59 protein-coding genes and 1 tRNA gene (1 of these 60 only partly in view) are annotated in these 54,786 nt (G+C 67.4%); 32 read left to right on the top strand and 28 right to left on the bottom strand.

The window, feature by feature from the left end; all coding sequences use genetic code 11:
* Both NJQ44_RS00300 and upp read left to right on the top strand, forming a co-directional pair.
* Positions 1-2,104 carry the 3' portion of a TRAP transporter permease gene (locus NJQ44_RS00300; RefSeq protein WP_254272690.1) on the top strand. The gene continues 626 nt to the left of window position 1, outside the view, so only the last 2,104 of its 2,730 coding nucleotides appear in the window; the start codon falls outside the window, past its left edge; it ends in the stop codon at positions 2,102-2,104.
* A 46-nt stretch (positions 2,105-2,150) separates the two neighbouring features.
* On the top strand, positions 2,151-2,828 hold the full coding sequence (upp, locus tag NJQ44_RS00295; protein WP_254272689.1) for a uracil phosphoribosyltransferase: 678 nt from the start codon (positions 2,151-2,153) through the stop codon (positions 2,826-2,828).
* Positions 2,829-3,035: 207 nt separating this feature from the next.
* Here the strand turns inward: upp and NJQ44_RS00290 are convergent, their stop codons facing one another.
* Genes NJQ44_RS00290 through trpY form a run of 3 tightly spaced genes read right to left on the bottom strand, consistent with a single transcriptional unit; the run spans position 3,036 to position 4,532 of the window.
* Positions 3,036-3,644, bottom strand: a complete 609-nt coding sequence (locus NJQ44_RS00290; RefSeq protein ID WP_254272688.1) for an IMPACT family protein — start codon at positions 3,642-3,644, stop codon at positions 3,036-3,038.
* A gap of 32 nt (positions 3,645-3,676) precedes the next feature.
* Positions 3,677-4,027 carry a 2Fe-2S iron-sulfur cluster binding domain-containing protein gene (locus NJQ44_RS00285; RefSeq protein ID WP_254272687.1) on the bottom strand — a complete coding sequence of 117 codons (351 nt, stop codon included), beginning with the start codon at positions 4,025-4,027 and terminating at the stop codon, positions 3,677-3,679.
* Position 4,028: 1 nt separating this feature from the next.
* Positions 4,029-4,532, bottom strand: a complete 504-nt coding sequence (gene trpY / locus NJQ44_RS00280; protein ID WP_254272686.1) for a TrpY family transcription regulator — start codon at positions 4,530-4,532, stop codon at positions 4,029-4,031.
* A gap of 93 nt (positions 4,533-4,625) precedes the next feature.
* Here trpY and NJQ44_RS00275 point away from each other — a divergent pair, with 93 nt between their 5' ends.
* Positions 4,626-4,847 (top strand): hypothetical protein, encoded by a 222-nt coding sequence (locus NJQ44_RS00275; protein ID WP_254272685.1) that lies wholly within the window; start codon positions 4,626-4,628, stop codon positions 4,845-4,847.
* Between the two features lie 6 nt (positions 4,848-4,853).
* Here NJQ44_RS00275 and hisB read toward each other — a convergent pair whose 3' ends face one another.
* Together hisB and NJQ44_RS00265 are read right to left on the bottom strand one after the other, a co-directional pair.
* Positions 4,854-5,441, bottom strand: a complete 588-nt coding sequence (gene hisB, locus NJQ44_RS00270) for an imidazoleglycerol-phosphate dehydratase HisB (protein ID WP_254272684.1) — start codon at positions 5,439-5,441, stop codon at positions 4,854-4,856.
* Between the two features lie 53 nt (positions 5,442-5,494).
* Positions 5,495-6,709, bottom strand: coding sequence for an MFS transporter (locus tag NJQ44_RS00265; protein ID WP_254272683.1), 1,215 nt, complete (start codon positions 6,707-6,709; stop codon positions 5,495-5,497).
* Between the two features lie 60 nt (positions 6,710-6,769).
* On the opposite strand from NJQ44_RS00265, the gene NJQ44_RS00260 reads away from it, so the two are divergent.
* The gene (locus NJQ44_RS00260; RefSeq protein WP_254272682.1) at positions 6,770-7,834 is read left to right on the top strand and encodes a TrmB family transcriptional regulator; all 1,065 of its coding nucleotides are present in this window, start codon (positions 6,770-6,772) and stop codon (positions 7,832-7,834) included.
* A 186-nt stretch (positions 7,835-8,020) separates the two neighbouring features.
* Here NJQ44_RS00260 and hisA read toward each other — a convergent pair whose 3' ends face one another.
* Complete coding sequence (hisA, locus tag NJQ44_RS00255; RefSeq protein WP_254272681.1) at positions 8,021-8,758, bottom strand: 1-(5-phosphoribosyl)-5-[(5-phosphoribosylamino)methylideneamino]imidazole-4-carboxamide isomerase; 738 nt, start codon at positions 8,756-8,758, stop codon at positions 8,021-8,023.
* Positions 8,759-8,885: 127 nt separating this feature from the next.
* Between hisA and NJQ44_RS00250 the strand changes: the two genes are divergently transcribed.
* The 6 genes from NJQ44_RS00250 (at position 8,886) to NJQ44_RS00225 (ending at position 14,109) form a co-directional block, all read left to right on the top strand.
* Positions 8,886-9,686, top strand: coding sequence for a hypothetical protein (locus NJQ44_RS00250; RefSeq protein ID WP_254272680.1), 801 nt, complete (start codon positions 8,886-8,888; stop codon positions 9,684-9,686).
* Positions 9,687-9,763: 77 nt separating this feature from the next.
* Positions 9,764-10,954 (top strand): inorganic phosphate transporter, encoded by a 1,191-nt coding sequence (locus NJQ44_RS00245; RefSeq protein WP_254272679.1) that lies wholly within the window; start codon positions 9,764-9,766, stop codon positions 10,952-10,954.
* Between the two features lie 83 nt (positions 10,955-11,037).
* Complete coding sequence (fer1, locus tag NJQ44_RS00240; RefSeq protein ID WP_254272678.1) at positions 11,038-11,427, top strand: ferredoxin Fer1; 390 nt, start codon at positions 11,038-11,040, stop codon at positions 11,425-11,427.
* 101 nt (positions 11,428-11,528) lie between these two features.
* A complete protein-coding gene (locus NJQ44_RS00235; protein ID WP_254272677.1) occupies positions 11,529-12,566 on the top strand; it encodes an A24 family peptidase in 1,038 nt (345 codons plus the stop codon).
* Between the two features lie 68 nt (positions 12,567-12,634).
* Positions 12,635-12,997, top strand: coding sequence for a phosphoribosyl-AMP cyclohydrolase (gene hisI / locus NJQ44_RS00230; protein WP_254272676.1), 363 nt, complete (start codon positions 12,635-12,637; stop codon positions 12,995-12,997).
* Positions 12,997-14,109, top strand: a complete 1,113-nt coding sequence (locus tag NJQ44_RS00225; RefSeq protein WP_254272675.1) for a DUF7118 family protein — start codon at positions 12,997-12,999, stop codon at positions 14,107-14,109. Before hisI ends, NJQ44_RS00225 begins: the two co-directional genes overlap by 1 nt.
* On the opposite strand, the gene glmM is transcribed toward NJQ44_RS00225, so the two are convergent.
* Entirely contained in the window at positions 14,106-15,461 is a 1,356-nt protein-coding gene (glmM, locus tag NJQ44_RS00220; protein ID WP_254272674.1) for a phosphoglucosamine mutase, read from the bottom strand. The two genes, NJQ44_RS00225 and glmM, sit on opposite strands and share 4 nt — an antisense overlap.
* A gap of 356 nt (positions 15,462-15,817) precedes the next feature.
* Here glmM and pyrE point away from each other — a divergent pair, with 356 nt between their 5' ends.
* From pyrE to NJQ44_RS00205, 3 genes are all read left to right on the top strand, one after another.
* Positions 15,818-16,357, top strand: coding sequence for an orotate phosphoribosyltransferase (gene pyrE, locus NJQ44_RS00215; RefSeq protein WP_254272673.1), 540 nt, complete (start codon positions 15,818-15,820; stop codon positions 16,355-16,357).
* An 80-nt stretch (positions 16,358-16,437) separates the two neighbouring features.
* The gene (locus NJQ44_RS00210) at positions 16,438-17,874 is read left to right on the top strand and encodes an NCS2 family permease (protein WP_254272672.1); all 1,437 of its coding nucleotides are present in this window, start codon (positions 16,438-16,440) and stop codon (positions 17,872-17,874) included.
* Between the two features lie 69 nt (positions 17,875-17,943).
* On the top strand, positions 17,944-18,201 hold the full coding sequence (locus tag NJQ44_RS00205) for a glutathione S-transferase N-terminal domain-containing protein (RefSeq protein ID WP_254272671.1): 258 nt from the start codon (positions 17,944-17,946) through the stop codon (positions 18,199-18,201).
* A 230-nt stretch (positions 18,202-18,431) separates the two neighbouring features.
* On the opposite strand, the gene NJQ44_RS00200 is transcribed toward NJQ44_RS00205, so the two are convergent.
* Positions 18,432-19,406 carry a transcriptional regulator gene (locus tag NJQ44_RS00200; RefSeq protein WP_254272670.1) on the bottom strand — a complete coding sequence of 325 codons (975 nt, stop codon included), beginning with the start codon at positions 19,404-19,406 and terminating at the stop codon, positions 18,432-18,434.
* 127 nt (positions 19,407-19,533) lie between these two features.
* Between NJQ44_RS00200 and NJQ44_RS00195 the strand changes: the two genes are divergently transcribed.
* From NJQ44_RS00195 to NJQ44_RS00185, 3 genes are all read left to right on the top strand, one after another.
* Entirely contained in the window at positions 19,534-20,799 is a 1,266-nt protein-coding gene (locus NJQ44_RS00195) for a tRNA(Ile)(2)-agmatinylcytidine synthase (RefSeq protein WP_254272669.1), read from the top strand.
* A 161-nt stretch (positions 20,800-20,960) separates the two neighbouring features.
* The gene (locus NJQ44_RS00190) at positions 20,961-21,176 is read left to right on the top strand and encodes a DUF7511 domain-containing protein (protein ID WP_254272668.1); all 216 of its coding nucleotides are present in this window, start codon (positions 20,961-20,963) and stop codon (positions 21,174-21,176) included.
* 57 nt (positions 21,177-21,233) lie between these two features.
* Complete coding sequence (locus NJQ44_RS00185; RefSeq protein WP_254272667.1) at positions 21,234-21,437, top strand: hypothetical protein; 204 nt, start codon at positions 21,234-21,236, stop codon at positions 21,435-21,437.
* Here the strand turns inward: NJQ44_RS00185 and NJQ44_RS00180 are convergent.
* Positions 21,434-22,492, bottom strand: a complete 1,059-nt coding sequence (locus tag NJQ44_RS00180) for a pyridoxal-phosphate dependent enzyme (protein WP_254274354.1) — start codon at positions 22,490-22,492, stop codon at positions 21,434-21,436. The genes NJQ44_RS00185 and NJQ44_RS00180 overlap by 4 nt on opposite strands.
* 241 nt (positions 22,493-22,733) lie before the next feature.
* Positions 22,734-23,690 (bottom strand): succinylglutamate desuccinylase/aspartoacylase family protein, encoded by a 957-nt coding sequence (locus NJQ44_RS00175; RefSeq protein WP_254272666.1) that lies wholly within the window; start codon positions 23,688-23,690, stop codon positions 22,734-22,736.
* 129 nt (positions 23,691-23,819) lie between these two features.
* Here NJQ44_RS00175 and NJQ44_RS00170 point away from each other — a divergent pair, with 129 nt between their 5' ends.
* Entirely contained in the window at positions 23,820-24,071 is a 252-nt protein-coding gene (locus NJQ44_RS00170) for a DUF7536 family protein (protein ID WP_431357778.1), read from the top strand.
* Here the strand turns inward: NJQ44_RS00170 and NJQ44_RS00165 are convergent.
* The gene (locus tag NJQ44_RS00165) at positions 24,052-25,287 is read right to left on the bottom strand and encodes a potassium channel family protein (RefSeq protein WP_254272665.1); all 1,236 of its coding nucleotides are present in this window, start codon (positions 25,285-25,287) and stop codon (positions 24,052-24,054) included. The two genes, NJQ44_RS00170 and NJQ44_RS00165, sit on opposite strands and share 20 nt — an antisense overlap.
* A gap of 223 nt (positions 25,288-25,510) precedes the next feature.
* Between NJQ44_RS00165 and citZ the strand changes: the two genes are divergently transcribed.
* Positions 25,511-26,656, top strand: a complete 1,146-nt coding sequence (citZ, locus tag NJQ44_RS00160) for a citrate synthase (RefSeq protein ID WP_254272664.1) — start codon at positions 25,511-25,513, stop codon at positions 26,654-26,656.
* Between the two features lie 60 nt (positions 26,657-26,716).
* Here citZ and NJQ44_RS00155 read toward each other — a convergent pair whose 3' ends face one another.
* Complete coding sequence (locus NJQ44_RS00155; protein ID WP_254272663.1) at positions 26,717-28,351, bottom strand: potassium channel family protein; 1,635 nt, start codon at positions 28,349-28,351, stop codon at positions 26,717-26,719.
* 295 nt (positions 28,352-28,646) lie between these two features.
* On the opposite strand from NJQ44_RS00155, the gene ilvA reads away from it, so the two are divergent.
* From ilvA to NJQ44_RS00135, 4 genes are all read left to right on the top strand, one after another.
* Positions 28,647-29,858 carry a threonine ammonia-lyase gene (gene ilvA / locus NJQ44_RS00150; protein ID WP_254272662.1) on the top strand — a complete coding sequence of 404 codons (1,212 nt, stop codon included), beginning with the start codon at positions 28,647-28,649 and terminating at the stop codon, positions 29,856-29,858.
* 36 nt (positions 29,859-29,894) lie between these two features.
* Positions 29,895-30,272 carry a RidA family protein gene (locus tag NJQ44_RS00145; RefSeq protein ID WP_254272661.1) on the top strand — a complete coding sequence of 126 codons (378 nt, stop codon included), beginning with the start codon at positions 29,895-29,897 and terminating at the stop codon, positions 30,270-30,272.
* 5 nt (positions 30,273-30,277) lie between these two features.
* Positions 30,278-30,481 (top strand): DUF7981 family protein, encoded by a 204-nt coding sequence (locus NJQ44_RS00140; protein ID WP_254272660.1) that lies wholly within the window; start codon positions 30,278-30,280, stop codon positions 30,479-30,481.
* A 34-nt stretch (positions 30,482-30,515) separates the two neighbouring features.
* A tRNA-Ser gene (locus tag NJQ44_RS00135) sits at positions 30,516-30,597 on the top strand.
* A 262-nt stretch (positions 30,598-30,859) separates the two neighbouring features.
* On the opposite strand, the gene NJQ44_RS00130 is transcribed toward NJQ44_RS00135, so the two are convergent.
* Genes NJQ44_RS00130 through NJQ44_RS00120 form a run of 3 tightly spaced genes read right to left on the bottom strand, consistent with a single transcriptional unit; the run spans position 30,860 to position 31,974 of the window.
* Complete coding sequence (locus NJQ44_RS00130) at positions 30,860-31,243, bottom strand: ACT domain-containing protein (RefSeq protein ID WP_348533091.1); 384 nt, start codon at positions 31,241-31,243, stop codon at positions 30,860-30,862.
* A gap of 41 nt (positions 31,244-31,284) precedes the next feature.
* Complete coding sequence (locus tag NJQ44_RS00125) at positions 31,285-31,563, bottom strand: zinc ribbon domain-containing protein (RefSeq protein ID WP_254272658.1); 279 nt, start codon at positions 31,561-31,563, stop codon at positions 31,285-31,287.
* A 39-nt stretch (positions 31,564-31,602) separates the two neighbouring features.
* Entirely contained in the window at positions 31,603-31,974 is a 372-nt protein-coding gene (locus NJQ44_RS00120) for a VOC family protein (protein ID WP_254272657.1), read from the bottom strand.
* 93 nt (positions 31,975-32,067) lie between these two features.
* On the opposite strand from NJQ44_RS00120, the gene NJQ44_RS00115 reads away from it, so the two are divergent.
* Both NJQ44_RS00115 and NJQ44_RS00110 read left to right on the top strand, forming a co-directional pair.
* Positions 32,068-33,462, top strand: a complete 1,395-nt coding sequence (locus NJQ44_RS00115; protein WP_254272656.1) for a PAS domain-containing sensor histidine kinase — start codon at positions 32,068-32,070, stop codon at positions 33,460-33,462.
* 58 nt (positions 33,463-33,520) lie between these two features.
* The gene (locus tag NJQ44_RS00110) at positions 33,521-34,495 is read left to right on the top strand and encodes an aldo/keto reductase (protein ID WP_254272655.1); all 975 of its coding nucleotides are present in this window, start codon (positions 33,521-33,523) and stop codon (positions 34,493-34,495) included.
* Between the two features lie 310 nt (positions 34,496-34,805).
* Here NJQ44_RS00110 and NJQ44_RS00105 read toward each other — a convergent pair whose 3' ends face one another.
* Together NJQ44_RS00105 and NJQ44_RS00100 are read right to left on the bottom strand one after the other, a co-directional pair.
* Positions 34,806-35,360 (bottom strand): sugar O-acetyltransferase, encoded by a 555-nt coding sequence (locus NJQ44_RS00105; RefSeq protein ID WP_254272654.1) that lies wholly within the window; start codon positions 35,358-35,360, stop codon positions 34,806-34,808.
* A gap of 45 nt (positions 35,361-35,405) precedes the next feature.
* Entirely contained in the window at positions 35,406-36,290 is an 885-nt protein-coding gene (locus NJQ44_RS00100) for a PhzF family phenazine biosynthesis protein (RefSeq protein ID WP_254272653.1), read from the bottom strand.
* Positions 36,291-36,491: 201 nt separating this feature from the next.
* Here NJQ44_RS00100 and NJQ44_RS00095 point away from each other — a divergent pair, with 201 nt between their 5' ends.
* The gene (locus NJQ44_RS00095) at positions 36,492-36,887 is read left to right on the top strand and encodes a DUF2178 domain-containing protein (RefSeq protein ID WP_254272652.1); all 396 of its coding nucleotides are present in this window, start codon (positions 36,492-36,494) and stop codon (positions 36,885-36,887) included.
* A complete protein-coding gene (locus tag NJQ44_RS00090) occupies positions 36,884-37,078 on the top strand; it encodes a helix-turn-helix transcriptional regulator (protein ID WP_254272651.1) in 195 nt (64 codons plus the stop codon). Before NJQ44_RS00095 ends, NJQ44_RS00090 begins: the two co-directional genes overlap by 4 nt.
* Before the next feature lie 133 nt (positions 37,079-37,211).
* Here the strand turns inward: NJQ44_RS00090 and NJQ44_RS00085 are convergent, their stop codons facing one another.
* Together NJQ44_RS00085 and rnz are read right to left on the bottom strand one after the other, a co-directional pair.
* Positions 37,212-38,285, bottom strand: coding sequence for a Gfo/Idh/MocA family protein (locus NJQ44_RS00085; protein WP_254272650.1), 1,074 nt, complete (start codon positions 38,283-38,285; stop codon positions 37,212-37,214).
* A 51-nt stretch (positions 38,286-38,336) separates the two neighbouring features.
* Positions 38,337-39,266: a ribonuclease Z gene (gene rnz / locus NJQ44_RS00080; RefSeq protein ID WP_254272649.1), complete on the bottom strand. Its 930-nt coding sequence runs from the start codon at positions 39,264-39,266 to the stop codon at positions 38,337-38,339.
* Between the two features lie 168 nt (positions 39,267-39,434).
* On the opposite strand from rnz, the gene NJQ44_RS00075 reads away from it, so the two are divergent.
* The 4 genes from NJQ44_RS00075 to NJQ44_RS00060 all read left to right on the top strand — a co-directional run bounded on the left by NJQ44_RS00075 (position 39,435) and on the right by NJQ44_RS00060 (position 43,804).
* Positions 39,435-40,496 (top strand): DUF7282 domain-containing protein, encoded by a 1,062-nt coding sequence (locus tag NJQ44_RS00075; protein WP_254272648.1) that lies wholly within the window; start codon positions 39,435-39,437, stop codon positions 40,494-40,496.
* Positions 40,497-40,692: 196 nt separating this feature from the next.
* Positions 40,693-42,312 (top strand): DUF7282 domain-containing protein, encoded by a 1,620-nt coding sequence (locus tag NJQ44_RS00070; protein ID WP_254272647.1) that lies wholly within the window; start codon positions 40,693-40,695, stop codon positions 42,310-42,312.
* 51 nt (positions 42,313-42,363) lie between these two features.
* Positions 42,364-43,023: a potassium channel family protein gene (locus NJQ44_RS00065; protein ID WP_254272646.1), complete on the top strand. Its 660-nt coding sequence runs from the start codon at positions 42,364-42,366 to the stop codon at positions 43,021-43,023.
* A gap of 307 nt (positions 43,024-43,330) precedes the next feature.
* The gene (locus tag NJQ44_RS00060) at positions 43,331-43,804 is read left to right on the top strand and encodes a DUF7384 family protein (protein ID WP_254272645.1); all 474 of its coding nucleotides are present in this window, start codon (positions 43,331-43,333) and stop codon (positions 43,802-43,804) included.
* Here the strand turns inward: NJQ44_RS00060 and NJQ44_RS00055 are convergent.
* From NJQ44_RS00055 to NJQ44_RS00020, 8 genes are all read right to left on the bottom strand, one after another.
* Positions 43,801-45,501 (bottom strand): methyl-accepting chemotaxis protein, encoded by a 1,701-nt coding sequence (locus tag NJQ44_RS00055; RefSeq protein ID WP_254272644.1) that lies wholly within the window; start codon positions 45,499-45,501, stop codon positions 43,801-43,803. The genes NJQ44_RS00060 and NJQ44_RS00055 overlap by 4 nt on opposite strands.
* Before the next feature lie 75 nt (positions 45,502-45,576).
* Positions 45,577-46,368: an SDR family NAD(P)-dependent oxidoreductase gene (locus NJQ44_RS00050; protein ID WP_254272643.1), complete on the bottom strand. Its 792-nt coding sequence runs from the start codon at positions 46,366-46,368 to the stop codon at positions 45,577-45,579.
* A gap of 103 nt (positions 46,369-46,471) precedes the next feature.
* On the bottom strand, positions 46,472-47,122 hold the full coding sequence (locus tag NJQ44_RS00045; protein ID WP_254272642.1) for a non-canonical purine NTP pyrophosphatase: 651 nt from the start codon (positions 47,120-47,122) through the stop codon (positions 46,472-46,474).
* Positions 47,123-47,183: 61 nt separating this feature from the next.
* The gene (locus NJQ44_RS00040) at positions 47,184-47,459 is read right to left on the bottom strand and encodes a DUF5808 domain-containing protein (protein ID WP_254272641.1); all 276 of its coding nucleotides are present in this window, start codon (positions 47,457-47,459) and stop codon (positions 47,184-47,186) included.
* An 87-nt stretch (positions 47,460-47,546) separates the two neighbouring features.
* Positions 47,547-47,963 (bottom strand): EamA family transporter, encoded by a 417-nt coding sequence (locus NJQ44_RS00035; protein ID WP_254272640.1) that lies wholly within the window; start codon positions 47,961-47,963, stop codon positions 47,547-47,549.
* Positions 47,964-48,001: 38 nt separating this feature from the next.
* On the bottom strand, positions 48,002-49,732 hold the full coding sequence (locus tag NJQ44_RS00030) for a bifunctional N(6)-L-threonylcarbamoyladenine synthase/serine/threonine protein kinase (RefSeq protein WP_254272639.1): 1,731 nt from the start codon (positions 49,730-49,732) through the stop codon (positions 48,002-48,004).
* A 14-nt stretch (positions 49,733-49,746) separates the two neighbouring features.
* Complete coding sequence (locus NJQ44_RS00025) at positions 49,747-49,878, bottom strand: 30S ribosomal protein S27ae (RefSeq protein WP_254272638.1); 132 nt, start codon at positions 49,876-49,878, stop codon at positions 49,747-49,749.
* The gene (locus NJQ44_RS00020; RefSeq protein ID WP_254272637.1) at positions 49,878-50,183 is read right to left on the bottom strand and encodes a 30S ribosomal protein S24e; all 306 of its coding nucleotides are present in this window, start codon (positions 50,181-50,183) and stop codon (positions 49,878-49,880) included. The genes NJQ44_RS00025 and NJQ44_RS00020 overlap by 1 nt, the downstream gene beginning before the upstream one ends.
* 184 nt (positions 50,184-50,367) lie before the next feature.
* On the opposite strand from NJQ44_RS00020, the gene NJQ44_RS00015 reads away from it, so the two are divergent.
* Together NJQ44_RS00015 and NJQ44_RS00010 are read left to right on the top strand one after the other, a co-directional pair.
* Positions 50,368-51,825, top strand: coding sequence for an ATPase domain-containing protein (locus NJQ44_RS00015; RefSeq protein WP_254272636.1), 1,458 nt, complete (start codon positions 50,368-50,370; stop codon positions 51,823-51,825).
* The gene (locus tag NJQ44_RS00010; RefSeq protein WP_254272635.1) at positions 51,825-53,759 is read left to right on the top strand and encodes a PAS domain S-box protein; all 1,935 of its coding nucleotides are present in this window, start codon (positions 51,825-51,827) and stop codon (positions 53,757-53,759) included. Before NJQ44_RS00015 ends, NJQ44_RS00010 begins: the two co-directional genes overlap by 1 nt.
* Here the strand turns inward: NJQ44_RS00010 and NJQ44_RS00005 are convergent.
* A complete protein-coding gene (locus NJQ44_RS00005) occupies positions 53,756-54,763 on the bottom strand; it encodes an AAA family ATPase (protein WP_254272634.1) in 1,008 nt (335 codons plus the stop codon). The two genes, NJQ44_RS00010 and NJQ44_RS00005, sit on opposite strands and share 4 nt — an antisense overlap.
* Between the last annotated feature and the right edge of the window lie 23 nt (positions 54,764-54,786).

Below are 54,786 nucleotides of genomic sequence, written 5' to 3'. Positions count from 1 at the left end.
ACCGCTGGCGGACACCTCCTACGCGTTCGTCCTCGGGGTCGTCGGCGTGTTGCTCGTCCTCGAAGCCACCCGGCGGGCCATCAGCCTCTACCTGATGGTCATCGTCGCCGCCTTCGTCGTCTACGCGCGGTGGGGCTTTCTCATCCCGCAGAACGCCGCCTACGTCGGTGTCCTCTCGATTCCGCCGCTTGACTGGTCTTCCATCGTCCAGAACCTCTGGTACAACACCGAGAACGGGGTGTTCGGGATTCCGGTCACCGTCTCCGTCCAGTTCATCTACATCTTCATCCTCTTCGGCGCGTTCCTGGAGATGTCCGGGGCCGGCCAGTGGTTCATCGACCTCGCGTACGGGGCGACGGGGACCCGACGGGGCGGTCCGGCGAAGGCGTCGATTCTGGCCAGCGGCTTCATGGGCACCATCTCCGGGTCGTCTATCGCCAACACCGTGACGACGGGGGCCTTTACCATCCCGCTGATGAAGCGGTCGGGGTACCGCCCGGAGTTCGCGGGCGGCGTCGAGGCCTCGGCGTCCTCGGGCGGGCAGATTCTCCCGCCGGTGATGGGGGCCGCGGCGTTCCTCATCGTCCAGTACACGGCGACGCCGTTCCGGGACGTCATCATCGCGGCGGCCATCCCCGCCATCGTCTTCTTCTTCGGCGTCTGGGTGATGGTTCACTTCGAGGCGACCAAGCGCAACATCGGTGGGCTGGACCCCTCGGAACTGGTGAACATCCGCCAACACCTCAAGAGCGGGTGGTTCTACCTCGTTCCCATCGGCCTCCTGCTGTACTACCTCATCATCGAGCGTCTCTCTGTCGCCCGGTCGGCGTGGTTCACGCTCATCGCCATCGGCGCGCTGATCGCCCTCGTGGCGGCCTACAGCGACGAGACGCGCGGGCGTCTCGGGGCCGTCTTCGCGGCCCTCTTCGTCGCGAACTTCACGGCGCAGTTGCTCACCGGCGTCGGGTTCCTCGGTGCGCTGTTGGGTGGCGGGACCGGGCCCACGTCGGTGCAGGCGGCCTTCGGCGCCACCGTCGGCGGCCTCGGCGGGATGGCCATCGTCGCGGGCGTCGTGACGCTGGCGACCCGGCCGCACCTCGAATCTCCCATCCTCTCGTTCGACAACGCCGTCGACGACGCCGCCGTGACCACCGCGGAAGTCGTCGGCCGCTCTGACCTCGCACAGAACGGGCTGTACCGCCTCGGGGTCTTCCTCGGGAAGTCCATGGAGAGCGGCGCGCGAACCGCGGTTCCGGTGGTTATCGCCGTCGCCGCCGCGGGCATCATCCCCGGCGTCATCAGCGTCTCGGGCCTGGGCCCGAATCTGGTGGCGCTCATCCGGGCCGTCGCCGGCGGGTCGCTCGTGTTGCTGTTGCTGGTGACCGCCATTGCCTCCATCATCCTCGGGATGGGGATGCCGACGACGGTGACCTACATCATCCTCGTCTCCCTGCTCGCACCGGCGCTGGTGCAGTTCGGGGTCCCCGAACTCGCGGCCCACCTCTTCATCCTCTACTTCGGGGTCATCGCCGACATCACACCACCGGTGGCCGTCGCGGCCTACGCGGCGTCGGGGGTGGCCAAGTCCGACGCCTTCCAGACCGGTATCGAGGCGTTCTCCCTGTCGCTGAACAAGGCCATCGTCCCGTTCGCGTTCATCCTCGCGCCCGGCATCGTCCTCTTGCGGCGGAAGGAAAACGCCGCGGAACTGCCGCTGGGCGAGCAGTACCGAGTCGTCCAACTGGCGGACTTCGCGGACCTCGGGTTCGCCATCTTCGAAGTCGCCATCCCCGTAATCGGCGTGTTCGTCGGCGTCGTCGCGCTGGCGGCGACGGTCATCGGGTTCGTCGAGGCCTCCGTCTCGCGGGGGCAACGGACGGCGTTCGCGGTCAGTTCCCTCCTGCTGATGGCCCCGGGACTGGCCGTCTCGGCGCTCGCCGACGTGCTCGGTGTGCTGGGAATCGCCAGTGGTATCGAAGTCACCCTCGTCGTCGACATCGGCCTGCGGGCCGTCGGGATGGTCCTGTTCCTCCTGTTGCTGGCGGAGAACCGCCGCCGCCGGGAACCGGCCACAGACACGGCTGGCACGCCGGACCCGGCCTGACCCGAGCGCCGTCAGGATTTAATCACGGCGCGTCGACTGTCTCGGTATGACAATCGAAGAACGCGGCAACGCCTCGCTGGTCACCCACGCCCTCGCGGTGGACGAACTCTCGCGACTGCGCGACGTGGAGACCGAACAGGTCGAGTTCCGGAAGGGACTGGTCCGCCTCGGCCGCATCTGCGGCTACGAGATAATCGACGGGCGGATGGAGACCGAGTACACCGAGATACAGACGCCGCTGACGACGACGATGGGCCAGCGCGTGAAGGGGCTCGACGACGTGGTCATCGTCAACGTCCTCCGGGCGGCGACGCCGTTCGTCGAAGGCCTGCTGAAGGCGTTCCCGCGCGCTCGACAGGGCGTCATCTCCGCCAGTCGCGACGAGTCGGCGGGAATGGGCGAAGACGGGGAGTTCCCCATCTCCATCGACTACGTGAAACTGCCGGACATCCAGCCCGAAGACACCGTCATCGTCGCCGACCCGATGCTGGCGACGGGGTCGACGATGACCGCCGTCCTCGAACACATCACCGAGGGCGCGCCGGACCCGGAGCGACTCGTCGTCCTCTCGGCGGTGGCCGCGCCGCCGGGCATCGTCCGCGTCTCCGAGGCGTTCCCCGACGTGGACCTCCTCACGGTGGCTATCGACGACGAACTCGACGACGACGGCTTCATCGTCCCCGGCCTCGGCGACGCCGGGGACCGGGCCTTCCGCACGGACTGACCCGAGTCTCGACTCGACATCCTTTTACATAGGGTCGCACAACGAGGTGACACCACGGAGTGTTCGTCGGCTGTCGAACCCCTTCTCTTCAGTTGGAAAATCAATAGACAGCGACCGTTTTCGACTTCCACCGGAAACGCCGTCCGACGCGCGCATGACGACTCATGGTGGGCCGAAACTCGTCGCCTGTCGAACACCGCGCCGTCGTCACTCGGAATCCGAGTCGATATCGGCCCGCCCGCTGGTCGCGCTCCGAATCCGGTCGCGCAGGTCTGCGCCCTCGGATTTCGGGACGCGAACGGCGAAACTCACGTCCGCTTCGTAGTCGGCCTCGAACTCGACGCCGACCGACTCCAGTAGGCCGCGGACGCTCCCGGAGTCGTCGTACTCGACGGTCACCGAGAAGCGCTCGTGGGGGACTTCTTCGACGACGCCCGCCGCGTCGACGCCGTCCTTCACGGCGCGCGAATACGACCGGGCCAACCCGCCGACCCCGAGGTTCGTCCCGCCGTAGTAGCGGGTGACGACGGCGACGACGTTCTCCAACTCGCGTTGCTGGAGGACGTTCAGCGCGGGTTTGCCCGCGCTTCCGCTCGGTTCGCCGTCGTCGCTGGAGTACTCCCGGAACGGCGAGGCCCGCACGCGGTAGGCCGGGACGTTGTGGGTCGCGTCGGCGTACTCCGCGGAGACGGCATCGACGAACGCCTCGGCCTCGGCGACCGTCTCCGCGGGGGCGACGTGGCCGATGAACTCCGAGCCTTGCACCTCGAAACTGGCCCGCGCGCGCTCGCCGACGGTCAGATATGCCTCCGACACGGGTCGCGGTACGTCCGGCGGGCGAATAGCCCTTATCGTTCGCCGTCGTCCGCGTCGCCCGCCGCTCGCGTCCCCCACATCCGCTTGTCCAGCACCCGGACCGCCATCCCGTCGAAAACGCGCAACTGACAGGACAGGCGCGGGTAGCCGAAGCGGTCGGCGAGGTCGTCGTGCCAGTGGTCGGGGTCGGGCGGGTCGGCGACCCGGACGCCGCAGGTCGCACAGAGGCCCCGACCGCCGCAGTTCAGGCGACGGGCGTAGCGGCCGTGCGGCGAGACGCCCGCGTCGAGGAGTACGTCGCGGAGCACCGCCCCCGCGTCGGCGTCGATACGGCGGGTCTCGCCGTCCGGCAGTTCGACGGTGACGGTGGCAGTCTCGGCCATCTCAGGCCAGTTCGATGGTCCGAACGAACGGCATGTCTCGAATCTCGGTGATGAGGTCGCCGGGCAGTTCCTCGTCGGTGATGACGTACAGGCGCGGTTCGTCGGTGAACTCCGGGTCCTCCGAGAAGACTTGGCGGACGGAGATGCCGCGGTCGGCGATAGCGCCGGTCACCGTCGCGACGATGCCGGGTTCGTCGGCCGCGCGAACGGCGACGGTGATGGCGTTCAGGTCCAGGACGGGGGCCAAATCGAGGAGGCTCGGGACCGCAGAGATGTTCCGGAAGATGCGGCGCAGTTCCTCGTCTTCGAGGATGGCGTCCGTCGTCGCGTTGACGACCCGCCGGTCGACGCCGACTTCCCGGGCGATACCGGTGTTCGGTATCTCGATGCCGCCGGAGACGACGCGGCCCTCCTCGTTGACCGAGAACCCGCGTTCGAGCAACAGGCGGATGACCGACTGCTGGCCCGGCGAGTCCTCGAACTTCGCCATTATCTCGTCGAACATGCTCGGAGCCACGGGTGCCTCCGATAATATTTCACCGCTTGCGCCGCCGATACTGGCCCAACGTATTTCTCTGTGTGTCGAAAGGGTTCGAGTGTGTCACATCCACTCGCGCGCGTCGGGGGCGTCGTCGGTCTCGCCGGTCTCGTCGGCATCGTGGCGTTCGGGACCCGTTACGGCCGCGATTCGCCGGTCGCGGCGCTCCTCGGTCTCGGCGACGGAACCGGTGCGTTCGTCGTGAGCGTGGGCTTGCTCGCGACGGGCGTCGTCCTCGTCGACCGGTTCTGGGAGCGAGAAAGCGCCGACGGGGGCGACTGAGACGCGCTACAGTTCGCCCTTCGTGCTCGCCACGTCCGAGCGGCGCTCGTCGATGCGGGTCGCGTCGTCCAAGGCCCGCGCCAGTCCCTTGAACAGCGCCTCTATCTCGTGGTGGGCGTTCTCGCCCTCGACGCCGCAGTGGAGGGTGAGTCCGGCGTTGGTCGAAAGCGAGCGCCCGAAGTGTTTCGCCATGTGGCTGGTCATCCCGCCGACCCGGCCCTGCGAGAACTCGCCGTCGAAACGGTAGTACGGGCGCCCCGAGATGTCGACGACGACGCTGGCGACGGCCTCGTCCAGCGGGACCTTGCGGTCGGCGAAGCGGACGATGCCGCGCTTCTCGCCGAGCGCTTCGCTGAAGGCCTCGCCGAGCGTGATAGCCACGTCCTCGACGGTGTGGTGGTCGTCGATTTCCAAGTCGCCGTCGCAGGTGACCGTGAGGTCGAACAGGCCGTGCGTGGCGAAGGCGTCGAGCATGTGGTCGAAGAAGCCGATGCCGGTGTCGACTGTCGAGTCGCCCTCGCCGTCGACGTCGAGAATCACCTCGATGTCCGTCTCGGCCGTCTCGCGCGTCACGGCCGCGGTGCGGTCGGTCATACCTCCACTCTCTCGGGCCGTCTATTTGGGAATTGTGTCACCGTGGGGAGCGCTCACGACTCCTGTGCGCTCCCGGCGACGAACCACGCCACCAACAGGAGCGCCAACAACGCACACAGCGGAATCGCCAGGAGGCGCATCGCGCGGACGATGTCCGACCCGCTGATGACGAACCCCATCGCGGCGGGGACGGCGGCGATACCGGCCGAGGAGGTGACCGCCGCCATCGCGTTGACCGGGGCGCTGTGTTCCGGAACCGCTTCGGTTCCGTACGCCAGCATCGTCGGGTAGATGCCCGACAGCGTCAGGCCGATACCGAAGTAGCCAGCCAGCAGACCGTACCCGTCCGCGAGGAAGAACGTGTACGCGAAGATGGGGATGGTCAGCGCAGTCAGGGCGACGCTCAGGCGGACGTACCCGAACCGCTCCGAGAAGCGCCCCGAGAGGAATCGGCCGGGGATGTAGCCCGCCAGCAGGACGGACAGCGACGCCGTCGCCAACGCGTCGGAGAGGCGGCCCTGTGCGAAGGTGGTCAGCCACGTGAAGAGTCCGCCCTCGAACCCGGCGGAGAGGAACAGGCCGACTGCCATCGCCAGCACTTCGGGTCGGCGGCCGATGCGGCGTAACTCCGCGAGGTCCAGCGGGTCGTCGCCGCCCTCGACGTCCGGCGTCGGGAGGACGAGGACCAACAGCGTGAGGGGGACGAACGCGAGGCCGAGCGCAAAGTAGGCGTAGCGCCAGTTGTTCGCGGCGACGGCGGCGGCGACGAGCAACGGGCCGAACACCGCGCCGACGGCCCACATCATGTCGTAGTACCCGAACAGGCGGCCACGTTGGTTCGGATAGAGGTGGCTCAACAGCGGGCGGTCGGTCCCGCGACCGACGCCGCTGAACACCCCGCGCCCGAGCAACGCCGCCAGAAAGAGGACGAACGACGGCACGAGTCCCATGGTGAAGATGCTGATACCCGTGCCGACGACACCGATGAGGAGCAGTCGGCGGGTGTCTAGCCGGCCCGCGACGGCCCCGACGAGCATCACGACGGTGAGAAAACCGAGGGTCCCCGCTGGCGCGACTAACCCGAGTTGCCAGTCCGGGACGCCGAACGCCTGGCGGAGCGACGGGATGACTGCCCCGCGAATCTGGAGTGCCGCCCCCAGCAGTGCGACGTACCCGAAAGTGACCACCGTCCACCACCGGCGACTCGTCCGCTGGGCGTCGCTCTCGTGGTCCGCCTCCGTTTCGCATCCGGTGGCCGTCTCGCCCATACGTAGCCCTGCACGCACTGGTGGAAAAATATTTTGTATGTAGTCGAACAATCCTCTCCCATGACAACGGACGCCCTTCGGGAGCATCTCGGAACCTTCGGCCTCTCGGAGAAGGAGATAGCGGCGTATCTGGCTATCTTGCGGGCTGGCGAGGCGACGACGGGCGAGGTGTCGCGGGCCGCCGACGTGTCGCAGGGGTACGTCTACGACATCGCGAGCGCGCTCGCCGACCGCGGCCTCGTCGCTATCGACGAGACGGCCAGTCCGACGGTCCTGCGCGCACAGCCGCCCGAAGAGGCCGTCGAGTCGCTGTCGGCCCGCTTAGCGGAGGTGGGCGACCACATCGAGACGCTGTACGCCGAACCCGAGAGCGACGGGGCCGCCGTCGAGGTGGTCCACTCGCGGGCGACGGTCCGGAAACGCGCGAAGAGCGCCATCGACGCCGCCGAGCACGAGGCGTTCCTGACTATCCCGTTCCCGGAACTCGACCACCTCTCGGCGTCGCTCGCGGCCGCGCGCGACCGCGGCGTGTTCGTCTATCTCTTGCTCGTCTCGCCGCTCGACGACCCCGACGGTATCGCGTGGGAGACGGTCGCCGACGTGGGGAAGACCTGGGGGATGCCCGGTCCGGTCCACGTCGTCGTCGACAGGCGGCGGGGGCTGATGGGGTCACACGGCGTCCTCTCGGGCCGCCACGGGTCGGAGTACGCGCTCGGCTTCGACCAGCGCGACATCGCGGGCGCGTTCTACGGCAACGCCGTCAGCAACTTCTGGCCGATGGGCGAGACGCAGTACGTGCGCGACCCGGACCCGCTCCCGGCGACGTACACGTTCTTCCGCACCGCCGTGACGAACGCGGCGCTCCACCGCGCGGCGGGCCGGGACCTGCTGGCGGACGTGACCCTGCGGGACGTGACGACGGACGAGACGGCGACCTACGAGCGCGTCCCCATCGTCGACGTGCGACAGCGACTCGTCGGCGACCCGACCAACGAGTTCCCCATCGAGAACAGTCTGGAGTTCGAGACGCCCGACGGCCGACTCGCGGCGGGCAACGGCGGCGGCGGTATCGTCCCGTTCTACGAGGGGTACGCCGCGGAGTCGGTGACGTTGTACGAAGCGTAGCGAGGGCCCGAGCGAAGCGAGGGGTCTCGACAAAGCGCAGCGGGGAGCGGAGTGACCCGCGAGCAGTAACGAGGGGCGCGCGACTGATGGGAGCGTGACCCTCGAAGCGACGCGGTGAGTGAAACGACCCGCGGAGTAGTAGCGAGGGGTCTCGAAGAGGTGTAACTCTGCGCAGGCAAGCCGCTTTCAGGCCCGTTCCTCGACGGCGGCCATCGCGTCTTCGAGGGTGAACGCGCCTTCGTACAGGGCGCTCCCGACGACGACGGCCGCGGCACCGGCGTCTTCGAGCGCCAGCACGTCGTCGACGGTGGCGACGCCGCCGCTGGCGACGACGGGGATGTCGACGGCCTCGACGAGTCGGCGAACGGGGTCGGTCCGGACCCCCTCCAGTTGGCCCTCCACGTCGACGTCGGTAAAGAGGACGCCGCCCGCACCTAACTCGGCGTAGCGCTGGGCGGCCTCGGCGGGGTCCAGTCCCGTGCCCTCGGTCCACCCGGCGACGACGACTTCGCCGTCTTTGGCGTCGAGGCTGACGAGGACGCTCTCGGGGTGCTGGCGGCTGATGTCGGCGACGATGTCCGGGTTCTCGACGGCGGCGGTCCCGAGGATGACGCGGTCGACGCCCCTGTCGAGCAGCGAGACGGCGTCCTCGGCCGTGCGGATGCCGCCGCCCAACTGCACGGCCACGTCCTCGCCGACGGCGTCCAAGACGGCGTCGATGGCGTCCGCGTTCTCGCGCTCACCCTCGAACGCGCCGTCCAAGTCCACGAGGTGGAGGGTGCGCGCGCCCGCCTCGACCCACCGCTCGGCGGCGGCGACGGGGTCACCGTAGGTCTTCTCGGTACCGCGTTCGCCGCCCACCAACTGGACCACCTGTCCGTCCTGCATGTCGACGGCCGGGACCACCTCGAACTCCGGGAACATGGGCGAGGCTGGGACGGCGGCGGTCGAAAGCGTGTCGGTCCGCGGCGTGGGTGGGCCCGGAGAGAGTCCGTCGTGTCTCGGTCCGTTCCATCCCCACGTTTTTACGCTGGCATGGGAATTGTCACACATGGAAACTGGAATCCCCATACTCACACCGCTGGCCCGTCGGCTCGAAGCCGTCATGTTCGGGCGGTACGAGGCCCAGTATCGGTTGTTCGCACAGGCCGTTCTGGTCGTCGCGGTCGGCCTGTCGCTGGCGTGGGGAGCAGTCGCGTTCGGTATCGTCTCGGTGGGGGCTGGCACGGCGTCGATGCTGGCGACGGCCGCGAGCGTCGCCGTCTCGGCGTTCGTCGTCGTCGGCATCCTCCAGTTTCTCGTGTTGGCGAACGTCCTCGAACGGACCAACGAGGACGTCGCGACCAAGGCCGCCGAACTGGAACAGGCGGCAGAGCAACTCGAACAGACCGCCGAGGAACTGGAGACCACGGCGGGGTCGGTCGAATACGCGGCCGAGACGGTCGACGAGGCGGCCGCGGAGGTCGAACAGACGGCAGACGACGTCGAACAGAGTGCCGACGAGGTAGAGCGGACGGTCGACGAGGTCGAGCAGACCGCCGAAGAAGTCGAACAGACCGCCACGGAGACCGGCGACGAGGCGGCCGCCGAGAAGGTGACGGCGGTGAAAGACAAGACGACGGACGTGAAAGACACGACGACGGCGGTCAAGGACAAGGCGACGGAAGCCAAGGACAAGACGACGGACGTGAAAGACAAGACCAGCGACGCCAAACGAACCGCCGAGTCCGTCTCCGAGGAGGTCGAAGCGGCCAAGGAAACCGCCAGCGAGGTCGAGGAGACGGCCGCCGAGAAACGCGAACGACTGGCCAACGCCGACGCCGACGCCGAGGACGAGTCGAACGGGCAGTAACCTCGCCTGGCTGTGGTATCGGCACACACCGGGACCGCTGTCGGTAGCCTTTACCGCGTCCCCGGCATGGACCCTGTATGGTTGAGGTTCTCTTCGCGCTCGGACTCGTCGTCGCCGTCTTCGTCGGGTTCAATATCGGTGGTTCCTCTACAGGTGTGGCGTTCGGCCCCGCCGTCGGGAGCAACACCGTCTCGAAGTTGACGGCGGCGGCGCTGATGACGGTGTTCGCGTTGGCTGGGGGGTTGCTGGTCGGTCCCGCCGTCGTCGAGAGTCTGGGGAGCGACCTCGTGACGACCCCGTTTACCCCCCTGATTAGCATCGTCGTCCTCTTCTTCATCGGGTTCGCGCTGTTCCTCTCGAACGTCGCTGGCGTCCCCGCTTCCACCTCGATGACGGCGGTCGGTGCAATCGCGGGGCTGGGCCTCGCCCGACAGACGCTGAACGCGAATCTGATGCTCGAAATCGTCTCCTGGTGGCTCGTCTCGCCCATCATCGCCTTCTGGGTCAGCGGCGTCATCGGGCGGTACTTCTACCCGCGACTGGTCGAGTGGTTCGCCGTCTCCCAGAGCGAGGGGGCGCTGCTGAACATCGACCGCTCGGGGGCACTCCCGCGCCCGGAACTCGGCGAGAACACGACGCCGCGGGAGTTCGTCGGGACCGCCGTCGTCATCGGTATCGGCTGTTACATGGCGTTCTCGGCGGGGGCGTCGAACGTCGCCAACGCAGTCGCACCGCTGGTCGGCAACGGGTCGCTGAACATGTACCCGGCCATCCTGCTGGGCGGCAGCGCAATCGGACTGGGGGCGTTCACTATCGCCCGCCGCACGATGGACACAGTGGGCAACGACCTCACAGAGCTGCCCCTCGTCGCCGCCATCGTGGTCGCCTCCGTCGCGTCGACCATCGTCACCTTCCTCTCGGCGCTTGGCATCCCCGCGAGTTTCGTCATCATCGCGACGATGAGCATCGTCGGCCTGGGGTGGGGCCGGGCGACCCGCACGACGCGCCTCTCCGATACCGTTCACGGCGAGGTTCCGGCGGCGTCAGTGGGGTCGTTGACGGCCGACGACACCCCGACCGTCGGGGACCAGACGGAGACGCCCGACCACCCACAGCCAATCGGCGAGGAGTCCCGCGAGGACGTGCCGAAAGCATCGGACTTGTTCGAACCGGGAACGACCGCTCGCGTCATCTTCCTCCAGAACGTCGTCCCCTCCATCGCGACTATCGCCGCCTATCTCGTCTTCCGATTCCTCCCGGTGTTCTGACCCGCTCGCCGTCCCTCACAATCGTTCATACTCCCGGTCTGAAGGGCAAAGTCTAACAAGTCGGCCTCCGAACCACGCAGGTGATGCCCACGGTAGAGTACCTTAACTACGAAGTAGTGGACGACAACGGCTGGGACATGTACGACGACGACGTCTTCAGTGAGGCCGCGGACATGGACCTCAGCGACGAAGACTACGGCTCCCTCGAAGTCAACGAAGGGGAATACATCCTCGAAGCCGCCGAGGCACAGGGCTACGACTGGCCCTTCTCGTGCCGTGCCGGTGCCTGTGCGAACTGTGCCGCAATCGTCCTCGAAGGCGACATCGACATGGACATGCAGCAGATTCTCTCCGACGAGGAAGTCGAAGAGAAGAACGTCCGTCTGACCTGCATCGGCAGCCCCGACGCCGACGAGGTCAAAATCGTCTACAACGCGAAGCACCTCGACTACCTGCAGAACCGCGTCATATAACGCTGTTCTGCGGTTTTCACCGCTTTCTGACCGGACAGCCGTTGGCTCGCCGAGGTACTGCCACCGGAACCATTAGGGCCGTCCCCGTCTGACTGGTGGCCGTGCTGGGGTCGATACCGGACCTGTTGCGACTGCTCGCCGTCCCCGTCTTCGGGTGGACGGCGTACCGCGACGTGAAGACCCGGCGGGTCCCCAACCGGACGTGGCTTCCGCTGGCGGCGCTTGCGGTCGTTCTCCTATTCTGGGACGCCTACGCCGTCTTCACCGGTCCGACCGGCGGACAGGCCTTCTTCATCCGCGTCGCCATCAGTCTCGGCATCGTCGCGCCCCTCGCGTACGGGTTTTGGCTCATCGGCGGGTTCGGCGGGGCCGACGCGAAGGCGTTCATGCTCGTGGCCGTCCTCTTTCCCGTCTATCCGGTGTACTACCTCCCGACGACGGCCCTGCCGCTGGAACCGTCGGCGCTGGGGGTCTTCTCGCTGACCATCCTCTCGAACACCGTCCTCGCGGGCGTCGTCTATCCGCTCGGCGTGGCCGTCAGCAACCTCGTCCGCGGTCGGTTCTCGCTGGCGATGTTCATCGGGAAACCGGTCGCCGTCGACGAGATTCCCACGGAGTACGGCCGTCTGTTGGAGACGCCCGACGGCTTTACCCGCGGCGGCCTGGACCTCGACGCCCTGCGGATGTACCTCCAGTGGCGCGGGACGACGCTGTCGGCGGTGCGCGCCGACCCCGAGAGCCACCGCGACCCCGACTCGCTCCCGCGGGTCCCGAACGACCCCGGCGACGGCGCGATAGCGACCGACGGCGGGGAATCGAGCGACGCGAGGCGACCCTCGTCGGAACCCCGTTCCGACGGCGGCGTCGCCGAAGCGACGGCTGGAACGACGGCCGAGACGGCGGCCGACGAACCCGCAGACCAGTGGGGTGCCGAGCGTTTCCTCGACGACATCGAGGGGTCCGCCTACGGCACGTCGCCCGAACAGTTACGCGAGGGGCTGGCAGTGCTGGTCGCGAGCGAGGAAGTGTGGATTTCGCCCGGCATCCCCTTCCTCGTCCCGATGTTCGCCGGACTCGTCGTCTCGCTCGTCTACGGCGACGTGCTGTACTCGCTGCTCTCGCTGGTCGGGTTGGCCTAACGGGTCCGCGCCGCGGCACTTCTAGACGTGACAAAAGACCTATCTCCGGGACGGGCCACCCAGAGAGTATGACCGACGTAACGCTCGCGTTCGACGAGAACGAGTACATCCCCGCCGTCGCCCAAGACGCCGACTCCGGCGAGGTGCTGATGCTCGCCTACGTCACCGAGGAGGCCCTCGAACGGACCCGCGAGACGGGCTACGCCCACTACTACTCCCGCAGTCGCGACGAACTCTGGAAGAAGGGTGGGACCAGCGGGCACACACAGGAGATAGCGGAGGTCCGGGTCGACTGCGACGGCGACGCCCTGCTGTATCTCGTCGACCAGTCGGGCGGGGCCTGTCACACCGGCTACGAGTCCTGTTTCTACCGCACCGTCGACGGCGAGACGGTCGGTGAACGGGTGTTCGACCCCGACGACGTGTACTGATGGCCGACGCTGCCGCGGACCTCCACGCCGCCGCGAGCGAGCGCGAGCGGACCCGAGCGCGGGTCGAAGACGTCGGCGAGGACCGGCTATGGGACTGCCGCGAGGCGTACCGGGAGCTTCGTGACCTGCTGGACCGCTACGAGGACACGGCGACCGGGAGCGGGAACTTTCAGGCGTTCACCGAGTTTCAGGGTGCCGTCGCGGGCCTCACCGAGGAGTTGGACGAGGACCTGCCCGAACGGGAGACGTTCCAAGCCATCGACGAGAGCCTGCAGAAACGTCGACTCACCGAGAGCGACTTCGAGGCGGCGCGGCGGAAACTCGACCCGGTTCGGGACGTGGTCGCCCGCCTCGACGAGTGGGAACAGGCCCGCGAGGCGTACGCCGAGGCCCGAAAGGACGCCCGCCGCCGACTGGGCCGACTGGACGACCGAATCGTCGAACTCGAACGCCTCCAGCGACTCGGCGAGGCGGACCTCGACGCGCCCGTCGAGCGGTTACGGGAGCCACTCGAGGACTACGACGAAACCGTTCGAGCGGCGTTCCGCGAGTTCCGACACGACGCGTCCGCGCGGGAGCTACTGGCGGTAATCGAGCGGGCCGACGCCTATCCCTTGGTCGACTTCCGGTCCCCGCCGGAGGAACTGCTCGCCTACGTCCGCGACCACGACGCCGGGACCGAACCGCTCCCCACGCTGCTGGAGTACGCTGACTACTCGGCGTCGAAACTCGACCACTACGTCGACGACACGACGGCGCTCAAGCGGGCCGTCGCCACCCGACAGACCTACCTCCGAAATCTGGACGCCGACCCGGTGACGGTGGGGTGGCCGCCGCCGCCCGCCGACCACCTGCCGTGGCTGGTCCGCGAGTATCGGTCGGTCGTAGTAGGGTTCGCCGACGACGACGTGGTCGAGAAGCTACGCGAGGTCCGGGCGCTCGCCGACCGCGAGGACTACGGTCGACTGCGAGAGAGCGCACTGGCCCGGTCGGACCTCACCGACGACGAGCGGGACCGACTCGCGAGCGGGGCCGTCGAGCGCGAACTGGCGTCGGCGCGGGAGGAACGAGCGGCTATCGAAGACGCGCTGGACGAGTACGACCCGCTCTAACGCTCGGTGGCGGCGACCATCTCACCGGCGAGTTCTTCGGCGCGTTCGGGCGCGCGGGCCTCGGCGTACACCCGGACGACCGGTTCGGTCCCCGACGGTCGAGCCAGCACCCAGCCGTCGCCGTAGTCGAGTCGCCAGCCGTCGGTCGTGTCGAGGTCGGCGACGGCCTCGCGGGCGTGGGCCTCGATGCCGTCGAGCATCGCCTCGCGGTCGGCCTCCGTCTCGACGCGGAGGTTCCGACGGACGTTGTAGTAGTCGGTATAGGGTTCGACGACGTCGCTCGCGGGCGCGTCGGCGAGCAGTTCACAGAAGCGCGCGGCGGTGTACGCCCCGTCGCGGGCGATGCGGTAGTCGGGAAAGAGGATGCCGCCGTTGCCCTCGCCTGCGAGGGTGACGTGGGTGCCCTCCGATTCGAGTCTGCGGATGCGGCTGACGATGTGAGTCGACCCGATGGGCGTCAGCGACAGCGTCGCGTCGGCGGCCTCGACCACGTCGACGAGGCGCTGGGAGGCGTTGACCGCCGAGACGACGCCCTCGCCCGCGTCGAGTTCCGCGGCCGCAAGCGCGGCGATGGCCGCGTCGCCCTCGATGTGATTCCCGCGCTCGTCGACGAACATCGCCCGGTCGGCGTCCCCGTCGTGGGCGATACCGAGGTCCGCGTCGGTCGATTCGACGTACGCCCGCAGGTCTTCGAGGTTCGCGGCGACGGGTTCCGGATCGCGGCCGGGAAAGTGACCATCTGGCTGGGCGTTGACGGTGTGGACCGTACAGCCGAGTTCCCGAAAGAGGTCGGGGCTGGTCAGCGACCCCGCGCCGTGGCCCGGGTCGACGACCACGGTGAGGTCGGCGTCGGCGATTCGCTCGCGGTCGACGGCCCCCACCACGTCTTCGCGGTACCGCCGGCGCGCGTTCTCTATCGAGCGGTCCTCGCCGACGGCGTCCCACGGGACCTGCGCCGCAACGTCGCCGTTGAGCGCGGCCTCGACGCGGTCTAGAGTCCCGCGGGCCAACTCCACGCCGTCGCCGCCGACGAGTTTCACCCCGTTGTACGCTGGCGGGTTGTGACTCGCCGTGACCATCAGGCCGGGAATCCCCTTGCGCTCGCAGTGGGCCTGCAATCCCGGCGTCGGAACGACGCCCAACCGGTCCACGTCGAACCCCGTTCCGGTGAGGCCGCTCGTGGCGGCGTTGGCGTAGGTCCGCCCCGTGGTCCGTGTGTCCCGCGCGACCGCCACTCGGTCGTACTCGTCGCGCCAGACGCTCCCGGCGGCCTCTGCAACCCGCGAGACGTACCGCGGCGTCAACTCTTCGCCTGCGACGCCACGGACGCCGCTCGACCCGAACACGTGCATTCGACCGGGTGTGGGTGGCCGACCGGCTTAGGAATGTCGGCGCTAGCTCGATTTGTCGGCTCTGGAGACGGTTTCCGCGTCACGAAGGGGACTGAAGTCTCTCGGAACAGCCAGCAAGCCCCGCGCGTCCCGGCTCGCGCGACTCGTTGTGCGCTTCCCTCACTCACTTCGTTCGCTCGGTGCAGTGGTTGCGTCGTCCTGTTTCGACCGAGACGCTCGCCCCTTTCAGTCCCACTCGGTTGATTGTTCCACGGGGCGGGGGCTGTACTAACTCCCAGTTTCGTTCCCAGCGACAACCGCACCGACTGCTACGCGATTCCAACAGCCATTAGCCACCGGCCCGCAGACACCCCTGTATGGCAAACGACGAACTCATCGCGGCGCTCCGGGACGCTGACGCCGTCAAGTACGGCGAGTTCGAACTCTCGCACGGCGGCACGTCGAACTACTACGTCGATAAGTACGTCTTCGAGACGAACCCGCGGTGTCTGGAACTCATCGCCGAAGCCTTCGCCGAGCGAGTCGCGGACACGAAACTCGCTGGCGTCGCCTTGGGCGGGGTGCCGCTGGTCGCGGTCACCAGCGTCGAGACGGGCCTGCCCTACGTCATCGCCCGCAAGCAACAGAAGGAGTACGGCACGGCCAACCTCATCGAGGGCGAACTCGACGAGGGCGAGGAAGTCGTCGTCATCGAGGACATCGCGACGACGGGCCAGAGCGCTATCGACGCCGCCGAGGCCCTGCGCGACGCTGGCGCGACGGTCTCTCGGGTGCTCGTCGTCGTCGACCGGGAGGAGGGCGCAAGCGAGAACCTCGCGGCCCACGACCTCGAACTCGAATCGCTGGTCACGGCGTCGGACCTGCTGGCCGACGCGCCCGAAGACGTCGACGCGTAACCTGACGAACGAGTCGGTTGAGCGACTATTACTTGCCGTTCTCGCCACGCTTAAGCCGGTCTATACAGTGATTCGGGTAAATGGCTGGTACACTGGACGAACTGTTCGACCTCGACGGACACGACACCGACGTACGGACCGAGGTGCTCGCGGGGATTACGACGTTCCTGACGATGAGCTACATCGTCTTCCTCAACCCCGTTATCCTCACCGCATTCCCGGACGACAACACGCCCGGCGGCATCGCCATCGCCGGGTTCTCGCCGGCGGAGGTGCTGCAGATGCTCGCCGTCGTCACCATCATCTCCTCGGCTATCGCGATGCTGGTGATGGCGTTCTACGCGAATCGGCCGTTCGGCCTCGCGCCCGGACTGGGCCTGAACGCGTTCTTCGCTATCACCGTCGTCGGCGTCCTCGAGGTGCCGTGGCAGACGGCGTTGGCCGCCATCGTCGTCGAGGGAATCATCTTCATCATCCTCACCGCCGTCGGCGCGCGTGAGTACATCATCCAACTGTTCCCCGAACCGGTGAAGTTCGCCGTCGGGACGGGTATCGGCCTCTTCTTGGCCATCATCGGCCTCGAAGCGATGGGCATCGTCGTCGACGACCCCGCGACGCTCGTGGGACTGGGCCGCATCGCCAGCGAACCCGTCGCAATCCTCTCGGTCGTCGGCCTGTTCCTCACGTTCGTCCTGTACGCGGCGGGCCTGCGTGGCTCCATCATCGTGGGCATCCTGCTGACGACGGTTCTCGGCGCGCTCGCGACGTTCGTCGGACTGGCCGAACCGGGCGTGCTGGCGACCGAAGCGGTCCGCAACGGCGGCTTCGATGCCTCCCGCCTCGCCAGCGCGCAGTACGACATCACGCCGCTTGCGGGCGCGTTCATCGATGGCTTCGGAGAAGTCGAGGCCTTCTCCTTTGCGCTCATCGTGTTCACGTTCTTCTTCGTGGACTTCTTCGACACCGCCGGGACGCTCGTCGGCGTCGGGCAGGCCGGTGGCTTCCTCGACGAAAACGGCGACTTCCCGGACATCGACAAGCCGCTGATGGCCGACGCCGTCGGGACCACTATCGGCGGGATGCTCGGCACGTCGACGGTGACGACGTACATCGAGTCCGCGACGGGTGTCGAAGAAGGCGGTCGGACCGGCCTGACGGCGCTGGTCGTCGCGGGCCTGTTCGTCGCCTCGCTGGCTATCGTCCCGCTGGCGACGGCGATTCCGCTCTACGCCTCCCACATCGCGCTGGTCGTCGTGGCCGTCCTCTTGATGCGCAACATCGTCGACATCGAGTGGGATAACTTCGCGCACGCCGTGCCCGCGGGCCTGACCATCATGGTGATGCCCTTCACCTACTCCATCGCCTACGGCATCGCCGCCGGTATCGTCTCGTACCCCATCGTCAAGACCGCACAGGGCGAGTTCGACGACGTGCTCGTCGGCCAGTGGGTGCTGGCCGCCGCGTTCGTGGTGTACTTCGTCGTCCGCACGGGCGGCGTCCTCACCAGCACCGTCTGAGAACGCCTCTGCTCGCGGCGCACACACCACCGACGCGCTTTTTCCGGTCGCCTGTCTATGCTCGGTGAGATGGCGAACCTCGAACTGTACGAACTGGAAGGTTGTCCCTACTGTGCGAAGGTCATCAAGAAACTCGACGAACTCGAACTGGAGTACGAGTCCCACATGGTCCCGCGCTCGCACGACGAGCGCACCGAAGTCAAGGAGGTGTCCGGACAGACGGGCGTCCCGGTCCTCGTCGACCCGGACCACGGCGTCGATGGGATGCCCGAGTCCGACGACATCGTGGCGTATCTCGAAGAGACGTACGGTAGCGGCGCGGCCTGAAATCATCCCGTTCGCTCGCGCCGTTCGCGAACGGTAGTTTTCGCCGCCGTCAGAGCGACGCTCTGACGAGCCTTGCTTCGCTTCGCTCAGCAAGACCACGTTTTTCGACGAGCGGTTCGGAGCCACGCGACGAACCCGAGGACGGAAAAGGTGGGACCGAGACGTACGGTAGCGGCGCGGCCTGCGTAGTCGGCCGCCGATTTTCGCGTCTGTCCGTCGGGTAGCGACGGCTACGCGAGTTCCTCTTCTTCGGGGTCGACGCCGCGGTCCATGATGAGGTCGCGCAGGTCGTCTGCGTCCTCTATCTCCTCCATCTCGGCCTCCTCGATGAGCGCCGTTCCGTCGACGGACTCGCGGGTGAGTTCGTCGACGACGTACACCGACCGGGTGCGGGTGACCTCGCCGACGGAGGACATGATGCGCGCGCGCTTCTCGGCGGCCTCGGTGAACGCCGAGTGACCGGTCAGCACCTGCTCGCGCCGCCGGGCGTTCTCGTTGACCGTCTTGAACGGCGCGCGGTCGGTGGGGTGGACCTCGAAGCCGATGCGGGTGAAGACGGTGGCGATGGGTTCGTCCTCCGGGGCCACGTCGGGGTCTTCGGGCGTGGGTTCGTCGTCCCGGATGTCCTCGGTCCCCTCCAAGACGCTGACGGGCGCGGTCAGCGGCGCCTCGAACAGTTCCTCTAACTGCGCGGCCACCTCGACGGAGGCGTCCATCCCGTCCTCGTACTTCGAGACGGTGCGTCGGGAGACACCGAGTTCCTTCGCTAAGCGACCGAGCGACCACTCTTTCTCCTCGCGGACGTCGGCGAGAACTTCGGAGTCGATGTTGACGTACAGGCCGCCCGGCGCGGCGTAGATGAGCGGCGGGACTTCCTCGACGAAGAGGTCCATCGCGGTATCGGGCGAGAGGACCGGGACGCCGTGGCGGAAGTAGACGACGCCGGGTTTCAGGTCTTCGTCGCGGGTACGGAGGCCGACGACGATGGGCGTGGCGTTCAGGTAGGTTCCGAGTCTGCGCATCTCGCCGCCCGTCCGGGCGTCGAAGGCGTCGATATTGCCCAGTATCTTCACGAGCAATACGTCCTCACCGCGGCGGGCCGCGATGTCGAAGCTCTTCGGTCGAATCGCACACCGGTCGCTCACGAGGAATCCAGCGTCCTCGAGCATGGCGGTGACGTTGCCGACCAGTGCGGACCGTGACATAGTGGTCTGTACCTCTATTGGGTCGTAAGCCATTCAGGCATTATATGCGTTGTGCCGCCCGCGCATCGTCTTTCAGTCCGACCGATACCCCGAAACGGCTTTGGGCGGGACCCGGCTACACTCGCGCGTGACCGTCGTCGGACTGGACGATACCGACTCCCGCGAGACGGGGATGTGTACGACATACGCGGCCGCCCGACTCGCCGAGCGGATACGCGACGCTGGCGGGGCCGTCGAGCGACTGCTCCTCGTCCGCCTCAATCCCGCCGTCGAACACAAGACCCGCGGGAACGCGGCGCTCGCAGTGCATACGGACCTCGACGCCGACCGCGTCCTCGACCTGACTCGCGAGACGATGGCCCTCGCCCAGACCGACGACCCAGAGACGAATCCGGGCGCTGTCGTCGCCGACTGCGCGCCCGAAAACGTCCCGCCGCAGGTCGCCGACTTCGCGCTTGCCGCGGTTCGGTCGATACAGGACCGCGTGACGGCGACGACGCTCTCGGATTTCGCCGGGTTCGCCCGCCTCGAACGCGGCAACGGCCGCGGCCTCGTCGGCGCACTCGCCGCCGTCGGCGCGTGGGCCGCCCTCGACGAGTGGACCTACGAGCACATCGCCTACCGCGAGCAGTCGCGGTGGGGGACCGACCGCGAGGTGACACCCGAGAGCGTCCGCGCGGCCGCCGACGCCCACTATCCGACGGTGTGGGACACGGTGGACTGCGACTCCGGCTATCCGGTGTGTGTCCCGCGGACGCCCTGTCCCATCCTCTACGGGATTCGCGGCGACGACCCCGAGGCCTGCCGGACCGTCGCCGACGCCATCGAGAGCGAACCCGTCGCCGCGTCGGCGACGTTTCACACGAATCAGGGGACGGACGTGCACCTCCAAGACGCGGCGCTCGGGTCCGTCAGCGAGGACAGCGCCTACCGCGTCACGGGCGCGGTGGTCGACGCGCCCGAGACCCGCGAGGGCGGCCACGTCTTCCTCGCCGTCGGCGACGGCGAGACGACGCTCCGCTGTGCGGCGTTCGAACCGACCAAGCGGTTCCGCGACCGAGTGCGGGCGCTCCGCGTCGGCGACCGCCTCACCGTCTGCGGGGAAGTCTCGGACGGGACGCTCAAACTGGAGAAGTTCGCGGTCCGGGACCTTCGGACGACCGAACGCGTCACGCCGACCTGCCCCGACTGTGACCGCTCGATGTCCTCCGCCGGGCGCAACCAAGGCTATCGCTGTCGAGACTGTGGGACGAGCGCCGACGGAAAAGTCGAACGGCGGGTCGACCGCGAACTCGAACGGGGGTGGTACGAAGTGCCGCCGGTGGCGCGACGGCACATCGCCAAGCCGTTGGTCCGTGGTGGGTTCGACGGACCGACGCACCCGGAGCGATAGGTTCCGAGCGCGAACGCGGCGCGGTCGCTTGCGACCCGCGGGAGACGCACGGCGCGACCCGATGAACGAGACGGGCAGCGGAAGTAGGGGGTACCAACTGTTGGCTCGTTTATCGGTTATGCGCTGTATAACAAACGTTACCACCAACTAACAGTGGTGGCATGAGCAGTAACCGCCCGCTGGCCGGACCGGACGAAGCCCCACCACTCCCACAGGACGATTTCGCGGAGACGGTGTTGTTCGCCGAACTCGAACCGTCTTCGAACGGTGGCAAGCGGGCGTTGCTGTACCCAAAAGACCGGCCGGGTCACGAGGTGGCGACCCAGTGGCTCGCGGTGTCGGCGGACGAACTGGTCGATTTAGACACCGTTCGGTAGGGCCTTCTATCGCTAGCCTATTAGTAACAATACTGTCCCTGAGCCTCGGGTCCGGGCATGGGAACTGAGCACTGGTCGCCGGATGGCGGCACGCCATCCCCAGAGCCGGACGAGGGGGTCCTCCCGGCGGTGGTCAGAAACCGCTCGGACGGGACCGAACGCTACATCTGTTACGCCGCGGACGTCGACCCGGCCGACGTGGAGACCCAGTGGATATCTATCGACTCCGACGTGCCCGTCTCGCTACTCGTGTGGCGCTAGGCGTTCCGTCCGGTGAGCGCGAGGACCACGTCCTCGTCAGGACCGAGGACGCCGCGCTCGCGGAACGTCTCCAGCGCTGCGACCGCCGTTGCACACGTAGGTTCGACGTGGAACCCCGAGGCCGAGAGCCGTCGGTGGGCCTGGTGAGTCGCCGCCTCGTCGACGGCGACGGCATCGCCACCGGTGTCGTCGATGGCCGCCCGAATCTGGTCGGCCCGCGCCGGGTCGTGAATCTGGATGCCGTCGGCCAGCGCGTTCTCGCCCGCTCGCTGGCCGTGTCGCCCGTCGGCGATGGGACTCGCGCCGACGGCCTGCGCGCCGAGCAGTCGCGGGAGTTCGGCTATCCAGCCCGCCGCTTTCAGCGCGCGAAAGCCGCGGTACGCGCCGAGAAACAGCGTCCCGTGGCCCAGCGGCGTGACGAACGCGTCGGGGACCGACCAGTCGCGCTGGGCGGCCAGTTCGTACGCGACGGTGGCCGTCCCCGCGAAGAACGCGGGGTTCCACGCGTGGCTGGCGTACCACCCCTCGCCCGCCTCGACGGCGTCGAGACAGGCGTCGGTGACGGCCTGCCGGTCGCCCTCGACGGCGACCACGTCGGCCCCGGTGCGCTCGATGCGCCGTCGCTTCTCGGCTTTCGCGTCCGCGGGAACGTAGATTTCGGCGTCGATGCCCGCCCGCGCGGCGTAACTGGCGACGGCTAACCCGGCGTTGCCCGAGGAGTCTTCGAGTATCCGGTCGGCCCCGACTGCCCGCGCTTCCGCGACGACGGCGGCCGCCCCGCGGTCTTTGAAACTCCCCGTGGGGTGGAGGAACTCCAGTTTGAACGTCGCGTCCCACGCTGGCGCGTCGACCAGCGGCGTCCACCCCTCGCCGAGGGTCACCGCCTCGTCCATCGGCAGGAACTCCTCGAACGCCCAGATGCCAGCGTCGCGGTCGAACTCGCGCGGCCCGCCGTCCGGTACTGGCTGGTCGACGTAATCGAGGGCGTGCCCGCAGTCACACCGCCACGGTCGGTCGCGGGGGTACTCGCGGCCGCAGGACTCACACGTTCGCATGGCCCGACCGAGGGCGGCGAGCGACCAGAAGGTGACGGAGACGGAGGGTGGTGGCCGGGAGGCCGTTTCAGCGGCCGACACACCGTCAGCGAAAGCGTTGACGACCCTTCGTTCGCTGTGCGTACGCAACATCGCGCGTTTTTCCCCACGCTTTTGGAGTACGGGGTTCGGAAGGTGCCAATGGCGTCTTTCGTCATCACGAGAGACCGTCGCGCTCTCGAACGACTGTACAAAGTGGGTCTTAGTAGGTATCCAGACTCGTCCCGACAGAACAGACGTACTCGCCGGTGGCGACCTGCGGGAGGCGACGCGAGCGCCAGAAGATGCCCGAGGAGTCGGCGGTCACCTCGGCCTTCTGTTGGCCGAACACGTCCGTAATCTCGAAGAGGGTCTGCCCGCGGGAGACGCGGTCCCCGAGGTCGACCTGAAAGTCCACTAGCCCGCCGGCGGGCGAGCCGTACTGCTCGAAGCCGGTCGCGCGGGTCTGGGCGCGGGGGCGGTACTGGCCGTCGAGGAAGTCGTAGTACGTGAGGACGTTGAACACGCCGTCGACGCCCTTCTGGATGGATGTCTCGTCCCAGCCGACACAGCCGCCGAGTTCGGGGTCGACGGTGGGGACGCCCTCGTCGGGGGCGGCCCGGGCCAACTGGCCGTCCGGCCCCTTCTGGTCGAGGATGTACCCACAGCCGAAGACCTTCGCGAGTTCGAGACACTCGTTGTGGAGGCGGTGGCGCGTGCCACAGCGAACGCGGACCTCGTCTATCATCCGCGAGGTGGACCCCTGATGGAGGTCCAACACGAGGTCGGCGCTGACGGCGGCGTCGTACGTGGCGGCGGCGATGCGCTCGCTCGACGTGCCCCTCGCGTCGCCGGGATAGGCCCGATTCATCTTCGTGTCGTCGATGGGGTTGCGGTGTTCCGCGACTTGGAAGGCGTGGTAGTTGACGATGCCACAGACCAGAATCGTCCCGGCGATGTCCGCGGGGTCCAGTTGCGGGAGGACTCGCTGGATGACGCCCACCCCGTTCAGTTCGTCACCGTCGCTGGCCGCCTGCATGTAGAGAGTCTTCCCGTCGGCGGCCCCGTTGACGACGGCCACCGGGAGCCCCACCGTACTCCCGTCACGGGTTTCGCCGACCTCTAGCCGCCCCGTGTCCATCTCACCGGGGGCGGCGTTCGCTGTACCGAAAGTTACCATAACGGCTCTGTTCGGCCCGTCGGTTTTTACTGGTTCGGATTTCTCGCGCCGTCCAGTCGTCGAAAACTGGCGTCCCGTCGGTCGCGGCCGACCAATGGGGTCTTTTGACTCCCTGCCCTACGTCCGGGCGTGTCAGACTCCGAGCGACAGAGCGGTCCGGCCGCGATGATGGCGGCGTTGAACGTCCCGCGCAACGCGAAGGCGGGGTTCGCCCTCGCGGCAGCGCTGACGGCGGTCATCGTCGTCGTGTTCGTCCTCCCCGGGACGGGCCGCCCGACGGTTCTCTACGCGGCGCTCGCGTTCGTCCTGGTCGTCTCGCTCGGGGCGTTGCTGACCATCGCCTTCACCGTCGGGTCGGCAATCAGGCTGGCTCGTCGGTAGCCTCGGCGAGCGCGGTGAACCGTTCCGCGCCCGAGCGGGTCCCCTTCGCGAGCAACACGTCACCGGCCCGGAGCGGCGTCGCCGGTCCGGGCGAGACCACCCAGTCGCCGCCGCTGCGCCCGGTTCGGTCGCTCTCGCTGGCCCCGCGGCGGACGGCGATGATGCGCATTCCGGTTGCCGTCTTCACGGCGGCGTCGCCGATGGTCGTTCCGGCGAACTCGCTGTCGTCGGCGACGGTGGCCCGGACCAGTATCTCGTCGGACTCGCGGACCGCCTCCGCGACGACAGGGTGCGTCGAGAGGCCGCGGAGGACGCCCTCGCTCATTTCGAGCGCCGCGTCGGAGATGACCTCCGTCGACCGTGCGAGGTGGACCAACCCCCGCAGGGAGACGGGGTCGTCGACGTCGGCGGCCGCCCGGAGCGTCCACGCCTCGAACCGGGACTGGAGCGCGTCGACCTCCGCTTCGAGTTCGACGACTTCTTCGGCGACGGCCTTGCTGTCGAACAGCACCGCGCCGTAGGCCAAATCGACGGCGAGTTCGCCCATGTCCTTCATCAGGATGATGGAATCGACCGCCCGCTCTAGGTCCTCGTCGCCGCCCGCGGGCGGTTCCGGCGGTTCGTACGTCTCTCCCGTGGCGTCGGCGTACACCTCGCTGACGCCGTCCTCGGGGCCGCGGAAGAGGACCACGTCGGCGGCTTCGAGTCGCGTCTCCCGGTCGGGGTTCAGCAGCCAGTTGCCCTGTCGGCGAATCGCCAGCGCTCGCACGCCGGTATCGGTTTCGAGGTTCAGGTCGCCGAGCGTCTGCCCGGCGAGGCGGGACTCGGGCGTGACAGTCGCGCGGACGAGCGTCTCGACCGCTTCGGGGAGTGCGGCCCGCATCGAGTCGGGGAGGCCGATGTCCTCTAAGACGATTTTGGCGATGTCCCCCGCGGCGTCGCTAATCTTCTCGGCGGCCCCGACCATGCTCAATACCGGCGCGAGCGTCTCGGCGTCGTCGGTCGACCGACAGGCCATCAGCAGACTCATTCGCGCCCGCATCTGGAGCACGTCCATCTTCGCCTCCAGTTCCAGCACCTCGGCGGCCACGTCGTCGCTCCGCAACAACACCGCCGAGTACGAGAGGTCGATGAGCAGTTCGGCGGTGTCTTTCATCTCCGCGAGGACCGCTTTCACGCTCACCGGTTCGTACTCGACGGTTCCCGTCAACTCCATGCGTAGGCGTTCGACACCGCGTCGCAAAAGCGTTCGCCGTGCGGTCCGACGACGGGAGTTCGCACACCGGTCGAAGAAAATACAGTTCAACGGGAGAACAATTGTCGGTAGTGGCCCAAAATAGACAGAAAACGCCCGAACATCCAGTTCTCCCGCGGCGGGTGTGGGACACACACGCCCGGAAAGAAAATGCTTTTCCCGGCCGGTCGGGAACCATTGTCGTATGTCCGACGACCTCAAGAAAGGGCTGGAGGGAGTCCTCGTCGCCGAGTCTGGGCTCAGCGTCATCGACGGTGACGCGGGCAAGCTCGTCTATCGCGGCTATACCATCGAGGACCTTGCGAACGGTGCTAGCTACGAAGAAGTGCTGTATCTGCTCTGGTACGGCCACCTCCCGAATCAGTCCGAACTCGCGGAGTTCGAGTCGGAGATGGCGAGCGAGCGTGAGGTCGACGACGACGTTCTCGCGACGGTCCGCTCGCTGGCCGAGGCCGACGAGGAGCCGATGGCCGCGCTTCGGACCGCGGTGTCGATGCTCTCGGCGCACGACCCCGCCCCCGAGGACGCCGAACCCACCGACGAGGCGGTCAACCTCGCCGTGGGTCGCCGCATCACGGCCAAGATTCCAACCCTCATCGCCGCGTTCACTCGCATCCGTGACGGCGAGGACCCCGTCGAACCGCGGGAGGACTTGGACCACGCCGCGAACTTCCTGTACATGCTCAACGGCGAGGAACCCGACGACGTGCTGGCCGACGTGTTCGACCAGGCGCTCGTCCTCCACGCCGACCACGGCATCAACGCCTCGACCTTTTCGGCGATGGTCACGGCGTCGACGCTGTCTGACCTCCACAGTTCCGTCACGTCGGCCATCGGCACGCTGAAAGGCCCGCTCCACGGCGGCGCGAATCAGGACGTCATGGAGATGCTCAAAGAGGTCGACGATTCCGAGGCCGACCCGCTGCAGTGGGTCCAGAACGCGCTCGACGAAGGCCGACGCGTCTCCGGGTTCGGTCACCGCGTCTACAACGTCAAGGACCCGCGCGCGAAGATTCTCGGCGAGCGGTCGAAGGAACTCGGCGAGGCCGCCGGGTCCCTGAAGTGGTACGAGATGTCCACGACCATCGAGGGGTACCTCAAAGAGGAGAAGGGACTGGCTCCCAACGTCGACTTCTACTCGGCGTCGACGTACTACCAGATGGGCATCCCCATCGACATCTACACCCCCATCTTCGCGATGTCCCGCGTCGGTGGCTGGGTCGCCCACGTCATCGAGTACATCGAGGACAACCGCCTCATCCGGCCGCGGGCCCGCTACACGGGACCGAAGCCCGAGGAAACGACGTTCGTCCCGCTTGACGAGCGGTAAGTAGTTCTCCGCGAGTCGCGATTCGCGCTTTTTCCCGTGGTTTCGCTGGGAGAAACTGTCTCAGTTGTACAGCGACGTGAACCGGTTGACACCGGCGTCCGTTCCGGCGATGACGAGTTTGTCGCCGTACCGGACCTCGACGCCGGGGCCGAGGTCGGTCAGGACGTCGCCGTTCCGTTCGACGGCGACCACAGTACACCCGGTCTTCGAGCGCACGTCGGCCTCCCCCAGCGTCTCGCCAGCGAGCGATCCGGCGTCGGTCCGGACGATTTCGACCTGCTGGTCCATCGAGATGACGTCTTCGTCCTCTAAGATGGTGGAGGCGAGCATCCGGCCGCTGACCGTCGCCAGCGAGAGCACGTAGTCGGCCCCGGCGCGGTACATCTTCTGGACGTTCTCGGTCTCCTCGGCGCGGGCGATGATCTCCACGTCGGGGTTCAGGTCGCGGATGACGAGCGTGGCGAACTCCGTGTCGGTGTCCTCCGAGAGCGCGAGGATGACCGTGCGGGCGTCGTCGACGCCGACGGCCCGCAGGTCATCGGGTTCGGTGGCGTCGCCGACGACGTCGACGCCGTCCATCTCCGTGCGGTCGAGCACCGTGTACGGTACGCCTGCCGTTTCGAGTCCGCTGGCGATGGTCTGGCCGACCTCGCCGTACCCGACGACCACCGTCTCGCCGCGCCGGAAGCCCCGAACGTCCGAGAGCGTCTTCGCCTTCAGCGACTCGAGTTGCGAAGCGGTCCCGGAGACGAGCAACACGGTGCTCGCCCCCAGTTCCGCGTCGGGTGCGGGCGGACTGACGAAGTCTCCGCGGAACCACGCGCCGATGACGTTGACCCCTGTCTCCTCGCGGATGCCGCTCTCGGCCAGCGTCGTCCCGACGAGGTCACTCCCCCTGTGGATGGGCAGTTCGGCGATGTCGAAGTCCTCGCCGATGACGAAATCGTCCCCGAGCGTGGCCGAGACGCCGGTGGTGACCTTTCCGGCGAGGCTCTCGCCCAGCAGGCCGCGCGGCGAGAGGACGGCGTCGGCCCCCGCGAGGTCGTGGTACTTCGCGCGGTCGGGTTCCTCGACGACGCTGACGGTGCGGACCGACTCGTCGACTTCGCGGGCGGTGAGGACGATGCTCGTGTTCACTTGGTCGGAGGCGTCGGCGACCAGCGCTCGGGCGCTGGCGAGACGGGAATGCTCCAATCCCTCGACGGACTGGGGGTCGGCGTTGATGACGTGGTACCCCTCGTCGTAGAGGTCGTCGGCCCGGTCTCGGTCGGGTTCGACGACGACGTAGTCCACGTCCCACGTCTCCAGTTCGGTCACCAGCGTCTCGCCGCGGGGCGTGAAGTGGCAGATGACGACGTGGTCCACGAGGTCACGCTCGACGCGGTTCGGTGCTTCCGTCTCCATCGCTTCCTCGAACAGCGGGAAGAGGAGGACCGGTAGCGCGAGGAAGATGAGGACGACACCGGTGATGTCCATCACGATGATAAGCAGGCGCATCCTGTTGCTCGTCCACGGCGCGTCGGAACCGAATCCGGTGGTCGTGAACGTCTCGACGACGACCTGCAGGGAGTGGAGGAACTCCCGCGGGTCGTTCTCGAAGGCGCTCATCCCGTAGTCGTAGGCGAGCGAGAAGACGAGGATGACGCCAGCGAGGCCGACGACGTACAACAGCGTGCGGCGCTGCCAAGTGTCCATCTACACTGTACGTAGCCGAGGCCGCCTAAAACAGTTCTGACACCCCTTGCCCACAGTCGTGTCAGACAGTTTTGTTTATCAACGAAAACTTCGTCTGACGCGGGGCTGACAGCGGATTCGGGGAGCCTTCGTCCTGCGATTACACTTCCACTCTGGTTCGGTGGTGTTTAAGTACCTACGTTCACTGAGTTAGCGTGCAGTCACACGCTCCTCCCCATCCGTTTTCCGCGACCACATCCGACACCGGCGGGACCGTCCCGACAGTATAACACGCCGTAGCGAGTAGGCCGGGCATATGCTCTCGTTCGAGGACGTATTGGCCGCCCAGGACCGGGTGGCCGAGACGGCCCGGCACACGCCGCTGGACTACTCGCACACCTTCTCTGCGATGACGGGCGCGGACGTGCATCTGAAACTGGAACTGTTCCAGCGTACCGGCGCGTTCAAGATTCGCGGCGCGACCAACCGTATCGCGACGCTCTCCGCCGAGCAACGCGAGAACGGCGTCGTTACGGCCAGCGCGGGCAACCACGCGCAAGGCGTGGCGCTCGCGGCGACCCGTATCGGGGTCGACTCGACTATCGTGATGCCCCAACACGCGCCCAACTCGAAGGTGAAAGCCACCCGAAGCTACGGCGGCCGGGTCGTCCTCCACGGCGAGGACTACGACGAGGCCGCCGAGAAGGCCCACGAAATCGAACGCGAGGAGGGCCGCACCTACGTCCACGCCTTCGACGACGACTACGTGATGGCCGGACAGGGCACCATCGGCCTCGAAATCTACGAGGACTTGCCGAGCGTCGACACCGTCGTCGTCCCCATCGGCGGCGGCGGCCTCATCAGCGGCATCGCCACGGCGCTGAAAGGGAAAGACGAGGACATCCGCGTCATCGGCGTCCAAGCCGAGGGCGCCTCCAGCGTGGTCGAATCCTTACGGAAGGGCCATCGAATCGAACGCGAGGGCGTCGAGACAATCGCCGACGGCATCGCCACCCGAACCGTCGGCGAGCGAACGTTCGAGGTCATCAAAGACCGCGTCGACGAGGTGGTGACCGTCACCGACTCGGAGATTGCGGTGGCGCTGACGACGCTCCTCGAACGCTCGAAGACCCTCGCGGAGGGTGCGGGGGCCGTCGCGCTGGCGGCCCTCGTCGAAGGGAAGTTCGACTACGACGAGGGCGAGACCATCGTTCCGGCGCTGTGTGGCGGAAACATCGACCTCAACACGCTGACCAACGTCATCATGCGCGGCCTCGTCGAGACGGGCCGGTACCTGAAGATTCGCACCGTCCTCAAGGACCGCCCCGGCGCGCTGGAGGAACTGGTCGACGTGCTCTCGGCCCAGCAGACGAACATCTACGCCATCGAGCACGACCGGACCAACCGCGACGTGGCGATGAACGACGCCGAAGTCGAGTTGGACCTCGAAACCCGCGGCCCCGACCACGTCGAGGAACTCCTCGCCGCCCTGCGGGACCACGGCTACGTCGTCGACGTGCTGGTCTGACGGGCGTTTTATGCCGCTGGCCGCGTCCTCTCGGGTGTGAAACGCACCGTCCACACCGACGACGCGCCCGCCGCTGTCGGCGCGTACAGCCAAGCGACGACCACCGACGACCTCGTGTTCACGGCGGGGCAAATCGCACTCACGCCCGACGGGGAGATGCGGGCCGACGCCTCGGTCGCCGACCAGACCGAACAGGCCCTCTCCAACCTCCGAGCGGTCCTCGACGAAGCGGGGTCCGGCCTCGACGACGTGCTGAAGGTGACCGTCTTCCTCGACGATATCGAGGACTTCGAGGCGATGAACGACGCCTACGAGACGTTCTTCGACGACGAACCACCGGCGCGGTCGGCCGTCGGCGTCGCCGCCCTTCCGAAGGGCGCGGCCGTCGAAATCGAAGCCGTCGCCGTCAGGTGATACCCGTGGACGCTCGCACGAAATCGAGTCTGTTGTGGGGCGTCGTCGGCGCGCTCTCGTTCCTCGTCCTGGCGCAGGGGTACGAACTGCTCTCCGGTGAGGGTGTGAGCATCGTCGCCAAAGCGGGCGTCGCCCTCGTCGTGGCCGTCGCTGCCACGGTACTGACGTACACGGCGCACGGCCGTCTGCCCGGAAACGAAAGCCCTTAACCGCCCGCCCACACACTCTCGATTGCGTACCAGAGCCAGGATGGCCGAACGGTAAGGCGCACGCCTGGAAAGCGTGTTCCCTTTCGGGATTCTGGGTTCAAATCCCAGTCCTGGCGTCCCACGTTTTTCGTCGTCGCCCTTCCTCGCGAGCCGCTGGCTCGCTGTGGCGAGGGCTCCTCGAAAAACGTGGGTGAAAAAGGCTGAACCTCGGCCTTCGGCCTCGGTTCAGTGAACCGTGCTCGCTCCGCTCGCACGGATGCTACCGTCCACTACGCATACTCACTCCGCGAACGCGTCGTTTCGATGCCCGGTACTGATGGTACTGGTCCGGGCGAGCATCGTCGCGCGAAACGAACACATCCGTGCCCGAAAACGGGACTATCGCTTCACGTCACACCCCAACTCCGCCAACGCCCGAACCGCCCGGTCCACGTCGTCGTCCTTGACGAGCAGGTGGTCTGTCGAGAACGCCGAGAGGGCGAACACCGACACCTCGGCGTCGGCGAGGGCCGTCGCGACCCGCGCGAGGAAGCCGACGAGTTCGAACGGGAGGACCACCTCGAAGGTGAGGATTCGCCAGCCCCGTTCGGCGTCCTCGCCGTCCGCCGCGTCGTAGTTGTCTTCGGGAACGACGACGGTCGTCTCGTTCTGGTCTCGGACGGTGGCGAACGCCGTCGGGTACTCGCGGTCGGTCCTGACGACGGCGTACCGCTCCGGGGAGACGGTGACCGTGCTGTCGGCGAGGAACTCGTCGGGGTCCATCATACGCGACGGTTCGTCCTTGATGCGGAAATCGCCGCCGCTCACAACCGCTGGACGCACTCTTGACAGTAGGCGAACCCCGGACCGTTGGCCGCACCGCAGTGCGGACAGTCGCGTCGGGCGGGTAGGTCGGCAGGGTCGTCCGTCCCGCCGCCGTCGGTGCTCCCACCCGCGGTTTCGTCGGTCGGCGGCGGGCCGCCGGTCCGCCACCGCTCGCGTCCCTCGCGGACGATACCGAGAAGCACCGGAACGGCGGCGATGAGCGCCACTAACGCGGTGATGGTCACGACGAGGACGTACAACTCCCCGAGCGTGAACATACCGGCACTACGTGTCGATGCTACGTAGGTTGTCGGGGCTTACTGGGAGCGGTAGAACTCCAGCGTGTAGCCTTCGGGGTCCTCGACGAACGCGGCGTAGGCGTCGGCCGGTTCGATTGCCGTCGGTTCGAGGACTGCCGTCCCGCCCGCTTCGATGGCCGTCTCGAACGTCTCGTCGACGTCGTCGACGGTGAACGCGATGTGGTCAACGTCGGCCCGCGACGGCGCGATGGGCGTCGTCCGGTCGGCGTCGTAGCGCAGTTGGATGTCGGCGTCGCCGTCGCGTCCGAGATAGATGTTCTGTACGCCGTCGAGCGTGAAGCGGTGGGTCTCTTCGAAGCCGAGCGTCTCGTAGAAGGCCATCGCGCGCTCTACGTCCGAGACGCAGATGGCGGCGTGTGCGAGTTCCATGGCCGACGATGGGACGGCCGCCGAGTTGACTGTACCGGTGTGGGTGCCGTTCGCCGCCGGTACTTTATATCCAGATACCGAAGTGGGTGGGAAATGGAGTCGGCCGAACCGACCGAGCTACTTCTCGAGTACACCCAAGACAAGCTCGCGGTGGTCGACGAATCGGGGACCTACACGTACGTCAACGGGGCCGGGGAGCGAATACTGGGTTTCGACCGCGCCGAGTTACTGGGGACGAACGCCTTCGAGTACATCCACCCGGATGACCGGCCTGCGGTCCTCGCCGACTTCGATGCTATCGTCGACACCGACGAGGAGTTCGTCGCCGAGACGTCGACCTACCGCCACCGAACCGCCGACGGGGGCTGGGTCTGGCTGGAGAGTCGGATGTCGAACCTGACGGACGCGGGTCTCGACGGCTACGTCGTTAGCTCTCGGGAGGTGACCGACCGAATCGAGGCGGAACACGAACGCGACGCCACGGACCGCCGACTCCGGGAACTGGCCCACACGACCAACGACGTCCTCTGGATGTTCGACGGCGACTGCTCGGAACTGCTGTTCTGTAACCCGGCCTACGAGGACATCTACGGCCGACCGGTCGACGAGTTGGCGGACGACCCGCTCGCGTTCATGGAGTGTATCTACCCGCCGGACCGCGCTGCGGTCGAGGCCGCGATGGAGCGACTCTCGGCCGGTGAACCGGTCGACGTCGAGTACCGGGTCAACGCCGAGCGCGACTACGGCGTCTGGGTGTGGGTGCAGGGGCAGCCCATCGTCGAGGACGGGGAAGTGGTCCGCATCGTCGGGTTCACGCGCGACGTGACCCACCGCCGTCGCCGGGAGCGCCAACTCGCGGTGCTCGACAACTTCCTGCGACACAACATCCGCAACGACCTGAACGTCGTCATCGGGAGCGCGGAGACCCTCGAATCGCACCCCGACGAGGACGTCTCGCACCGGGCACGGCTGATTCGCCGGGCGGGCGACGGGCTCTTGCAGACCGCCGAGAAACAACGCGAGATAACGCAGGTCATCAGCGAGCGTCCGCGGGCGGCGACGGCGGACCTCGCGACGGTCGTTCCCGACGCCGTCCGGCCGTTCCGGGAGCGATATCCGGACGCGGACATCGAGGTGACAGTGCCAGATAGCGCCGTCGTCGAGGGGCCGAAGGAACTGGGCTGTGCCGTCGCCGAACTGGTCGAGAACGGCATCCGTCACGACACCTCCGGAGCGTTGCAGGTCCGGGTGCGCGTCGCGTGTGTCGGCGACCGCGTCGAACTGACGGTCAGTGACACGGCCTCGGCCATCCCCGACCTCGACCGCCGGGTCCTGCTCGGCGACCACGACATGTCCGCCGTCAACCACAGCCGCGGGCTGGGACTCTGGCTCGTCTACTGGGTGGTCGACGTCGCCGGGGGGTCCATCGACCTCGACACTACCGAGACGGGCAACGTCGTCACGGTGTCGCTGCCGCGGGCCGAGTGAACTGGCACGACCCGCCGCCGGGAACGCGTATTTACAGCCGCGCCCGTTTGGTGGGGGTATGGAGTACACCACACTGGGTTCGACCGGTATCGAAGTCAGCAAAATCTGTCTGGGCTGTATGAGCTTCGGGAGCGGCCGCGAGTGGATGCTGGACGAAAAGGAGGGTGCGAAACTCGTCGAGCGGGCCATCGACCTCGGCGTGAACTTCTTCGACACCGCCAACGTCTACTCGGCGGGTGAGAGCGAGGAGATTCTCGGCGACGTGCTCTCGGAGTACGACCGGGACGAGCAGGTCGTCGCCACCAAGGTCCGGTTCCCCGGCGCGAGCGACCACCGGAACGCGCGGGGCCTCTCGCGGAAGACCATCGAGCAGGAACTGTCGAACTCGCTGGACCGTCTGGGGATGGACACCGTCGACCTCTACCAGATTCACCGCTGGGACTACGACACCCCCATCGAGACGACGCTCCGGGCGCTCGACGACGCCGTCCGCCGCGGGCAGGTCCGCCACATCGGCGCGTCTTCGATGTGGGCACACCAGTTCCAGCACGCCCTGCACGTCAGCGACCGCGAGGGACTCGCGCGCTTCGAGACGATGCAGGACCTCTACCACCTCGCCTATCGGGAGGAGGAACGCGAGATGTACCCGCTCTGCGACCGCGAGAACGTCGGCGTCCTGCCGTGGAGTCCGCTCGGCGCGGGCTATCTCACGCGGCCACACGAGGAGTTCAAGGCGACGACCCGCGGCGTCCACGAGACGGAGACCGCCGAAGTCCCCTACGCGGAGGGGCCGGGCAGTCAGGAGATAAACGAGCGCGTGCAGGAACTGGCGGCCGACCACGGCGTGACGATGGCTCAAATCGCGCTCGCGTGGCAGTTCCAGAACGACAACGTCACCGCACCTATCGTCGGCACGTCCAGCATCGAGCATCTGGAGGCCGCCGTCGAGGCGCTGGAGGTCGACCTCTCGGCGTCGGACGTGGCGTACCTGGAGGAGCCGTACGAGCCTGTCGAAGTGTACGGGCACGAGTAGCGAGGTTCCGAACGGAGTGAGGAACTCGACGGAACGGGGAACAGAGCGACCCACGGTACAGCGACGTGGGGAACCGACCCGCAGAGCAACACCCCGTCGCCAACGACTTATCGGCTCGACGACTACTTCCTACTACGTCCACCGACCATGATTCCGCCCTTCGTCCGCCGCTGTCCCGACTGCGGCCACGTGAGTTGGAGCCGCCGATTCGCGGTGGTGAGCACCGCCGACGGCCCACAAGTCGTCGAGTGCCCGGCCTGCGGCCATCGGTTCGAGACGATAGACAACCCGCGGCTCAACTGAGCGGGCGTTACAGCTCTTTCACTACCGTCGCGGGATTGCCGCCGACGACCACGTTGTCGGGCACGTCCTCGGTGACGACGGCCCCGGACGCGACGACGGCGTCGTCGCCGACGGTCACGCCGGGGTTGAGGACCGCTCGTCCGCCGACCCAGACGTTGTCGCCGACGGTGACCGGCTTGCCGTACTCGGGACCGGCGATTCGCTCGCTCGCGTCCAGTGGATGCGTCGCGGTGTAAATGTGGACGCCGGGGCCGAGTTGGCAGTTCTTCCCGATGTCGACTCGACACACGTCCAAGACGACGCAGTCGAAGTTCGCGTAGAAGTTCTCGCCGACGTGGACGTTGGAGCCGTAGTCACAGCGGAAGGGCGGTTCGACGTGACAGTCCTCCCCGCGGCTTCCGAGGAGGTCGGTGAGGATGGCGTCCCGTTCCGCGTCCTCGTCCGTCGCCGTCTGGTTGTAGCGTCTGGTGAGTTCGCGCGCGTGGTTCCGCTCGGCGACGAGTTGCGGGTCGTCGGCGTCGTACAGGTCACCGCGGAGCATCCTCTCCTTCTCGCTGGGCATGGCTATCGGTGTCGGGGCCGACGAATAGGCGTTTCTCCCGCGGGGCTACCGCGACACCAACTCGCCGCGGGCGACGGGGACGACGCTACCGCCGACTTCGACGTGGACCGCCTCGTCGCTCGCGTCGGCCCGCAGGTGCAACAGCGAGGGCCGCCCCATCTCGTAGCCCTGTTCGACGCGGGCGTCGACGGTCGGGCCGTCGCCGTACTCGTGGCGGGCGAGGTAGGCCGCGAGACAGCCGTTCGAGGAGCCTGTGGCGGGGTCCTCTGGCACGTCGTAGAACGGCGCGAACACGCGGGCGGCGAAGTCGTGGGCGGCGTCGCGGGGGTCCGGACAGAACGCCAGCACGTTCTTGGCGTCCCGGTCGCCGGTCACCCGGTCGTACGCCGCGCGGTCGAGGTCGATGGCCGTCAGCCCCTCGCGGTCCCGAAGCGGGACGACGACGGTCGATAGGCCGGTCGAGACGACCTGTACCGGCCAGTCGTCGTCGAGGGCGGCCCGCGGTAGTCCAAGGACCTCGGCGAGCGACGCGTGGTCGAGTCTGTCGCCGAACTCGGGGGCGCGCTGGGTCATCCACAGCGTCGTCTCGGTGTCGGCGGTCCGCACGTCGACCGGAATCTCGCCGACGTCGAGCGCGAGCGTCACCGTCTCGGGACGGCCGTCGGCGAGGTGCTCCCGAACGACGTGTGCGGTCCCCAGCGTCGGGTGCCCCGCAAACGGAATCTCGGCGTTCGGGGTGAAGATGCGGACCGGCCACGCGCCGTCCTCGGGCGGTCCGGTGACGAACGTCGTCTCGGAGTAGTCCATCTCCGCTGCGATGGCCTGCATCCGCTCGGCCGAGCGGCCAGCGGCGTCGGTGACGACGGCCAACTGGTTCCCGGCGTAGCGCTCGCGGGCGAACACGTCGACGATGTGGAAGGGGGAGGGCATACGCGGTCACTCGTCGGCGGTCGAAAAATAACGTTGGGGGACCCTGTCGCGAGGTCACACACCGTACTATCCGGTCCCGGTGTCCCCGGCCGGAGACAGCTATCGGGCGGGGTCGGATGCACCGGTAGATTTATGATTGATGTAAAGCACACTTTACGTGTAAAGCGAACTTTACGGAAAGCTAGCTTTACGTGGTTCCCGATGACTGCCACCGCACACTCCACGACGACGTATCGCCGCACCTACTTCGGCCTCTGGGCTGTCGCCACCCTCGCCTTCGTCGCCCTCATCGCCGCCGACTATCCGCTGGTCGGCGTCGGGGTGTTCGCCGTCGGCGCACTCGCGGCCACGGTCCTCCAACACCGCTCGCAGACCGTCATGTTCGACGAACGCGACACGACCGTCTTTCAGGAGGCGGGCGCGAACACCGTCGCCGTCGTCGGCCTGAGTTCGGCCGTCGCGTTCCCGACGCTGACGGCGCTGTGGGCGCTCGGTCTCTTCGACTGGCCCCCGTGGCTCGCACACCTCGCGTGGTTCGTCACCGGCCTGTTCGCCCTGTGGGGTCTCATGCTCGCCGTCGCGCGCGCGAAACGATGAACAACCGACTCCCGGCCCTCCGCGAAGAACGGGGCGAGAGCCAAGCGGACCTCGCCGCCGCCGTCGGCGTCACCCGACAGACCATCAACGCCCTCGAACGCGACCGGTACGACCCGTCGCTGGACCTGGCCTTCGCGCTGGCCGACCACTACGACTGCGCCATCGAGGACATCTTCTCGCCAGAACGGTAACTGTCGCCGCCGCTCTCGCTCGGATGGGAGAGACGAACTGCCAGAAAGTCCTACCCCGTGGTCGCTTCACGCGGCCGGACGTTCCGGCCGTTCGGACCGCAAGCGGCAGACCCGCGCTCGAAACCGCCGGTCCCTACGCGTTCTGCTTGGCCTCGTCGAGCAACGCCTGCACGTCGACGGCTTCGCCGCGTTCGCTGCTCTCGATGGCGGCGAAGACGAGCGCCATCGACTGGAGGTTGTCCTCGACGCGAGTCGCCATCGGGTCGCCGCCGTCCAGCCACCCGCAGAACTGCTCGATGAGCCACGCGTTCTCCCAGAGGGGGCGGTCAGCCAGTGGGACCGTCTCTGCATCGTCCTCGTCGACGCCGTTCCAGTCGCCGACGGCGTCGGGGTCGAAGGGGTAGCGTTCGACTTCGCGGCCGTCGAGGACGATAGTCTCCTCTTTACATTCAGCGCGGAACTGCTCGTGGCCCCACCCGTTGAGCGTCGTCGCGTTGGCGTAACTGCCCTCGTACTGGGCGCGGGTGCCGTCGGCGAAGCGGAGCGTGACGAACCCGGTGCAGTCGCCGTCGTAGTCGGCCCCGTCGGGGACCCACGTCTCGGCGTACACCTGTTCGCAGGGGGCGTCGACGAAGGAGGCGAGCATGTCCAGATGGTGAATCGCGCCGTCGAGCAACAGCATGTCGGCCATCTCGTGGACGTACTCGGAGTAGTAGCCGCGCTGGCGGACGTTGCCGGTGTAGCGGGCGGTGAGATAGTCGACGGGGCTGGCCTCGGAGACGGCGCGGCGGAACGTCGTCTTGTCCTGGTCGTAGCGGTGGCTCATCGTGATGCCCATCTTCGCGTCGGCGGCCTCGACTTCGCGGGCGATGCGGACCGACGCCTCGAGCGTGTCGGCGATGGGCTTCTCCGAGAGGATGTCGAGTCCGTGGTCGAGCGCCGTCTCGACGACGGGTTCGTGGGCCGCGGGCGGCGTGACGACCGAACAGAAGTCGGCGTCCCGTTCCGACAGTGCGGTGTCGAGGTCGGTGTAACAGCGGTCGGCGTCTAGGTCGAGTTCGTCCTCGGCGTAGCCGTGTCGGTCGGGGTCCATGTCGACGGCGGCGACGACTTCGACGCGGCCTGCTTCGATGTTCGGGGGAATCGCTTCGCTGACCCAGTGGCGGCCTTGGCCACCGAGTCCCACGTGTACCATCCGATGAGTCATTGGTACGTACCGACGCTGGAAACGAATAAAGCTCGCGCTCTTTGCCGCGGACTACTCGGCGTCGCCGTCGGGGAACTGGACGTGCCGCTCCATCCCGTCTTCGGCGACGAACACCTCGCCGTCGAATCGGTCGCGGGCCTCCGACCCCAATCGCCCGGTCTGACCGGCGTAGCGGGTGGAGACGTGGGTCAGTGCCAGCGTCCGGACGCCCGCCGCCTGTGCCACGTCGGCGGCCTCTTTCGCGGTGGAGTGGGCCGTCGCCCTCGCGCGCCCCTGCCGGTCCTCGGCGAAGGTGGCGTCGTGGACCAGCAGGTCCGCGCCCTCGCTGGCCTCGATGACCGACTGCGTCGGGAGCGTATCGCCGGTGTAGACGAACGTGCGGCCGGGTCGCGGCGGGCCGACGACTTCCTCCGGTTGGACGGTGCGGCCGTCGTGTTCGACGGCCTCGCCGCGGTGGAGTTTCGAGTACTTCGGTCCCGGCGGGATACCCAGTTCCGACTCGGCCTTCTCGCGGTCGAACTCGCCCTTGCGGTCGTCCTCGGCGAGGACGTAGCCGACCGACGCACAGCGATGCTCGGTGGCGATGGCGCGAATCTCGTACTCGGGTCGGTCCAGCACGGTGTCGCCCGCCGACACCTCGTTGATGCGGACCGGATAGGAGGGCGTCGTGCCGTTGGCCTCGATGAGTTGCTTGACGTTACCGCGGGTGCCCGCGGGGGTGTGAATCGCCACCGGGTCGTCGCGGTCGTTGAAGTCGAACGTCTGGAGGAGTCCCGGAATTCCCAACACGTGGTCGCCGTGGAGGTGGGTGACGAAGAGGTGGTCGACGGCGAACCCGGTGCCGTAGCGCATCATCTGTCGCTGGGTCCCCTCGCCGCAGTCGAAGAGGAGATAATCCCCCTCCCGGTTGACGAAGATACTGCTCGTGTTTCGCTGGGTCGTCGGGATGGCCCCGCTCGTCCCGAGGAACGTCACTCGCATGGTTCGTGTCGTCGGCCGCCACCGCCTAAACGCGTGTCGAAAGCGACCGACCAAAGCTCGGCTTTCGCTCGCTAACCTCGGCTTTGCGGAGAGTTGGTTCTCTCTTCGACCCTGAACTGTCGGCCCGGTTTATTTAGGCCCCTCTTGTCCCATCGCCCGCATCAAGATATGACAGGGCAGAAACTCCGTTCGCTCGTCTTGGCGGCGATTGCTGTGACAGCAGTCGTCGCTCCGGCGGGCGTTGTGATGGCACAAGAGCAGACAGGTAACCAGACAGAGACGCAGGCGGGCAACGCCCCCTCGGTCACCTTCGACGACCAGACCACGAACGGGACGACGGTGACGGTATCGAACGTCACCCTGCCCGAGGGCGGCTACGTCGTCATCCACGACGAACTCCTCGAAGACGGTGACGCACTCAACAGCGTCATCGGGACGTCGGAGTACCTCCCGCCGGGACAGTACGACAACGTCACGATTACGTTGTACGACGTGCCCGGGGCCGAGTTCGGCAACGAGACGATGACGGCCAACGACAGCGCGACGACGACGGAGACAGAGACGGCCGGTGACAGCGAGACGACGCCGGTCGACGACAGTGCGACGACGACGGAGACAGAGACAGAGACGGAGACGGAGACGGAGACGGCCGGTGACAGCGAGACGACGCCGGTCGACGACAGTGAGTCCGGCGCGCTCGCGCAGGCAACCGAGACTGAAACGGCCACGGAAACCGAGACGGCCACGGAATCCGGCGAGACGACGGAGACGACGACCGAGAGCGGCGTGGCCGACACCGAAACCGAGACGGAGACCGGCACGACCGAGACGACCACGGCGGAGGGAGTCGACACTGAGAGCGAGTCCGCGACGGCCACGCAGATGACGCTGTCCGGCGAGAACCGCACGCTCACCGCGATGCTCCACGTCGACAGCAACGACAACGAGACGTTCGACTACATCACCAGCCTCAGCATCGACGACGGTCCGTACGTCGTCGACGGGGAGGCGGTGGTCGACAGCGCGAACGTGACCGTGGAGTCGGCCGACAACGCGACTGAGTCGGGCACCGAGACGACCGAAGCGGGCACGGAGGCTGGCACCGAGGCGACTACGGAAACCGCCGAGACGACCACGGAATCGGGCGAGACCACCGAGACTGAGACGGCGTCCGCCGAGACCACCGAGACGGCGACCGAAACGGGGACGTCCGGCGAATCCTCGGGCTGAATCCCCGCGTAGTCGCACCGACGACCGCGCTGCCGCCAGCACAGCCGCGTAACCAAAGCTCACATTTCTCTCGCTAACACGGCCTTAGCCGCCGGTTGGTGATTCCTTCGCTCGTGAACTGTCTGTTCGGTTTATCGTGGTATCATCCTACTGAACGGCCGCATCGTCAATTGATTGACAGCAATTCCGAAATCACATGATACGAACCAGAACGCTCGCCGTACTACTCGCGTTAGTCGCGACAGGAGCCATCACCGCGCAGGCCGGGGCCGTCCCCGGCGTCGCGCCCCAACAGCAGGAGGGACCGACAGGACAGACAGCCGACTTCACGATAGAGTCGCTCACGGCCCCCGAGAGTGCCGCACCGGGGTCGAACGTGACCGTCGTCGCCGTGGTCAGTAACGACGGCCCGCAGGCGACCCAACCCGTCGAGTTCCGCGTCGGCGGTGCCGTCGTCGACAGGCAGTGGGTCACGCTCGACGCCGGTGAGAGCGCCGCCGTCCGCTTCTCTGCGGACACCGACGGCCTCGACGCTGGGACCTACACGCACGGCGTGTTCACGCCCTCCGACGGCGTGACCGCCGAACTCGTCCTCTCGGAGTCGTTCACCATCGAGGAGTTCGACGCGCCCGAGACGGCCGAGGCCGGTGAGACGGTCACCGTCGACGTCGAACTGGAGAACCCCAACGACTTCAACACGACCCAAGAGGTGTCCTTCTGGTTAGCCGGGTCGCCCGTCGCCACGGAGGACGTGACCATCGAGGACGAAGACACCGAGGACGTGACGTTCAACGTCTCCACCGAGGGCGTCCCGCTCGGTACGTACACGCACGGCGTGTTCACGCGCGACGACGGCCAGTTCGCCCAGATAACGGTGGTCGAACCCGGACCGACGACCGCCTCGGTTTCGATGGCGGACCAGGAATCGGACGGCACGACCGTCACCATCGACGAACTGGTCGTGCCGAGTGACGGCTACGTCACCATCCACGACGAGAGCCTGCTGGACGGCAACGTCGTCGGGAGCGTCATCGGCGTCTCGGAGTACCTCGAAGCGGGGACCTACGAGAACGTCACCGTCGAACTGTACGACGTGCCCGGCGCGGAGTTCGACGAGACCGAACTGACCGCCGACCAGACGCTCGTCGCGATGCCGCACAACGAGACGACGGGCGACGAGACGTACGACTTCGTCTCCAGCAACGGCACCGACGACGGGCCGTTCCTCGCGGACGGTCAAGCGGTGACCGACAGCGCGGCCGTCACCGTCCCCGGTGCGGCGGACAACGAGACGGCGGATACCGACACGGTGGACAACGAGACGGTGGACAACGAGACGGTGGACAACGAGACGGTGGACAACGAGACGGCAGATACCGACACGGTGGACAACGGGTCCGCTGACAACGCGACCGATGCTGGCCCGCCGACCGCCAGCGCGACGCTGGCCGACCAGACTACTGACGGGACGAGCGTCACCGTGACGAACGTCTCCGTCTCCGAAGGCGGCTACGTCACCATCCACGACGCCAGCCTGCTGGACGGCAACGTCGTCGGGAGCGTCATCGGCGTCTCCGAATACCTCGAACCGGGCGAGTACGACGAGGTGACGGTCACGCTGTTCGACGTGCCCGGCGCGGAGTTCGACGAGACCGAACTGACCGAGAACCAGACGCTCATCGCGATGCCCCACCGCGAGAACACGGGCAACGAGACGTACGACTTCGTCACCAGCGGCGGCAGTGACGACCCGCCGTACCTCACGCAGGGCGGCCCGGTGGTCGACGGCGGGAACGTCACCGTCGCCAGCGCCTGACGACCCTGTCACACGTTCACATTTTTATCCCCGGCTGTCCTACCCCACGGCATGAAGTTCGTTATCGTCGGCTACGGCCGCGTCGGGACCCGGACCGCGCGCATCCTCAAGAGCGAAGGTCACGACGTGATTATCGTCGAACGCGAACAGGCGAAGGTCGACCGGGCCGAGAAAGAGGGGTTCACCGTCGTCCACGGCGACGGGAGCGAGGAGTCGGTCCTCGAAGAAGCGGGCATCGACACCGCCGACGCCATCGGCGGCCTCACCGGGGACCTCAACACGAACTTCACGGCCTGTATGATAGCCAAAGAACACGGCTGTCGGACCGTCCTCCGCATCGACGCCGACTACCGCGAGGAGATTTACGAGAAGTACGCCGCCGACGTGGACGAGATAATCTACCCCGAGCGACTCGGCGCGGCGGGGGCGAAGACGGCGCTGTTGGGCGGTGACTTCAACGTCTTAGCGGACCTGACCGAACGCCTCTCCATCGCCAGCGTCCGCGTTCCAGAGGACTCCCCGGTCATCGGCAAGCGCGTCGTCGAAGTCGAACTGCCCGGCGACGCACACATCTACGCGCACGGTCGCGAGCACGAACCGATGACGATTCCGCTCCCGCAGACGGAAATCGCGGCGGGCGACAGCGTCGCCGTCATGGCCGAACCCGACGGGTTAGAGTCGGTTCGCTCGGCGCTCCGGGGCGCGGCCTGAGACGAGAATCGGTACGGAAAGGGGTGCGGTCCGGGCGCGCGATGGGAGAGGATGGGAATCGCTGTCAGCACGCGGACAGCGGCGGATAGATGCCAATGCGCGCCCGTATTCGGAGCGATGGGGTGACTCGATATAAAAGCCCGTCAGACAGGTGGCAGACGGCACGGCTTTTTGTCTGGTCGCCGTCGTCGGGGTATGAGCTGGGCCGACCTGTTCGAACGGGCAGAGCGCTACGAGACGACGGTCGAGACTGTCCGCGAAGCACTCCGTGACCGTCGGGCGGAGCGCGACGGTGAGGACGAGAGCGATGTCTGAAGCCTCGCCCGCCCGCGTCGTCGCCGACGCCGACGTTCTCGCGGCCGATTTGCTCTGCGGCGAGGGGCCCGCCCGCGAGGCGCTCGACCACGTCCGAGGGCACTCGTGGGTCACGCTCGTCGCCAGCGACCCGCTACTGGACGACGCCGAAGCGGTGATTCAGCGCTGTTCGACCGCCGCCCTCGCGGCCGACTGGCGCGAGCGAATCGAGCGAGAGCGCGAGGCTGTCGACCATCCGACCGGGGACCATCCGGCGCTGGCCTCGGCCTACCGCGGCGGGGCCGCCCACGTCCTCACCTACGACGATTCCCTGCGGAGCGCGGCGACGGGCCTCTCGCTCAAGCCGCACATGCAGGTGAGCGTCCGCCCGCCCGACGCGTTCGCGCGGCTGTTCGACCCGGAATCGCTGTACGAACACCTCGAAGGCGGCGCGTATCCGGGGCCGGACCGCGACCCGCGGGCCTAGTCGTCGCCGGAGGCGACGGTTAGAACGGAGTCCGAGCGGGGCCCGTTCGCGCGCTCGTCGACCTCGAACTGCCGCAACCGGTCGTGCAGGTCGTCGGTTCGCTCTGCGACCGACCGAATCTCGGTCGTCACCTCGGAGATGGTGGCGGTCTGTTCCTCGGTGGCCGCGGCGACGGACTCGGCCTCCGATTCGGTCCGTTCGCTGACGGCGGCCACCTCGTCGACGGCGTCGACGACCTCTTGGGTCGTCTCGGCCTGCTGACCGGTCGCGTCGGATATCTCTTGGATGGCGGCGTTGACCTCGCCGAGTACGTCGACGATGTCTTCGAAGTCTCGGAGCGTCGCCTCGATGGTGTCGGTGCTGTCGGCGACGCGTTCGGTGGTCGCTTCCACGTCGTCGACCGTCTCGCTGGCCGTCGCCTGTACCGCGTCGATGCGCTCGGAGACGTCCTCGGCGGCGTCGCGGGTCTCCTCGGCCAGCGATTTGACCTCGTCGGCGACGACGGCGAACCCGTCGCCCTCGGCGTCGGCCCGCGCGGCCTCGATGGAGGCGTTCAGCGCGAGCATGTTCGTCTGTTCGGCCACCTCCGTGATGAGGTCGACCACCTCGTCTATCTCGGCTATCTGGTCGACCAGTCCCGCCACGGAGTCGGCGATGCCGTCGATTCGGGTCGCCATCGTCTCCAGTTCTTCGATGGCGGCGGCCGCCTCCTCGCGCCCCTCCCGGCCCCGAGTGGCAGCGCGGTCGGCCGTGTCGGCGGCGTCGTCGGCCGTCGCCGCTATCTCCTCGACCGTCGCGGACAGCGTGTTCATGTCCTCGGCCACGGCGTCGTGGCGGGTCGACTGCTGGCTCGCTCCGGCGGAAATCTCTTGGACCGACCGGGCTATCTCGTCGCTGGCACGGTCGATTTCGGTGACGCTCTCGGTGACGCGGTCGCTGGTCTCGGCCACTTCGTCGGCGAAGGCCGTCACGTCGCCGATGGTGTCGGCGAGCGTCCGCAGGAGGTCGTTGTAGTCGTCGACGACGCACTGGAACTGGTCGTCGACGTCGTCGAACTCACGGTCGATGGTGGCGGTGAGGTCCCCGGCCTTCGCCCGTTCCGCGGCCTCGCCGAAGGTAGCCACGAGGTCCCCTAGTGCGGCCGACCGGCGTTCGAGGTCCTCGGTCATCTGCTGGAGGTCGGTCGTGTACTCCTCCATGTTGGCCGCCATCCGGTCCAGCGACTCCCCGAACGTGCCCGGCACGTCCTCGTCCAACACCGCGGCGTCGAACTCCCGTCGGGAGAGCGCGTCGGCCTGTCTGGAGACCGTCTCCAGCGAGGATTGCATCGCGTCGAACGAGGCGAGGAGGCTCGCCACCTCGTCGTCTCTGTCACTGTCCGGCACGTCGACGGCGACGTCGCCGGCGGCGATTCGGTCGGCACGCTCGGAGAGTGTCACGACCGGGTCGACGAGGTCCTCGCGGGTGATGAAGACGGTGTTGGCGAAGGCGACGACCGCACCGGTCAGCAACAGGCCGGTCAGCGCGAACTGGACGACCCCGTCCAACGCGAACGCGACGCCGGCGAGCGCCACCGAGATGCCGAACTGGATGCCGACGGCCGCGAGTACCTTCCGCTCGATGGAGCCCGCGACGCCGACGAGGTCGAGGGAGTCGCGTATCAGCGATTTGTATCGGTCGACGAACGTGTTCGACATACCAGGCCGTTCGACGGACCCACAGTTCAAGCCGTGACGCTGTTCTCGGAAAGTGAAAACCGGGTTCCGACCGTCTCAGCGGTCGCCGTTGACCACCTTCGCTATCCGACGGACGATTGGTCGGGGCGTCACCCGCCCCAACAGGTCGACGACGCGCATCGCCCGACTCGGGACGACCACCGTCTCCCCGGCCATCAGGCCGTCGTAGGCCGCTTCGGCGACGGCGGCGGGCGTGTTCGAGGTCAGCGACCCGACCGCCGAGTCGCCCATCCCGGCGCGGGACTGGAACTCCGTGTCGACGGGGCCGGGACAGAGTAAGGTCACGTCGACGCGGCCGCGCAACTCCTCGGCGATGGCTTCGGTGAAACTGTTGACGTAGGCCTTGCTCGCGTAGTAGCCCGCGAGGTTGGGGCCGGGCTGAAAGCCCGCGACGGACCCGACGTTCAACACTTTCTCGCCGCCGTCGAACTCGTCGAGGAACAGGCGCGTCAGTTCGACGGGGAGGACGACGTTCAAACGCAACTGCGTGCGCTCGGCGTCGATGGCGCTCTCTGCGAAGGGGCCGTACGTGCCGACGCCGACGTTGTTGACGAGAATCTCCACGTCGAGGTCACGCGCCCGAACCGTCTCGTGGAGGTCCTCGGCGGCGGCCGCTCGGTCTAGGTCCATCACGATGGCTGTCGCGGTCACCTCCTCGCTTTCGAGTTCCTCGGCCAGCGCTTCGAGGCGGTCCTCGCGTCGAGCGACCAGCACCACGTCGTGGTCGTGGGCGGCGAACTCGCGGGCCAGCGCTTCGCCGATACCGGCCGACGCGCCCGTAATTAGGGCTGTGCCGGGGTCGTCTCGCTCGACGGACGCCGCGCTCATCGCTCTCTGTCCCCTCCCTGCCGGTCGGGGTGCGACGGCGTCGCGTCGCTCCCCCGTCGCAACTTCCGACAGACGCCAGGGCGCCTGTCGACGGACGCCTCGCTCATCGCTCGGCGTACCACTCCGCGAACTTCGCCAGCGCCCGCCCGCGGTGGGAGACGGCGTTCTTCTGTTCGGTGGTCATCTCGGCGAACGTCTTCCCGTCGTGCTCGAAGATGGGGTCGAAGCCGAATCCGCCGTCGCCGCGCGGCGCGACGAGTTCGCCCGGGACGCGCCCCTCGAACAGTTTCACGGGCAGAGCGTCCTCGCCGCCGTGGACCTGTTCGTCGGTGGTCGCGGCCCCTCGCTCGTCCGCGTCGAGGTCCTGTCCCCGGCGCTCCTCGCGGTCGACGGGGTCCGGTGTTGCCGCGAACTCCTCGCCGTCGCAGTAGGCGATGACCGTCTTGAACGCCGCCGCGTGGTCGTCCTCGGGTTCGGTCATCCGCCAGACGCGTTCGACGCCGACGGTGTCCTCGACGTACGAGGAGTACGGGCCGGGGAAGCCGTCGAAGGCGTCGATAAAGAGGCCCGCGTCGTCGACGATGACCGGCCCGTCGGCGGCCCGGTAGGCCGACCGCGCGCCGTGGGCGGCCACCGCTCCGAGGTCGTCGGCCTGAATCTCGGGGTAGTCGAAATCGAACTGGGCCACCTCGTCGTCCAGATACTCGGTCGCCTCCCGCACCTTCCCGGGATTGGTCGTGACGAAGTTGAGCATACCGGCACAGGGCGGGCGGCGACAAAAGAGGCGTCGGTCCGTCGTGCAGGTGCTGTCCGTCTCAGTCGACGACGACTTCGACGGGTTCGTCGTCGGCCTCGTCTTCGAACTCTTCCACGTCGCCGCGGCGTTCCAGATACAGCATGACACCGGCCACGAGGAGGACGACCCACGACCGCCAGTTCGCGAGGTTCAGCGTGTAGCCGATGCCGAACGGCTTCTCGACGAGCATCCCGTCGCCGGGTTGCCAGTACGACGACATAAGCCGCTTGAGGCTGGGTCGCTCGAAGTTGTACGGCACGCCGAAGAGAGTCCCTGACTGGGGCTTGTCTGCCATACGCACCTGTACACGTGCCGACGTTAAGTCAGTTACCCACCGTGTGCTCGCCGTCTGCGCTGCACGCCGCGTGGCCCGGTCGCGCCGTCACTCGACGGCCGTCAGGTACACCGCGAGTATCGCCAGCCCGATTCCGGCCGCCTTTCGCGCCGTCAGTGACTCGTCGAGAAAGAGGATGCCGACCACGGAACTCGTCGCGATGAACATCCCGAAGATGGGGACGACGACGCTCACCGGTCCGGCCGCCAGCGCTCGGTAGTACGAGATGATGCCGACGGTCAGCGCGACGCCCGCGCCGTAGGCGTAAATCGCGTCCTCGTGCGTGAGGTACTCCGTCACCGAGAGGTCGGTTGCGAGAACGAGGCCGATAGCGGCGACGATGAGGATACCGTTGGAGATGACCAACACCACGTCGCTGGGAATCTCGGCCGTCGCCAGTTTCGCCAGCGGCGGGACGAGCGTGTACCCCAGGAGCGCGAGCAACGCCCACGCGATGTAGTTCATACGCCTGCCCACGGTCGGTACGTCCGTGTGCGTTCCGGTTACTGGTAGCGGCCGCGACCCTCGATGTCGTCGAGACTGGCGAAGACGGCCTCGGCGTGCCCGCTCTCGGCGCGGTAGGCGTCCTCGGCGGCCGCCAGCAACCGCTCGGGGTCGTCGGCGGTCCCCGCCAGCGACTGGGCGAGGACGTGGAGGTCCATCGCGTGGTCCTCGGGTTCGTCCGTGTAGTAGCCCAGGCCGAAGTCGATGAGGAACGTGCGGCCACTGGGAGCCACTCTGACGTTCCTCGTCGTCGGGTCGCCGTGGACGAATCCGGCGTCGTGGATGCGTGCGAGGTGGCGGCCCACGTCGGCGGTACGGTCGGCCGAGAGCGCGCCGCGGAGGTCCGATTCGCCGACTCGCTGGAAGACGATGCGGGATTCCTCGGGGTCGACATCCAGCACCAGCGGCGTCGGCACGCCGTGGCGCCGGGCGTCGCTCGTCAGTTTCGCTTCCTGTCGCGTGCGCTCGGTTCGGAGTCGGTCGTCGAGGGTCGGGTGGCGGTACGTGCGCGGCACGCGGTCCTTGACGACGCGGTCGGCCTCGATGGCGACCGTCGCCTCCGCGCCCTGCACCTCGGTTTCGTCTCGAACGCCGCGGTCGACGGACTCTTCGGGCCCGGCGCGCGGGCGCTTCCCGCTCGCTCTTCCGGCGGGACCCACTGGCTCCCGCCCGCGCCACGTCACCGGCACCTCGTCGGGCCGGTAGTTCGAGTCGACGGTCGATTCTTCTATCGAGGTGGTGTCGCCCGCGGCGTACATCCTCGCGCCCAGCATCGCGATCATCCCGGCGTTGTCCCGCAGGAATCGGCTCTCGGGGGCGTAAAACTCGGCCCCGCGTTGCTCGCACATCTCCGCGAGCATCCGCCGGAGGCGGTCGTTCTGCCCGACGCCGCCGCCGAGCACCAGTTCGTCCGCGCCGGTCAGCGACAGGGCTCGCTCGGCGACTTCGGTCAGCATCGCGAAGATGGTCTCTTCGAGGCCGCGACAGACGTTCTCCACGGGAACGTCGTCGTCGTACGCCTGCTTGGCCGCGGACATGATGCCCGAAAACGAGAAGTCCATTCCCTTGACGACGTAGGGAAGCGGGTGGTACTGGCCGTCTCTGGCGTGTGCTTCGACCTTCGGGCCGCCGGGGTGTTGCCACCCGACGTGGCGCGTGAACTTGTCGATGGCGTTGCCGACGCCGGTGTCCATCGTCTCGCCGAGGACGCGGTAGCGGCCGTTCCGATACCCCAAGAGGTGTGCGTTCGCGCCCGAGGCGTTCAGACACACCGGCGAGTCGAACCCGGAGCGACGGCGGCCCACTTCGAGGTGGGCGACCATGTGGTTCACCCCGACGAGTGGCACGTCGAACCGCTGGGCGACGGCGCGGGCCGCCGTCCCGACGATGCGGAGACAGGGGCCGAGGCCGGGGCCGCGGGAGAAGGCGACGGCGTCAATCGGTGCGTCTGCCGCCGGGCCGGTCCCGTCCCCCGCTTCGCTCGCCCGGTCGCGGGCGTGGTCGATGGCCGTCTCGACGACCCGCGGGATAGCCTCGCTCATGTGTTCGGCGGCCTCGCGCGGGTGGATGCCGCCGCTCTCGGGTTGGTACGGGTCGCTCTCGATGAAGACGTAGTCGTCGGCGTCGGCGTCCGTCTCGACCACGTCGGCGTCCGACACTTGCCACTGGTCGGTTTCGAACACCGCAGCGCTGGCTGCCCACGCAGTACCTTCGATACCTAAAACGCGCATGGAGTGGCCGCGGCTTACTTCCACTCGGTGTAGCCGCACTTGCCGCAGTGCTTGCGGTCGTCGTGGTCGGCCAGCACCGTGTCACCGCATCGCGGGCAGTTCTCCTTGACCAGTTCGCCGTCCTCGTAGTAGTCCGAGCGGGGCATTATGCCTCCTCACCCTCCTCGCCGTCGGCGACGATTTTGTTGCGCTCGAGCATGTGGTCTTGCTCCACGTCGCGGGCGTACTCGGGGCTGTCGTAGACTTTCGCGTAGCCCACCGTCTTCCGCATCCCGAACTTCGTGTCGAGTTTGTGGATGACGACTTCCTCGGCGTCCTTGTTGAGGGTCGCGGCCAGTGAGTCGCGCACGGAGAGGCGAGAGGGCGTGGCTTCGTCGTGGACGACCTCGAAGCGGACGTCCGTTCGGTGCAACATGGGATTCGATTCTTCCTCGATGATGTCGATATCCATGGTTCGTTGCGTCTAATTCCCCGCGAAGCGCGTAAAAGGATTTCGAAGCGGTAGACTCTCCGCCGCCCGGTCGGAGCGCGGCGGCGACCCGCCCCAAACTCCGGGCTTCACTCGGATGGCGTTATCACAGCTGATAAGAAACCGCAAGAGTGTTTTCTTGGCCACTCTAATACTGCCCATTCGAATGAGTACTGACGACAGTCCCCGACTCTCGACGGGTGTGGACGGGTTCGACAGCGTCGTCCACGGTGGGCTTCTCCCGGGACGAAGCTACCTCGTTCGCGGCGCACCGGGGACCGGCAAGACGATTTTCGGCTTGCATTTCCTGACTGCGGGCGACGACGAGGAGACACCGCTCTACGTTAACTTGGAGGAACCGACCGCGGACATCCGTGCGAACGCGGCATCGCTGGGGTTCGACCTCTCCGGCGTCGAGTTTTTAGACCTGAGTCCGACTGCGGAGTTTTTCGCCGAGGACCGCTCGTACAGCATCTTCGAGGCCGACGACGTGGAGTCCGAGTCGGTCCACGACAGCATCCGCGAACGCGTCGACTCGCTCGACCCGGACCGCGTGTTCGTCGACCCGCTGACGCAGTTTCGATATCTCGCCAGCGACGACTTCCAGTTCCGCAAGCAGGTCATCTCGTTTATGCGGTACCTCAAAGACGGCGACGCGACGGTTCTGTTCACCTCTCAACGCTCGGACGAGACGCCGGACGACGACCTGCAGTTTCTCGCCGACGGCATCGTCGAATTCGGTCGGACAGACCACGGTCGGACCGTCGCCGTCCCGAAGTTCCGTGGGTCCGACCGGCAGAGCGGGACCCACTCGATGTCGATTACGGACGATGGCATCGAGGTCTATCCGCTCTTGGAACCCGGCGACCACGCCGCCGCCTTCGACACCGAGGCGATTCCGTCGGGGGTCGGCGAACTGGACGCGCTCTTGGGCGGCGGCATCGAGCGGGGGACCATCACCGTCGTCAGCGGTCCGACCGGCGTCGGGAAGACCACCGTCGGGACGCTGTTCATGGAGGAAGCGGCCGCCCGCGGCGAGCGCTCGATTATCTACCACTTCGAGGAGTCACCGCGGACGTTCCGCCATCGCTGTGAGTCCATCGGCATTCCCGTCTCGGACCTCGAGGACGACGGTGCGCTGGAAGTCGAGTCGGTGGAGGCGCTCGACCTCTCGGCCGAGAAGTTCGCTGCGATGGTCCGCGAGCAAGTCGAAGCGCGCGGCGCGAGCGTGGTGATGCTGGACGGCATCGACGGCTACAAACTCTCGATACAGAACCGCGAGGACGAACTCGTCAGCAAACTCCACGCGCTCGGTCGCTATCTGAAGAACATGGGCGTCACCGTCATCATGGTCGACGAAATCGACACGGTCACCGGCGAGTTCCGCGCCACCGACGCGGGCATCAGCTACCTCGCGGACAACGTGCTGTTCATGCGCCACGTCGAGATGGAGAGCGAACTCCGGAAAGTGGTCGGCGTGCTGAAAAAGCGCGTCGGGGAGTTCGAACGGACGCTCCGCGAACTCGAAATCACCTCGGAGGGAATCGTGGTCGGCGACCCGCTCACGGGCGCCAGCAACGTCCTGCGCGGAACGCCGACGGTACGGGACGGCGCTGACCGTTGATGGGCGACGACGACCGGGACGCTCGCCATCCGCGCGACGCACACGCCGACGGCCCCTCCCGGCTCCAGTTGGTGTTCGACCACGAGCGGAACCGGGAACTGCTGGCCGAGTGGCTCGCCGACGGCTACGAGGTCCAGCAACGACCCCGTCCGGTCCTGGACGAGACGGTCGACCTCTGTATCGTCGACGAAGGCGCGTTCGCTCAGTACGAGGGTGCACTCCGGGAGTGGAAAGAGGCCGTCAACCCCGTGTTTGCGCCCGTCGTCCTCGTCAGCGAGGAGCGAGTCAGCGAGGCGTTCGACCCGGACAGTTGGCAGACCGTCGACGGCCTGTACATCGTCGACGACGTGGTCTCGGCCCCCGTCGAGAAGCCGGTCCTCCACCGCCGACTGGAGAACCTGCTGGGACGGCGGAGCCTCTCGAAACGGCTCGATAGTCGATACCGCCGGAGCGAGGAGCGGTTCGCGTCGCTGTTCACGACGCTTCCGGACCCGGCGTTCGTCACGGACGTCGACGGGACGCTCCGCCACGTCAACGACACGTTCCGCCGCTACTGCGTCTCGAACGGCCCGGAGGCGGTCGTCCTCGGGGAGTCCCTCCGCGAGGTGGGCTGTTTCGACGACGAGGCCATCGAGACGATTCAGGAGTACATCGCAACCGCCATCGACGGCGGTCGGCCAGACCCGGCCGAAATCGGCCTCACGACGCCCGCGGGCGAGGCGCTGACCGTCGACCTGAACGCCGGGGCCGCCGCTATCGACGGCGAACAGGTCGTGACCGTCGTCCTCCGCGACGTGACCGAACGCGTCGAGAAGGAGGCCCGCCTGCTGGAGAGCGAACAGCGCTTCCAGCAAATCGCCGAGAACATCCACGAGGTCATCTGGATGACCGACGACAGGGGCGACCTGCTGTACGTCAGCGCCGGCTACGAGGAGATAACGGGTCGATCGGCGGACACGCTCCGCGGGACCCACCTCTCGACAGCACTGGACCACGTCCACCGGGACGACCGGGAGGCGGTGCAGGACAAATTCGAGGCGCTGTTCGCGGACCTTCACGAGGGGGAATGGGCGGAGACCTACCACTTCGAGCACCGACTCGTCGACACCGACGGCGACGTTCACTGGGCTGAAATCGACGCCTATCCGCTGGTCACGCCCGACGGCACGCGAGCGCGCGTCGTCGGCCTCGTCGACGACATCTCCGAACGAAAGCGTCGGGAGAACGAACTCAAACGGCAGAACGAGCGCTTAGAGGAGTTCGCCAGCATCGTCAGCCACGACCTGCGCAATCCGCTACAGGTCATCGACGGGCACCGCTCACTCATCGAAGAGGAGGGCGTGACGGGCGACAACCTCGCCGCCATCGAGCGGTCGACCGACCGGATGCAACAACTCATCGACGACCTCCTCTCGCTGGCTCGACAGGGTGAGACGGTGTCGGATGTCGAGGCGGTGGACCTCACGACGGTCACCCAGTCCGCGTGGGCGAGCATCGACGCGCCAGCGGCGACGCTCTCCGTCGAGGACGACGTCGTCGTGCAGGCCGACGAGAACCGCCTCCGGCAACTGTTCGAGAACCTGTTTCGGAACGCGGTGGAACACGGCACGACGGGCACTCGGTCGCAGACCCACGACCCCCCGGACGCCGATTCCGGAACGGGCGACGTGACGGAGATTCCGAGCGGCGAGGGCCTCACCGTCCGCGTCGGGGCGCTCGACGGCGGTTTCTACGTCGAGGACAACGGCTCCGGCATCCCACCGGACCACCGTGAGGACGTGTTCGAGCGGGGCTACTCGACGCAGGACGACGGGACGGGGTTCGGTCTCAACATCGTCGCCGACATCGTCGGCGCACACGACTGGGACGTGACCGCGACGGCCGCCGAGGACGGCGGCGCGCGCTTCGAGATAACCGGCGTCGAGACGGCCTAACGCGCGTCCAGTTGGGCGAGCAGTCGCGAGAGGTGGATGCGCTCGTTGGCGGCGTCGGTCAACGCCATGTCCGCCTCGCCAGCCAGTCGGTGGACCTCTGCGAGACGCTGGCCGGAGTAGCGCGACCGGGCGACCGACAGCAGTTCTTCGAGCACGTCGTCGGCCCCGTAGCCCTCGTCGACGAGGAGGTCCGAGAGCGTCGACCGGGCGTCGGTGAATCGGCCCTCCTCGGCGGCGGTGAGCATGTCGGCGACGGCGTCGTCGGCTTCGAGGTCGTTCAGCACCTCGTAGGCCGTCTCCATCGTCACCTCCCCCGCTTCCTCGTAGGTGGTCTGGGCGGCGAGGACGGCCCGTCGGAGGTCGCCCTCGGCGTAGCCCGCGACGTACTCCAAGCCGTCGTCGTCGTGGGCGGCGTCCTCGGCGGTGACGATGTCACGGAGGACGCCGACCGTCTCCTCGTGGGTCGGTTCCCGCATCACGACCGGGAAGCACCGCGAGCGAATCGGCGGGATGAGCGCCGAGGGCTGGCGGGTGGCGATGACGAACTGCGTCGCCTCGTAGTACTGCTCCATGACGCGACGCAGGGCCTGCTGGAAGTCCTCGCGGATACCCTCGGCGTTGTCCAGCAGGATGGTCTTGTACGTCCCAGACACCGGCGCGTAACTGGCCGACTCCTTCAGGACGTGGTTGATGAGGTCGGCCTTCGAGGACTCGCGGCGGCGCTTGCTGTCGATGAACGACGCAAAGCGGGGGTCGTTCGCCACTTCCTTTTTCGTCATGTCGAACACGTCGGCGACGTTGAGTTCGGTGAAGTCGGCGTCCGGGTTCTCGTGGACGCGCGCGGCGAACGCGCGGACGGCGGCCGTCTTGCCCGCGCCCTTCGGCCCGTGGACCAGCAGGTTCATCGGCTCCTCGACGGCCCCCTCCAGGTGCTCGCGTGGCTTCGGCTGTGGGATATCTTCGAGTGCTGGCGCGTGCGTCTCGGTCCACAACGGCGCGTCCATCTATCGGACGGGGGTAGGCGTGG

The organism is Haloarcula marina, from assembly GCF_024218775.1.
GTDB lineage: Archaea > Halobacteriota > Halobacteria > Halobacteriales > Haloarculaceae > Haloarcula > Haloarcula marina.
This window is presented reverse-complemented; position numbering and strand designations above follow the sequence as displayed.

Coding starts and splice junctions, on each gene's coding strand:
- upp (WP_254272689.1), top strand. CDS start 2,151: ATGACAATCGAAGAACGCGGCAACGCCTCGCTGGTCACCCACGCCCTC.
- NJQ44_RS00285 (WP_254272687.1), bottom strand. CDS start 4,027: ATGGCCGAGACTGCCACCGTCACCGTCGAACTGCCGGACGGCGAGACC.
- trpY (WP_254272686.1), bottom strand. CDS start 4,532: ATGTTCGACGAGATAATGGCGAAGTTCGAGGACTCGCCGGGCCAGCAG.
- hisB (WP_254272684.1), bottom strand. CDS start 5,441: ATGACCGACCGCACCGCGGCCGTGACGCGCGAGACGGCCGAGACGGAC.
- NJQ44_RS00265 (WP_254272683.1), bottom strand. CDS start 6,709: ATGGGCGAGACGGCCACCGGATGCGAAACGGAGGCGGACCACGAGAGC.
- NJQ44_RS00260 (WP_254272682.1), top strand. CDS start 6,770: ATGACAACGGACGCCCTTCGGGAGCATCTCGGAACCTTCGGCCTCTCG.
- hisA (WP_254272681.1), bottom strand. CDS start 8,758: ATGTTCCCGGAGTTCGAGGTGGTCCCGGCCGTCGACATGCAGGACGGA.
- NJQ44_RS00250 (WP_254272680.1), top strand. CDS start 8,886: ATGGAAACTGGAATCCCCATACTCACACCGCTGGCCCGTCGGCTCGAA.
- NJQ44_RS00245 (WP_254272679.1), top strand. CDS start 9,764: ATGGTTGAGGTTCTCTTCGCGCTCGGACTCGTCGTCGCCGTCTTCGTC.
- fer1 (WP_254272678.1), top strand. CDS start 11,038: ATGCCCACGGTAGAGTACCTTAACTACGAAGTAGTGGACGACAACGGC.
- hisI (WP_254272676.1), top strand. CDS start 12,635: ATGACCGACGTAACGCTCGCGTTCGACGAGAACGAGTACATCCCCGCC.
- NJQ44_RS00225 (WP_254272675.1), top strand. CDS start 12,997: ATGGCCGACGCTGCCGCGGACCTCCACGCCGCCGCGAGCGAGCGCGAG.
- glmM (WP_254272674.1), bottom strand. CDS start 15,461: ATGCACGTGTTCGGGTCGAGCGGCGTCCGTGGCGTCGCAGGCGAAGAG.
- pyrE (WP_254272673.1), top strand. CDS start 15,818: ATGGCAAACGACGAACTCATCGCGGCGCTCCGGGACGCTGACGCCGTC.
- NJQ44_RS00210 (WP_254272672.1), top strand. CDS start 16,438: ATGGCTGGTACACTGGACGAACTGTTCGACCTCGACGGACACGACACC.
- NJQ44_RS00205 (WP_254272671.1), top strand. CDS start 17,944: ATGGCGAACCTCGAACTGTACGAACTGGAAGGTTGTCCCTACTGTGCG.
- NJQ44_RS00200 (WP_254272670.1), bottom strand. CDS start 19,406: ATGTCACGGTCCGCACTGGTCGGCAACGTCACCGCCATGCTCGAGGAC.
- NJQ44_RS00190 (WP_254272668.1), top strand. CDS start 20,961: ATGAGCAGTAACCGCCCGCTGGCCGGACCGGACGAAGCCCCACCACTC.
- NJQ44_RS00185 (WP_254272667.1), top strand. CDS start 21,234: ATGGGAACTGAGCACTGGTCGCCGGATGGCGGCACGCCATCCCCAGAG.
- NJQ44_RS00180 (WP_254274354.1), bottom strand. CDS start 22,492: ATGCGAACGTGTGAGTCCTGCGGCCGCGAGTACCCCCGCGACCGACCG.
- NJQ44_RS00175 (WP_254272666.1), bottom strand. CDS start 23,690: ATGGTAACTTTCGGTACAGCGAACGCCGCCCCCGGTGAGATGGACACG.
- NJQ44_RS00165 (WP_254272665.1), bottom strand. CDS start 25,287: ATGGAGTTGACGGGAACCGTCGAGTACGAACCGGTGAGCGTGAAAGCG.
- citZ (WP_254272664.1), top strand. CDS start 25,511: ATGTCCGACGACCTCAAGAAAGGGCTGGAGGGAGTCCTCGTCGCCGAG.
- NJQ44_RS00155 (WP_254272663.1), bottom strand. CDS start 28,351: ATGGACACTTGGCAGCGCCGCACGCTGTTGTACGTCGTCGGCCTCGCT.
- ilvA (WP_254272662.1), top strand. CDS start 28,647: ATGCTCTCGTTCGAGGACGTATTGGCCGCCCAGGACCGGGTGGCCGAG.
- NJQ44_RS00130 (WP_348533091.1), bottom strand. CDS start 31,243: ATGGACCCCGACGAGTTCCTCGCCGACAGCACGGTCACCGTCTCCCCG.
- NJQ44_RS00125 (WP_254272658.1), bottom strand. CDS start 31,563: ATGTTCACGCTCGGGGAGTTGTACGTCCTCGTCGTGACCATCACCGCG.
- NJQ44_RS00120 (WP_254272657.1), bottom strand. CDS start 31,974: ATGGAACTCGCACACGCCGCCATCTGCGTCTCGGACGTAGAGCGCGCG.
- NJQ44_RS00115 (WP_254272656.1), top strand. CDS start 32,068: ATGGAGTCGGCCGAACCGACCGAGCTACTTCTCGAGTACACCCAAGAC.
- NJQ44_RS00110 (WP_254272655.1), top strand. CDS start 33,521: ATGGAGTACACCACACTGGGTTCGACCGGTATCGAAGTCAGCAAAATC.
- NJQ44_RS00105 (WP_254272654.1), bottom strand. CDS start 35,360: ATGCCCAGCGAGAAGGAGAGGATGCTCCGCGGTGACCTGTACGACGCC.
- NJQ44_RS00100 (WP_254272653.1), bottom strand. CDS start 36,290: ATGCCCTCCCCCTTCCACATCGTCGACGTGTTCGCCCGCGAGCGCTAC.
- NJQ44_RS00095 (WP_254272652.1), top strand. CDS start 36,492: ATGACTGCCACCGCACACTCCACGACGACGTATCGCCGCACCTACTTC.
- NJQ44_RS00090 (WP_254272651.1), top strand. CDS start 36,884: ATGAACAACCGACTCCCGGCCCTCCGCGAAGAACGGGGCGAGAGCCAA.
- NJQ44_RS00085 (WP_254272650.1), bottom strand. CDS start 38,285: ATGACTCATCGGATGGTACACGTGGGACTCGGTGGCCAAGGCCGCCAC.
- rnz (WP_254272649.1), bottom strand. CDS start 39,266: ATGCGAGTGACGTTCCTCGGGACGAGCGGGGCCATCCCGACGACCCAG.
- NJQ44_RS00075 (WP_254272648.1), top strand. CDS start 39,435: ATGACAGGGCAGAAACTCCGTTCGCTCGTCTTGGCGGCGATTGCTGTG.
- NJQ44_RS00070 (WP_254272647.1), top strand. CDS start 40,693: ATGATACGAACCAGAACGCTCGCCGTACTACTCGCGTTAGTCGCGACA.
- NJQ44_RS00065 (WP_254272646.1), top strand. CDS start 42,364: ATGAAGTTCGTTATCGTCGGCTACGGCCGCGTCGGGACCCGGACCGCG.
- NJQ44_RS00060 (WP_254272645.1), top strand. CDS start 43,331: ATGTCTGAAGCCTCGCCCGCCCGCGTCGTCGCCGACGCCGACGTTCTC.
- NJQ44_RS00055 (WP_254272644.1), bottom strand. CDS start 45,501: ATGTCGAACACGTTCGTCGACCGATACAAATCGCTGATACGCGACTCC.
- NJQ44_RS00050 (WP_254272643.1), bottom strand. CDS start 46,368: ATGAGCGCGGCGTCCGTCGAGCGAGACGACCCCGGCACAGCCCTAATT.
- NJQ44_RS00045 (WP_254272642.1), bottom strand. CDS start 47,122: ATGCTCAACTTCGTCACGACCAATCCCGGGAAGGTGCGGGAGGCGACC.
- NJQ44_RS00040 (WP_254272641.1), bottom strand. CDS start 47,459: ATGGCAGACAAGCCCCAGTCAGGGACTCTCTTCGGCGTGCCGTACAAC.
- NJQ44_RS00035 (WP_254272640.1), bottom strand. CDS start 47,963: ATGAACTACATCGCGTGGGCGTTGCTCGCGCTCCTGGGGTACACGCTC.
- NJQ44_RS00030 (WP_254272639.1), bottom strand. CDS start 49,732: ATGCGCGTTTTAGGTATCGAAGGTACTGCGTGGGCAGCCAGCGCTGCG.
- NJQ44_RS00025 (WP_254272638.1), bottom strand. CDS start 49,878: ATGCCCCGCTCGGACTACTACGAGGACGGCGAACTGGTCAAGGAGAAC.
- NJQ44_RS00020 (WP_254272637.1), bottom strand. CDS start 50,183: ATGGATATCGACATCATCGAGGAAGAATCGAATCCCATGTTGCACCGA.
- NJQ44_RS00015 (WP_254272636.1), top strand. CDS start 50,368: ATGAGTACTGACGACAGTCCCCGACTCTCGACGGGTGTGGACGGGTTC.
- NJQ44_RS00010 (WP_254272635.1), top strand. CDS start 51,825: ATGGGCGACGACGACCGGGACGCTCGCCATCCGCGCGACGCACACGCC.
- NJQ44_RS00005 (WP_254272634.1), bottom strand. CDS start 54,763: ATGGACGCGCCGTTGTGGACCGAGACGCACGCGCCAGCACTCGAAGAT.